This window comes from Sphingobacterium rhinopitheci, assembly GCF_022627575.1.
GTDB classification, from domain to species: domain Bacteria; phylum Bacteroidota; class Bacteroidia; order Sphingobacteriales; family Sphingobacteriaceae; genus Sphingobacterium; species Sphingobacterium rhinopitheci.
In genome coordinates, this window is the sequence record NZ_JADEYQ010000006.1 from 57,672 (window position 1) to 115,342 (window position 57,671).

Genomic DNA, 57,671 nt, shown 5'->3' on the forward strand with positions numbered 1-57,671 from the left:
TAGAAAAAAATGGTGATTTTGCGCAAGGATCATATAGGAGTTTGACACAAACTATGCAAACACCAACCGTTGTATTTAATGCAAAAGGATTAGAGATATTTTCTAATTATACTTTCCATAAATTCTCTATACATGCTGGCTACAATTTGTACGTCCCAGATACAAAAGTGATAGTAGATGAGAATGGCCAGGCACCAATAAGTCACAATTTCAAAATAAATGACATAATATTTGGCGCAAATTATATCCCTTTTAATTTTATTGAAATTTATGCTGAGCAACGATTGTCATATGGTAGAAGTGCAACAGACATTAAAGACCCAAGTGTCTTTGCATTGGGCATGATTATTGACTTTTCGAAGACGTTCAAAAAGACAATAAGTACTAAAAACTAAGTTTAAAATATGTCCTATTTTTACAGGTTGTATAATAATTTATTAAATTACAACTATTTGAAACAATTTTGATCTTTTTATGTTTTACAATAAAACAATATAATAGTGTCTTATGAAAAAAATTAAACTACTTGTATTATCAGTCTTATGCTTTTCATTATCTACTCCAAAAAGCGAAGCGTGTACACGTGTGGTATACAAAGGGCCAGAAAACCTAGTTATCACCGCCAGATCAATGGATTGGAAAGATGAAATTTCAGCTAATTTATGGGCATTCCCACGCAACTTAAAAAGAAGCGGAAATGTAGGACCTACCTCAATTGAATGGACTTCAAAATATGGAAGTGTGATTACAAGCGCTTGGGACATAGCAACAACTGATGGAATAAATGAAAAAGGCTTAGTCGCTAATGTATTATGGTTAGTAGAAAGTCAATATCCAAAATTTAACCCTAGTACAGGCGAAAAAGGGTTAACGATTTCTGCTTGGGCACAGTATGTATTGGACAACTTTGCGACAGTTCAAGAAGCCGTAGATGTCCTTAGCAAAGAGGAATTTGCGATCGTTTCGGATTACATCCCTGGCACAGACAAATTTACGACCTTACATTTATCAATATCTGATGCGACTGGAGACAATGCTATATTTGAATATATCAATGGCAAATTAGTAATCCATCACAACCCTTCCTACACAGTTATGACAAACTCCCCTACTTTTAATCAGCAGTTAGCGATTAATGGTTATTGGGAAGGTATTCCTGGCACTATGTCTTTACCAGGAACTAACCGTGCTGCAGACAGATTTGTTAGAGCTTCCTATTATATTGATGCAATCCCTCAGACAACAAATACACGTGAAGCAATTGCTAGTGTTTTTAGTGTGATTAGAAATTGTTCCGTTCCATTTGGTATCTCTTCACCTACAGAGCCTAATATCTCTTCTACGCGATGGAGATCAGTATCAGACCAAAAGAACTTAACATACTTCTTTGAAACTGTATTAACACCTAATACATTTTGGGTAGATTTAAAAAAATTAGACTTCTCTAGCGGTGCATCTGTTAAGAAGTTAGATTTATCAAACAATAAAACATACGATGGAGAAGTATCAAAAAAATTCATCAATGCTAAAGCATTTACATTTTTAGGTATATAGTTTCTATTTTTCTTTAATATAAAAGAGTTGGATCAGCTGTAACAAGTTATCCAACTCTTTTTGTTTCTAGCATCATAAGGCTAAAAAAAAGTATATTTATAGATTCAAATATACAATACATGGATATCGTTAAATATAATAAATCGGCATGGGATTCATATGTAGACAAAAAAAACAGATGGACCGTAGCAGTCAGTGATGAAGAAATAATGGAGGCCAAGCAAGGTAAATGGTCCGTTATTTTAACACCTACACTGTCTGTTCCATACAGCTGGTTTCCGACGGATTTAAAAAAAATAAAAATATTAGGATTAGCATGTGGTGGTGGGCAACAAGGCCCAATCTTAGCTGCTCTAGGAGCAAATGTAACTATATTTGATAATTCACCAAAGCAACTTGGTCAAGATACCAAAATGGCAGCAAAACATAATTTAGCTATAGATACTATCGAGGGAGATATGCGAGATTTATCTGTATTTGCTGATGAATCTTTTGATCTCATTTTCAACCCTTGCTCTATCGGTTTTGTGGATGATATCTTAGCCATCTGGAAGGAATGCTATCGCGTATTGAAAAAGGATGGTATACTAATGACAGGTCTAACGAATCCATTGATCTTCCAAATCGATGAAGTAACCATGCGTTTGAAACACAAAGCGCCTTATTCTGATAAACAATCACTATCGAAGGAAGAATTAGATAAATACATGAATAACAACGAGCCTTTGATGTTTGGCCACAGTTGGACAGATCAGATAGGAGGTCAATTACAGGCAGGTTTTATGTTGACAGACATGTATGAAGATAACTGGGATAACACCCATTTATTTGATGCTTATTTCCCAGGGTTTATGGCAACCAGATCGATAAAAAAATAGTTTTTCGAAATAGGATGTCTTGAAAATTGTGATGATGAAATATTAACAAGAAGCACATTATTCATAAATCAGTAAAAGGAAAAAGTGCCTAATCTATTGCTAGATTAGGCACTTTTTTCAGGCTAAGCAAATGCTTTATCACCCTTTTTATAAGGGAAATCACCGTCATATCTTCCGGGTATTTTTACATATCTCAACGCTTGTGTACAGCCCAACTCTGAATTAAAAAATCCAGTCATCGTAATCTGTTTGAATAATGTAAACCAATGAGGAGGAGGCAATTCTAATTCATGATATAATTCATTTTGTTTTAATGCATTTTTCTCACGGTATGCTTTAGTCTCTTCATTTTGTTTCTCATTATAGGCTTTAGCTTCTTTTTCTAAAGCTGCCGCTACAAGAGTACGATCTTCTGCAGACAATTCTTCAAAAGGTTTACCTTTGAATTCTACAGATTTTTTATCCAATTGATTGAAACCATCGATAAAAGCTTTTTGCTGCTCTTCCGTATAACAATCTCTAACCCATACAGGTATAAACTCTCCTACACCTGCAAGCTTGGCTCCAGGAGTAGATGTCGCTGGTAATATGGCTTCCGCCAAATCACCTAATCGTGCGGTCGTTAGCGCTTCAAATAAACCAGATACATCAGCAGATGCTGAACGTGTACATCCTTCTAAGAATAAGTTGGCTCCAATTACAGAACCTCCTAATATCATTGCTACGCGCTGTAATGCTTCTCTTCTATTCATCTACAATTGTATTAAAATGTATAGTTAACTTCCCATCCTGGACGATATGTACGTTTTACAAATTGATTAGCTTCATCAAAATTTGTAACACGCATATTATCATTATCCCATAATAACTTCATACTGCGTCCTGGATATTTATTATCAATTTTTAAATCTGCTCCACGAATAGCCAAATTAGCCATCAATAAAGCTTCCGTTAAAGGTCCTGCAATTTCAAATGGCGAAGACATCTCCATATTACCATATCCGGCTTGACAACCTTCTACCCATTGTGCCCAATGACCTCTAGAGCCATTATTAACACGTGCATATTTTTGTTTCACCTGTGGATATTGCTTAGTACTAGGCAATAATCTTGGATTTTCAGCGTATGTATCCGCTAACATCTTACCTTTAGTACCTATGATTAAAATACCATTACCACCATCACCAAATTTTTCATTCGGCCCTAATTCATCTGGTCTAGGCGGTTGAATTCCACCGTCCATCCAGTGTACTTTAACATCACCTTTGGTTTTATTAGTTTTGGGAAATGTCATTGTAATTGAGCTCGAAGGAGGACAAGATTCAGGAAAATATCCACGCTTGAATTCATCAACATAAACCGAACCAACACTAGCTTGTACATCTTTGACATATTGTAAGCCATAGATACTAAATGGTGCTTCTAAATTGTGGCATCCCATATCACCAAGTGCACCAGTTCCATATGGCCACCAACCTCTCCAATTAAACGGCACTAACTTATCAAAATATTCAACTTGTGGAGCAGTACCTAACCATTTGTCCCAGTCTAAAGTAGACGGTACTTGAGCTTTTCGATCTGGCCAAGCTATCCCTTGAGGCCATACAGGTCTATCTGTCCATGCATACACTTCAACTAGATCACCAATTAATCCAGCATCTGCCCATTCGCGCATTTGACGAACACCATCACCTGATGAACCTTGGTTTCCCATTTGTGTAACGACCTTATATTTTTTTGCCGCATGAGTAAGCGCACGGGCTTCCCATACATCATGCGCTAAGGGCTTCTGTACGTATACATGCTTACCAAGTTGCATTGCAGCTAAAGCTTGAATAGCATGGTTATGATCTGGTGTAGAAACCGAAACAGCATCGATGTGCTTATGCTCTTTGTCTAACATCTCTCTGAAGTCCGTATAAAACTTAGCTTTAGGAAACTTCTCTACAGATCCTTTTGCGCGTGCTTTATCTACATCGCACAAATAAGCTATATTTGCTTTTCCACTTTGAGAAATATTATTCACATCAGAACCACCCATTCCTCCAACCCCGATTGAAGCAACTTGTAGCATATCACTAGGCGCTCTAAAACCAGTACCTCCTAAGACATGCCTTGGAACAATAGTTATACCGGCTGCCGCTACGGAAGCCTTTTTTATAAAATCTCTTCTAGATTCAGTATTCATAATTGGTAGATTATAATAGTTTATAGATTCCCTTTCTTAAGTTCAGATACGGCAAAATCAACAGCTCTAGCAGTTAATGCCATATAAGTTAAAGATGGATTTACACATCCTGCAGATGTCATTGCAGCACCATCTGTAACAAATACATTAGTAGCATCCCAAACTTGGTTATTCCCATTCAAAACTGAAGTTTTAGGATCTCTTCCCATACGAGCCGTACCCATTTCATGAATTCCTTGACCTAAGCCGTAAACGTTATCATAGGTATAGGTATCTTTAACACCAATACGTTCCAACATTTCCTTCATTTCATTTTGCATATCGCCACGCATTTTCAACTCATTATCTCTGATCTCTGCGTTAAAAGATAGCACAGGCAATCCCCATTTATCTTTTTTATCCTTATCAAGTTTAATAGCATTCTCATGATATGGTAACATTTCACCAAAAGCGGTAAATCCTACTGACCAAGTACCAGGCTCCGTGATAGCGTCTTTCCAAGCACCACCAACAGACATCTCTGCTACTTCACCAGACCACCTGCCTCTACTTGCAGCTCCTTGATACCCAAATCCACGTACATAATCTCTAGGCTTGGTATCCCCTTCCACATTTACAAATCTTGGAACATACAAACCTGTAGGTCTACGACCATAAGTATACTTATCTTCATAACCTTCTATTGTACCACCAGCACCACAACGGAAATGGTGATCCATCAAGTTATGACCTAATTCACCACTACTACTTCCTAATCCACCTTCCCAGACATCAGTAGCTGAATTCATCAACACCCATGTAGAGTTTAATGCCGAAGCACATACAAATATTACTTTAGCGTAGTATTCATAGGTTTGATTTGTTTCCGCATCAAGAATTTCTACGCCTTTAGCTTTTTTCGTATCCTTATCATAGATCAATCGTGTAACAATAGAAAAAGGTCTTAAAGTTAAATTTCCCGTTTTCACAGCTACCGGTAAAGTTGCAGATTGTGTACTAAAATAAGCCCCAAAGTTACAACCTAACCAACATTGATTTTGATACTGACAATTAACTCTTCCTTCATGGGGAACAGTGATATTCGCCGTTCTGCCCATAATAAAATGACGTTTGCCACCATATTGTCCTTTTAAGCGCTCAGCTAAATCTTTTTCTACAATATTCATTGGCATAGCCGGCATATAATCACCGTCAGGTAAAGATGGTATACCATCTCTATTACCCGAAATACCCGCAAACTTCTCTGCATAGCTATACCAAGGTGCTATATCTTTATAACGAATAGGCCAATCTACACCATGACCATCCTTAAGATTTGCTTCAAAGTCTAAATCTCCTAGGCGGTAAGATTGACGTCCCCACATCAAAGATCTTCCTCCTACATGGTATCCGCGATACCAATCAAAGCGTTTTTCTTCAACATAAGGATGTTCTAAATCATCCACCCAATAATCAAGATTTTTCTCATTTAATGGATAATCTCTTTTTAAGACCGGATGATTTTTAATCATTTCTTGTGTCCTTCCCCCAGCATGCGGAAATTCCCATGGATTCTTGTTAGCGGCGACATAGTCCTTAACATGCTCAATATTACGTCCCCGTTCAAGCATAATTGTCTTCATCCCCTTCTCTGTAAGCTCTTTTGCTGCCCATCCCCCGCTAATTCCAGACCCAATGACAATAGCATCATAAGTATTACTCTCTATCATAATCTTTGTTTATATTAGTTTAAAAATAATGTGAACAATTTATTAATTTGTTTTCTCAACTTTTTCATCTTTGAAAAATACTAGGAAGATAAACATCACTACAAAAGCAATTCCTGCAGGAACAACCCATGTATGCTGCCAAAAAGCAGCCATATCCGTAGTTTTAAGATCTTTATACATATTTCCGATATAACTAGCTACCCAAAATCCAATTAACTGACCTATTCCGTATGTCGCCAAAGTTATAAGTCCTTGAGCAGCACTTTTATATTTCACGCCGGCTTTACTATCTGTATAAATCTGTCCAGACACAAAGAAGAAATCATAACAGATACCATGTAAAGCAATACCTAATATCAACATAAAGGTTAAATCACCCGCATTACCAAATGCAAATAATAAGTAACGTAATCCCCAAGCTAACATACCAACAAGGATAGTTTTCTTGAATCCGAATTTAGAAAAGAAAACTGGAAGAAGTAACAAAAATAAAACCTCTGAAACTTGTCCAATAGTCATTTTTCCGGTAGGATTTTCCAAGCCTATTTCTGTTAAGAATAAATTAGCATTTTGATAATAGAAAGCTAATGGAATACAAATCAATACCGATGAAAGGAAAAATATGAAAAAGTTACGATCTTTTAATAATTTGATAGCATCTAAACCTATGATTGATGCAAATGAAGGTTTTTCACCTTCATTATCTTTAATTGGAGGTGTTTTTGGTAATGTTAAAGAGAATACGGCTAATACTGCTGATGCAACTGCTGCCATCAAAAATGTATTTTTCAATGCACCATCTAATGCATAAGTATCCCATTTAAAAACATAACTAATAGATAATCCAGCTACAATCCATCCAATCGTTCCCCAAATACGAATAGTGGAGAATTCCTTTTCTGGATTTGTCATTTGTCTAAAAGATATTGAACTCGCTAAAGCCAATGTCGGCATATACAAAATCATATAGCTCAATACATAAGGATAAAATGTATCTATATTGACAGATTGATACATTTGATATAATAATATAGCACCTAAAAGATGTAGAATTGCTAAGACACGCTCTGCATTAAAAAATCTATCCGCAATCATACCGACAATAAAAGGCGCGATAATGGCACCTAAAGATTGTGTAGAGAATACATTTGCTATTTCGAAGTCATCAGCTTTTAAATTTTGAGTAAGAAACGTTCCTAAGGTTACAAACCAAGCTCCCCAGATAAAAAACTCGAGAAACATCATAAAGGAAAGTTTCGTTTTTATAATTGTCGTCATAATATAATTTATTGATTAGAATTTTGTGAATTAAAAATTATCTACATGTCTATAAGCATTTACTAAAATAGCTTCGCCTTCTTTGCCAGAGGCAGACATGCCATGCTCCATACCAACGATTCCATTATATCCTTTATTGTGTAACCACTTAAATATATTTTTGTAGTTAATTTCGCCAGTTGTTGGCTCCTTACGCCCTGGATTATCGCCTACTTGAATATAGGCAATTTCACTCCAGCATTGATTCATTAAATTGATTAAATTGCCTTCATTCTTTTGTTGATGATATGCATCATAAAGTATCTTACAAGAAGGACTATCTACAGCTTTGCATATTTCGTATGCTTGATCCGTAAAACGGAGATACAAATCTGGTGTATCACTTAAAGGTTCCAACACCATTGTAATACCATGCGGCTCCAAGAGTTCAGCTCCTCTTTTCAAGCCCTCAATTACATTTGCATTTTGAACACCAATAGGCAGTCGTCTTTCATAATCCCCAGGAACAACAGTAACCCACTTAGCATTGACACGTTTAGCTATTTCAATAGAATCTTTACATCCCTTAAGAAAAATATCAACGTGTTCTTTTTTGCCTGCAGCCAATGTATTAGCACCATTACCACCTTTGGGAACGACAAATACTCCCATTCGCATGCCCAACTTCGCTAATAATTCTCCTATTTTTTTTTGCTCTTCTACGGAACGTCCAGGCATGCCATTATCTTCAATACTGCGAAAACCTAAGTCATGCATATATTTAATTTCATCCAAAAAATTATTACCTGAGCTCGCACTAAACATGCCTTGATGTGGCGCATAGTCTAATTTAAAAGGCTGTTTATTTATAACGATACCTTCAGAATTCTTAGCACTTAATTCTGTTGAAGCTAACAATGTACTTCCCACAATAAGCCCAGAATTTTTTAGAAAATCGGATCTTTTCATTGTTTCTTAAATGGTTAAAATTGATTATTTATAAATATAATTATTAAATCCAGAGCTTTGCAACTCTTTTAGTTTATTATTTTCAACATACACAATATAAACCTCAACATCTGTCTTGTCTTCAACGAATTGCACAGCTTTCTTTGGTGACAAAAACATTAAATAATTATCTAATGCATCCGCAACAAAGGCAGAATTAGCTATTACCGTAACGCTTAAAGTAGTACTTTCAATTGGACTGCCTGTCTTAGGATCTATATGATGTGAAACATAATTACCTTCAACTAATCTTCTTTTTTCATAACTCCCAGAGGTTGTTATGGCTTTGTCTTTCAATTTGATCTTATAGTTTAATGCAGTTGGGCTTTGAATTTCCACTATAAAATCCCCCCCCGGCTTAGTTCCTTTTGTTATTATCTCACCTCCTAATTCTATTATATAATTATTTATATCCTTAGAATTTAGATAATCACCTAATATATCGACGGTATATCCTTGTGCTATTCCGTTCACATCTATAGAAACACCTTTTTTCTTTTTGATTAAATAATCCTTTTTTACAGATAGGTATTTCATTCCCACAACAGATTTAGTCTTCTTTATAGCTTCCTCTGTAGGATTATTTATATACTCTTTTGTACCAAAGCCCCAAAGGTTCACTAAAGGCATCACCGTTATATCAAAATATCCATCAGTCAATCCATAGGTCTTAAAGCTAGCGTCAATGACCGCTTTCATATGCTGATCCATTTTGACTTTACGTGTTTTCGGATGATTAAAAGATGAGATCTTGGAGTTTTGCTTATAAATAGACATTGAATTATCTATTTCCATTAATATGCTATCAATAGATTGCTTTGATATCTGCTCTGCAGCATAATATTTAATAGAATAAGTCGTACCCTGTGCTTGCCCATTAATATAATGTGCTGATAACGTATTGGGGTGTTGAGCCTTAGCGAAACACCCCAATGGAATCAGTAAAAATAATAGTATATATTTCAAATTATATATAATGTTGCGTATTTAATCCTGGTTTAGCATATGCATATTCACCATTAGCATTAGGTAATATCTTAGGCAAAGCATCCCAAGCGTATGTATCAGGCATCAAACTAATTGGTGACTCGATGGCTTGATCCCATTTAATTACCTTACCTGTATAACAAGCAATGCGCCCAATAATACCTGTCAAAGTACTATAAGCGCCATATTCTGCATTATCAAATTTGTAATCACCTTTTGCGATAGCGTCAAACAACTCGACATGCTCTTGACGATAAGGATTAGGATCACCATTGGCCTTATGGTTAAAAATTTCATTTCCTTTAGCATCATATAACACAGCACGGTTACCTGCTGATAAGTAAATTCTACCTTTTGTGCCTTGAAATGTTTCATCTACACGATTATGCGATCCCTCAAAATGGCAGCATTGGCTAAAGATGACAGATCCATCATCATAAGTCATCTCAATTGAGAAATTATCAAAAATTTCCCCATATTCTTTTCCTGTACGATGTGCTCTAGACCCTACTCCCTGAATGGAAACAGGATACTTACCTTTAATCCAATTGGCTACATCCAACTGATGTACGTGCTGTTCTACGATATGATCACCACACAGCCAATTGAAATAATACCAATTGCGCATTTGATAATCCATCTCCGATTGTCCAGGTTTACGAGGTCTAACCCATACCCCACCGCTATTCCAATATACCTGTCCAGCTACAATATCACCAATCATACCATCCTGAATTCGCTTTATACCTTCTCTGTAATTGGTTTGATAACGTCTTTGAAGACCAACGACAACATTCAACTTCTTACGTTTCGCTTCTTCTGCTGCCACTAATACTTTACGAATACCGGGGATATCTACTGCAACAGGTTTTTCCATAAAAACATGCTTACCCGCTTTAACGGCTTCTTCAAAGTGAATAGGTCTAAATCCGGGAGGAGTTGTCAACAAAACAACATCGGCATCTTTGATAGCATCTTTATAAGCATCAAAGCCAACGTATCTTCTACTTGCTGGCACATCGATCTTATCACCATATTTCTTGGTTAAATTTTCATATGCCTTATCAACAGAATCTTGAAAGACATCAGCTAAAGCTACAATTTTAATGTTTTGACCTGATTCCATTGCATCAAATGCTGCACCTGTACCACGACCTCCACATCCAATTAAAGCTACTTTAATGACATCCGATCCTGCCGCAAAAACAGCTGAAACAGGAGTTGTGGCTGCTACGGCAGCTCCTGCTATTATTGTAGATGATTTAATAAAATCCCTTCTTTTCAATTCATTCATAATAGTATAATTTAGGCGGTTATATTTTTAGTTATAATCTTCAATTGGAGCCTTATCATAATAGGCTAATATTTCTTCCGTAGACGGTTGCACTAACGGTCTTACCAAACGAAAACCGATAAAAGGCGCTTCAGGGAACCACCAATTAGATTTTGGCATTTGGGGATCAATCTGTTTCCAAACAGGGTCAGATGCATCACGTGAAGCCGATCTTAGTGCATTAGGCTCACTATTAAAACCTCCTCCACGTACTACATTCGCATATAAATCAGTAGGCTCAGCAATTGGATTTGTAGCAACTTTACCTTCAAATTGTTTATAAAAATCAGGTGAATATTGATCATAAGTCCATTCCGCTACATTACCATAGATATCATATATGCCAAATGCATTTGGTTTCTTAAGGCCCACTTGTTGTGTCTGTCCATCGCTATTAGCGCTATACCAGGCATAATCAGTCAGTTTATCACTATCATCACCAAAGAAATATTCTGTATTTGATCCAGCACGTGCTGCATACTCCCACTCGGCTTCTGTTGGCAAACGGTAGAAAACACCTGTTCTAGTATATAACCACTTACAAAATTGAATAGCATTATATTGGGTCATTGCTAAGGCAGGTTTTTTATCTTTCCCCATTCCAAAAGTCATATCTAAATAGGGTTTTGTAGGCCTTGTGATGGCATCTACTTCAGGCGGAACAGTACCAGATATTTGTTTGGACTGTTCAAAATCTTTATACAAAAATGACTCAAACAAATCCCATGTAACCTCGTAAGCTCCCATCCAAAAAGGGTCAATTTTAACTTTATGAACGGGTTTTTCATCTATTTCCTTTGATTTACTACTCCCCATTAAAAATTCTCCCCCGTGAATGGCTTGCATCGGGAATGATAAAGTTGTTCCTTTTATTTCCTGCACATAATTTTTATGATCCTTCACTTGCGCATCGGCAACACCTATTCTTAAAAAAGCTATGGCAATAATTAGTCTTTTCATCTAGTAATTTAAATCTTCTTTTGGTGGTAAATATAACTACTAAAGATAGTTTTAAATTGTAACTAAACAATAATTGAATGATAAAAATTATGTTACAAAAGTGTAATAATGACACAGTACCATAAAAAAGAGATCGCCAATCCGACTACAATACTTAAACCTATTATTGTATTTGACAATTTTACGTTTAGTCCAAATTTTTCTATTATCATACTCGAAGCTACAAGACAAGGCATCGCCATTTCAAATACTGATACTTGATAAAAAATCCCTTTTAACCCTAACAAAAGTGCTAAAAGAACGGCTATTAAAGGAGCCAATATCAACTTGTAAAAAAGCGATAGACCTATTGTATTTATTTCTTTTTTCAGATTCCTGAACTGCAGTTGCATTCCAATAGAAAAAAGTGCTAGTGGGCTAACCGTAGCCGCTAAAGCTTGAAAAAAAGAAGATATATCATCGTTAACAAAAAAGCGACCAAATAATAAAGCAAATAAACAAGCTAAAAACGGGGGAAATGTAAATAACCTTTTTAGAATAAAAGACATTTTTTCCTTTTGAGAAGGAAATATAGACTTAGAGCCTGCCGCCAATAATACCCCAAGTGTAGATAAGGTAAAAAATGTTACTTGATCAGAAACAATACCTACTTTTAATTGCTCTTCACCAAAATAAGATATGATCAGTGGAAATCCGACAAAAGAAGTATTACTTAAGCCTGATACAATCGCTAAAGTAGTAACTGTCCTCTTCGAATAATCTAACCACCTATTTAGAATATTAAAAAATAAATAGGATAAACCGAATACCAAAAATGGTAAAAAAGCTGTAAAAAGATACGCTAATGACCAGTCAATTCTAGGTATATACAATAATGCGATGGATGGAAGACCTATATAAATCACCCATGTATTAACTATTTTATAATCATTTTTCCCTGCAAGATTAAAGAATCTAAATAAATAACCTATAATAAGGCAGAAAACAATAATTAAAAAGTTGGACATTTTGAGCTAAAGTTGATTTATAAGAAAATTTATACTAAAACAAGAAAAACAATTACAAGTATTTTTTTGTTAATATATAAATAATCGCAAATTTAAACTTACCTTTTTATATTCCAACTGTGGTACAAAAAATATTTTCAATTGTAATCATCTTAACATTATTATACAATTTTTCTTACGCACAAACAGATAGTATACCAAAAAAAAATTCGCTTATTATTGAGGGCAATTTTGAGTATGGTGGAATCCTAGCAGCAGGCGAACTAAGAGACAAAACCTTCAATGGTGCCTATTATAGTGGCTTCAACATTAGAGTAGGTTGGAGAATTACAGCTTCATCAGATGTACATTTCAAACTATACAATAACCCTACCTATGGAATAGGTTTATACTCTAGTACTTTTCATACTGATATTGTAGGACGACCTAATGCGATTTATGGTTTTGTACAAACACCTTTTGGAAATATAAACAATAAAAAATGGGCTTTCGATTACCGAATTGGCCTTGGATTATCGGGAAACTTTAAACCTTTTAATCAAGCAAATAATCCTTTAAATTTAGCATTAGGCACTAAAAATAATGTTTTTATAGATTTTGGCTTACGTAGTCAATATAAAATTAATAATCATTTTAGAGCTGGATTAGGAATTTCATACCATCATTTTTCGAATGGAGCATTACGACTACCTAATAAGGGCATTAATATCGTTCCTGTATCCGTATCGCTAACTTATCAACCCGATGGAAAAAAAATAACTAAAGACACAAGTTATACTGAACCCGTATCAAAGAATATGCTTTACCACATCAATGTGGGCGCTGGGTTAAAACAAATCGCTCGTGAATCTGACAAACGTTACTTTAAATCAACATTAAGTTTTTATGCTAGTAAGCATATCACTTACAAATGGCGTGTTGGTGGTGGGGTTGATTTATTCTATTCAGCTTCAGGTAATAACGAAGAAATCGCAGAAGATGAAACAGGGAAACTTGGCGCTAAAATTTCTGGTGGACCTTCCTTATATATTGTGCATGTCTTAAACAATAGGCTAGTATTGAATGGTAATGTCGGTTATTATATACACAATCAAGAATTCAATGGGGAGAGTCAAAAAATATTCTTAAGAGCTGGTTTTAGATATTACGTGTATAAAAATATCAACGCTGGTGTTTCCATAAAAGCACATCAGGGCAATGCTGATTTTATAGAATGGACATTGGGATACACCTTCAAAAGATAAGGTATATCCCAAACATCATTCTTGTATCATTAGTTGACAGTTTTGTTTGCTATTTTTTTCAACTGTTTACCTAGATCCTTATCAATAGTAATATATCCTGGATAGAAAATATTTTTATTTCCTACCTTAATCGAAGGCTTAATTTTTAAAGCAAACAAAGCATTACTATTACGTGTAAAAATATCATTAAAGAATTTGTCAAACCCTCGTTCTTTAGCAACGTTAAAGATATTCGCATTGAAAGACAAAGGAACAACCATACTCTGCCCTGTACTAAGTCTAATATTTTCATCTACCGACCCTTCAAAAAGAGTTTTACCTGATAATTCAATAATGTACTTAAACTCATTGATATTAGCTAACGTTTTGGTGGGGTTGGTAATCTGTAAATTCACTCTAGCCTGAAGTGGTAAATTTTGACTTAACAGAGCAAATGCTATACCCGGTAGTGAGGATAATGATGAAGCATTGCCGGAACTAATACTATTAATATCACGACCTGCCAATTTCACTTGATCTACTGACTCCACATTATAATTAAATTGTCCAAGTGCATTCAGCTGCGCTTTATAATTAGTCGCACATCCAGACATAAAAATCATTCCAAAGGCAACAATTGCCATACCTAATTTTCTCATATTATTTTATTTCTTTCCAAAATTATAACTTATTCCCAAAGTAAATACTGAATTTCCTGCTTTTAAATATTCATTTTTTATAAAACCAACATTGAAACCTGTAGTATACTGTACTTGTAATCCCTTAATTAACTGCAATCTTGTAAAGAAAATAGGCTCAATAAAATAGTTTTCCTCCTTATCTTTTTTCTCCCCATTAATAGAAAAATCTGTCATCCCAATTCTACTAATGCGAATAGCAGTACCATAATTTAGTGTTCTTTTTTCACCAAATAGATTTATTTTTTTCTTTTTGGTAGAGGAATAATTCACCTGTACGAATACCTTATTAAAATCCATTACTTTGGCTTCTACCGCTTGAAAACCTACTACTGTCGCTCGTTGGTCAATATCCCTTGAATTTCCAATACCATAACCGCCATATATTTCTAAAATCTGAAGTTTACTTTTCCCCATTTTAGTATAATACCCCAAAGCACCTTCGGCTAAATGCTGTTTAAAATGATTATTAGAGTTTAATCCCTTATTTACGGACGATCCATTAGCTATTATAGCCAAATGATCCGTTATAGCTACACCAGCATTAGCAGAAAAATTACCTTTGGTATTTATATGCGCAGCAACATATCCTTCTCCTTTATCACTAAACATCGGAGTAGCAGGCACATTGGGCATAAAAATAGAAGAACAACTACTCAACAAAAAAACAACAGCTATAAAACTTAAAAAGTTATAAAACACTCTCAACTTCATATATCAATTCGGAACGTATATTCATTTCATTAAAAAAGTCCTTGTATAGACACAAGGACTTTCAAATATGCTAAAAAACACTAATTAATAGAATTATCTTCTGGAGCTTTATCTATTAAATCCATAAATTGATCTAACTTAGGAGTTATAATAATCTGTGTTCTTCTATTTCTCGCTTTTCCAGATAATGTGGTATTATCAGCAATAGGATTAAACTCTCCTCTACCGCCTGCAGTAAGTCGATTAGGGTTTACACCGTAATTTTTCACCAAAGCCTGTACAACTGAAGAAGCACGCAAAGCGCTTAAGTCCCAATTGTCACGGATATTAGGTTTCGAAATAGGATCAGTATCTGTATTACCTTCGATTAATACATCATAATCTTTATAATCCTGAATAATCTTAGCTATTTTGCTTAATGTTTCATCTGCCTTAGGAGAAATCTCATAGCTTCCTGACTTGTATAACATATTATCAGAAAGAGAGATATAAACAACACCTTTAAGCACTTGTACATCTACATCTTTTAATTCTTCACGAGATAATGAGCGCGTTAAATTATTTGTTAACACCATATTCAATGAATCCGATTTATTCTTCGTATTCACTAAATGCTGGATGTATTTATTGGAAGCATTGATCTCATCTACCAATTTAGATATATTTACATTCCCTTGTGAATTTTGAGAAATACTCTTATCTAAAGAAGTTTGTAACTTCATGTAAGCTTCCTTCAGAGCTGTATTATTTTTGCGTTCATAAGCCAATTGATCTTCTAGACTTTTTACTTGAGCGCGGCTTTCCGCCAAATTAGTTTGTCCTACTTGGTATAAGGCTGCTAAATCTTTATGCTGTGTCTCCAAAGCAAGATATTTCTTATTGCTTACACAACTACTCATCACTATTCCGCCAAGTAAAATAGTAATTGGCAATATTTTCTTTATTGGCATAATACGTATTTTAGTTTATTACTTAATAAATATAACAAATATGAGGCTAAAATTATAAAAACACACGTTAAATAATGCTAAATAAAAAAGCTTTCAACCGGGGAGATTGAAAGCTTTTAACTAACCAATTATTAACCTAAATTATGAATACTAGGTTATAAACAAGGTTTATGCCAAAATAAAAACGTAGCGCTATAGTTAACAGTTTTTAACTATAATTTACCATAGCATTAACGTTCTACTATCTCTTTAACCTCTTCACCATAACCATCAAGTACTAAAGTCTTCTTTTTCATCAGTTCATTCCATTTTTTAAATGCACCAATAAAAACAATAAGCATAAGTATCATAGCCAAAATAGCTAATGCTGCCAATAAATATTCCTTATTTGGCAAATACATATTGACAACTTGCTCATATCCCGCCCAAAACGTAATAATAGCCATAAATACGCCAGGAATTGCAGCACATAATGCTAGTTTGCCCCTATTCATACGAATGAGCATCGTAGTACATACAATAAGACCACATGCTGCCAACAATTGATTACTAATACCAAATAATGGCCATATACTGCTTACATTTCCTGTATACACTAAATATCCCCAAGAAAAAGTAAACAATAAACTACTGATAATAACCCCAGGTAACCAATTCTTATTTTTAAACGGTGGGATAACTTGTCCTAACATCTCTTGCAAGAAAAAACGACCTACACGCGTGCCTGCATCAATAGCTGTCAAGATAAAAACTGCTTCAAACATTATAGCAAAATTATACCAATATGCCATTACGTCATCCATATATGGAATACTGTCAAAAATATGCGCCATACCTACAGCTAAAGATACTGCTCCACCTGTGCGGCCATAAAGATCAACGCCAATTCTATCAATAAAATGTTGTAAATCTACCGTATGCAAATCCGGATGGGCAGCCATAAAACTATCATATGTTGCCTTAGGCGTATTGATAGCAAAGTAATCCCCAGGCATCAATGTACAGGCCGCAATCAATGCCATAAGAGCGACAAATCCCTCTACTAACATCGCTCCATATCCTACGAATAATATTTCCTTTTCATTGGACAACATCTTAGGTGTAGTTCCTGTTGCGATCACCGCATGAAAACCCGATATCGCTCCACAAGCAATAACAATAAATATAAAAGGAAGAACTGGACCTCCAATAATAGGCCCTCCACCATAAATAAATTCAGTGATAGCCGGCATTTGTATGGTTGGCGCTACAAATACTATCCCAACAGCTAACATTAAAATAGTTCCAATTTTGAGATAAGTAGATAAATAATCACGCGGCACCAACAATAACCATATAGGAAGCACAGATGCAAAAAAACCATAAGCTGCAATAGCTATAGATATCGTATTTACATCCCAATGAAAGAGATTACTAATCACCTCTATTTGCATCAGGTTATGCCCGCCTATGATAGCTGCAATAAGTAATACACCACCCAAAATACTAGCAAAAGCAATACTATTCTTACGATAGCGCATGATCAGCCCCATCAATATTGCGATTGGCATTGTCGCAATTACCGTAAATAATGACCATGAAGCTTCGTGCATAGCGCTGATACAGGCTAAAGACAATCCGGCCAAGGTCAATATCAATATAAATAGAACTGCTATCCCTGCAATTGTACCTGTGGTAGGCCCAATTTCCTTAGCGGCAATACTTGCTAAAGATTCCCCTTTGTGACGCACAGAGGCAAATAGTACTACCATATCATGAACACCACCGCCTAAAACACATCCAATTAATATCCACAATGTCCCTGGAAGGTAACCAAATTGCGCTGCCAATACAGGTCCAACTAAAGGGCCTGCCGCTGCGATTGCTGCAAAGTGATGTCCAAATAAAACGTTCTTATTGGTGGATACATAATCATGTCCATCGGCAAATTCGACAGCAGGAGTTGTTATATTATTATTCAATCTCAATACCTTATTGGCTATAAAAAGACCATAAAAGCGATAAGCTATAGCAAAAAGTAATAAGGAGGTAAAGACAAGAGTCAAAGCATTAATGCCATTGAAAATTTCCATTATAGATAATTTAGGTTTAGAAAAAATAAGAATACGAAAATAAAACTATACTCTAAATAAAACAACTATCATTAATTAGATTTAAACTCCAAATCCAATTAGTTACAAAACGTATAAGCAACTTGCATTTTAACTAAAATGAATGCATTATTTCTTTTAAAGATACAAAATTTAATTATATTTATAATTAAATAGAAAATCATTGCAAAAGAAAACTACAATACTATTAATAAACAAGAAAGGAAAAGAGAATAAAATAATCCAAATCCCGAGTGGAATAATACTGCATTGGAGAAAATACCTCTTACTTATTAATTGTCTAATTATTTTACTATTGGCCATCATAGGAATTTATATTTATCAAAAAACTAGTGAACACTATATAGATAAATTAGCAAGAGCTAATATAATAAAGAACCAAATTGACCTTGTAAAGGTTAAACAATCTTTAAATTCCATCGATGAAAATATACACAAAATAAATAAATCCCTAAATGCTAGAGGATTGGAATCCATAACTATCGAAAATGCAGGTGGAATAGGTGATAATATTGAAATAACAGACATAAATAATATCGCTGAATTTTATGCTAATAAAATAAAGGAAATTAAAAATACTTTGATAGTGACACCACTAGGTAAACCTACTCATGGCAATATTAGTTCTCTATTTGGAAATCGCATGAATCCATTTGGAGGGTTAAGGTCTGAAAAACACGTAGGTATAGACTTTAAAGGCAAAATTGGAGATCCGGTAAAATCTACAGCCAAAGGGATAGTAATATTTACTGGAGTAAAAGGTAGTTATGGAAAATGTATAATAATCAAACATAACAATTATCTTCAGACCTTATATGCTCATTTGTCAAATAGTAAAGTTAAAGTAAACCAAAAAATTAAAGCCGGTGAGATTATAGGGACAGTAGGCAATTCAGGAAGAAGCACAGGTCCACATCTTCATTATGAAGTGATACATAACGACAAAAAAATAGATCCTAAATTATTTCTTAAATTATAATTTATGTTTAATAAGCGTAAAAAACAATCATCAGATATTTCGCAGTTAGATAACGCGCCTATTTCAACAGTCATAGGAGCTGACATCATTTTTAAAGGAGATATCTCAGGTGGACATACAATTAAGATTGATGGCCAAGTAATGGGCAATATACATATTGAAAATGGTATTATCCTAGGCGAAAAGGCCTTAATAACGGGAAATATAAAAAGCAATAATATTATTATATATGGCACTTTAATAGGTAATGTAGAAAGCAAAGAATTAATCCTTAAAAATGGTGCTACTGTTACGGGTGATATAGATACGCAAGGAATCGAAATAGAAATGGGCGGTAAATATAATGGTCAATTGAATATGAAGGCCATCATTACTTCAACAGAAAAGAAGGGAAAAGATACTTTATCGGCATAAAGCATTTCATTAATTACCTATACTAATCCTGTAGCAGCTAATGTACTCACCTATTAGCTACTACAAGAAATAAATAGGTTAACTCAAATGATAACTTTGATTCTTAAATTCTACTGATTTATAATACTGATATTTATCATTCAACAAAGGATAATCCCAACAGCCCATACGGTGAAGCATCTCTCCCCCAAAACCGGACTTGAAGCGGTATAATCCATATAAAGGGTGTGATGGGTCGGGGTTGGGCGATATACCAAAAAAATCATATTCTGTACAACCTTTGAGCTTACACCATTCCATTGCTTTCCACTGTAATGCATAGGTAGCCATATAATTTCTATTTTCTGAAGATGAAGCGCCATACAAATAAGTACCTCTTTTATTGGCGACAATCAAAAACATAGCTGCAAGCGGTTTATCATCAACTTCGGCGATTAAAAGATATACATCAGCTGGTGAATTGGTGTCATTTGCACGGGCAGAAATAACAACACGAAAATAATCTATACTGTGCAAGAAAAAATTATTCCTTTGTGCCGTTTGGCGATATAACTCATACCAAACAGCCAAACTTTCCATCCCTAGCATTTTAATATTAACCCCCTTACGCTGAGCCAAATTGATATTATACCTCGTTTTGGGTTTCATATTAGCCAACAGCTCATCGGAACATTTATTCAAGTCCATAAAAATAGTATTGGAAGGAAGAATATCCGTATTCGCTTTGCGCAGGTTCCAATGATTTGTATTAAAGTTGACACGCATCTCCTGTATTCTTTTTTCGGGCATACCAATCCAATTGCCATGCACATCGTAGCAATGGTCTTCATTTGCCCATTGTGACTCCCATGATAAGTCATAACGAATCATGATACAATTGTGGGGCAAAAATGTCCTTAATCCTTCGGAAAGTTGTTCTAGAAAAAAGCCTTGATTTTCGGCAGAAGGTTCAATTTCGGGGCCATATGGAACATATGCTATACAATGATCCTTGTCTAATTTTTGTATTACAATTAGCAAATCACCTATAATATAAGTATCATCATGATTATCGCTAAATAAATTAGCCTTTTTGGACTTGAAATCGTAAGCTTTGGTTTCTACCCCCTGTAATGTTTTTACATTGGACCAAAATGCAGTTTGTTGAATAATAGAAGTTCGGTAAATCTCTTTGATTTCCTTTTGTTGAATATCACCAATCATGACAGTTTTGATAAAAAATCATTTATATAAATAAAATTAATAATGCATAAAATGTCCCCAACAATTGGGCACAAAATCTGCAAATTTACTTAAATAAAATGAGCTACAAACTAGCATATGTCATATCCTTGTTAAAAGAAATTCAACACAAAATTATAGGCTTTGTTTCTCTATCAAATATTTCCAATAGCGCTTTGGGACATGCTGAATATGCAATTTTGTATTTTTTCGTGCTTCAATATTAGTACTCTTAAAATATTGCTTCCACAAGCGCTGATATTTTAACTCTGAATCATCTAGCTCAATCGTCTCTAGAGCTATTGATAAATTTACCTGTGTATGCTCAAAAAGTTGAATTTCAAAAACCTTCGTTTTATCGTACATAAACCCATAATTACGGCGTACATCATAAATCATCCAGCGTTGATCAGCATACCTATTTTTAAAAAATGCTATTATTAATGGTAAAACATTAAAATCAGGGTCTACCATGGAGAAATATAATCCATCATTACTTTTTTGAAACCGCACAAAAGCTTTCATTCTATGCTGCTCACGGCCTACCTTCTTTAAAGTCTGACTCAGCGTCATTACATCATTGTCGCCATAATCATGCAGTAAATTGAAGGAAGTAGAAAATCCTCGAACCATCAGATTAAATATCGCTTGATACGCCTGTGCATCTTCGGATAAATAAGCGCTATAAAAAGAACGGATTTCACTTTTTTTCAAGTGCTTGGATAATCCCTTCCATATTCGCTCTGCTTTGGTTTGATTCGTGATAATAGTTCTTGTTTGCGAAAACATATCTGCGCTATAGGATTGCTCTTCACAGATACGAACAGATACATCTTTAAACTCAAATGCCTCAAATACACAGGTTAGCAAACCCTGAAAAGAACCATCAAAAAGGTAATTCATTTTAGAATAATTGTAATTGAGCAGAGTTCAATATTTTTTTATATTTACTATTTCCTCCTTGTAGGATTTGACCTTTGACAACATCCATACTAGGCGTACCTATTTGAAAGGGCGAATCTGCGTATCGCATAAAATATTTTGCACGATTGAAGGCAATTCCCATTTTTCGAATTTGGTACTCATGTAATCGTCCATATTTCCTAGCCTTAACTATCTTCATAGCCGACTGCCTCCCTACTCCAGGAATACGTATTATAGCATTGTAATCTGCTGTATTAATATCAATAGGAAAAAAATGAGGATTACGTAAAGCCCAGCTCAATTTGGGATCAATATCCAAATCTAATTTTTGAAAGTTAGGGTTCAAAATTTCCTCCAAATCAAAGTTATAAAACCGTAATAACCAATCCGTTTGATAGAGCCTATTTTCACGAATCAAAGGAGGTTCAGACCCTATTTGTGGCAATAAAGAATTTGAATTGTTAATAGGAATATACCCGCTATAATACACCCGCTTCAAATTATAATTGCTATAGAAATCTTTAGCAATAGCCATCACTTCAAAATCAGTCTCTGCTGTCGCGCCTATGACCATCTGCGTACTTTGACCTGCGGGCACAAATTTTGGGACATGCTTAATTAACTTAGACTCGCCCTTGTAAGCAATCATCTGCTTGTTAATATGCATTAGAGGTTTACGGACAGAATCGTGATCCTTTTCAGGCGCCATTAATTTTAACCCTTCTTCGGTCGGCATTTCGAGATTTATACTCATCCTATCTACATACAAACCTGCTTCATTAATCATCTCTTCGCTTGCACCTGGAATTGTCTTCAAATGTATATACCCATTATATCTCTCTTCTAATCGCAATTTCTTAACGATGCGTAGAAGACGCTCCATGGTATAATCGGCATTTTTAAAAATTCCTGAGCTCAAAAACAAACCTTCAATATAATTTCTTCTATAAAAATTCATAGTCAACTCGACCACCTCATCAACCGTAAAAGCAGCGCGTTGAATATCATTAGACTTGCGGCTAACACAAAATGCACAGTCGTAAATACAATGGTTCGTCAAAAGAATTTTCAGTAGAGATACACATCTACCATCTTCCGTATAGGTATGACAGATACCTGATTGTGAAGCGTTACCAATCCCTCCATCATTCTTCCGCTTACTGCCACTAGAACTACAGCTCACATCATATTTCGCTGCATCAGCAAGTATTTTTAATTTTTCTTCAATTCTTTCCATAGTAAAAAGTAAAACAAAATTACTAAAATAATTAGTAAATTAAACTACAAATTTTAGCATTAGAAAAAAATAACTTTTATAGGTGAATATTTTACATTAAAACCATATTTAGATTCATTTGTTATGTAATTTAGTACTTTATTGAAAATTAATAAATATGTCCGAAGAGATCGTTAGGTTAGAAGGAGTAAATAAGATTTATCAAACAGGGGATACTACAATTACCGCTTTAGCTAAAACAGATATTTCCTTTCATGCTAATAAATTAACATTAATAATGGGACCCTCTGGGTCGGGCAAAACTACCCTACTTTCTATTTTGGGTTGCGTGATATACCCTACTTCAGGCAAAGTATATTATAAAAATCAAGAAGTAACTAAATGGAATGAAGATCAATTAGCCGATTTACGCTTAAAAGAAATAGGATTTGTATTCCAACAGTTCAATTTAATTGAGCCTTTGAATGCACTAGAAAATGTAATGCAGCCATTGACATTGCAAAACATAGAAACACATACGGCACGCGAAAGATCTATTAAAGCTTTGGAAGCTGTTGGATTGGGCGAGCGCATGAAAAATCTACCCAAAAAATTAAGTGGTGGTCAAAAACAACGTGTAGCTATAGCGCGCGCATTAGTATCCGAACCCTCGATGATACTGTGTGATGAGCCTACAGCATCATTAGATTCAAAAAGTGCAAAAGTAATTATGTCCGAGCTTAAGCAATTATCTCAAACTGGTAAAGCGGTAATTATCGTTACGCACGATCTACGCTTGAGAGAATTTGCAGATCACATTATATACGTCGAAGAAGGACATGTGTCAACATCTATAAAAAATGAAGAAAATTATAAATAATATCTTTCTAATTAGTGCCTGTATTATGGCCATTTCCACTTCTTCTTGTGGTAACAAAAAGGAGAATAAAGTATATACTCCAAGTACAAGTGAGATTATACAACAAGTAGATACTGTAATTGCTATAGGTAAAGTTACTGCAGAAAATGGAACAGCTTTGATCGCTTCCAGCACATCAGCTATGGTAAAGGATATCCTTATAAATGAAGGGGATACAGTACAAGTAGGCACTATACTTATGAAGCTTTCAAATAAATCAGGCAATATAGATGTTGCTATTGCTAATAGTAAGTTGCAAACAATCCAAGATCAAAATACCATTACGCAGAAGGATATAGAAAGAGAGCAAATCAATTTAGCATTTCTAGAACAGAAGTATAAAACATCGAAATCACTCTTTGAGCAAGAAGCCGAAACAAAAGAAAATTATCTGAATGATGAATCAAATTACCTACAACAGCAGCAGCGTGTTGCAGGTTTAAAAAAGCAATTGCAGGTAAATCAAGCACAAGCAAAAGAACAAAAACTCAATATTGATAAAACAGCTATTACATTAGAAGACTATACTATTATTGCTCCGCAAGAAGGGATTATAACAAATCTGAACGCTAAGATTGGTCAAAATGTAAATACGAATGAATCATTGGGTGAAATAATAGACACAAAGAAAATTATTATTGAGGCTGAGGTAGATGAACTTTTTGCGGATCAAATAGCCGTTGGACAAGAGGTAACATTTATCAATATCAATACCAAACAGAATTTGGGAAAAGGCAAAATTATATACAGTTCGCCCACATTGATGAATAAATCCATTTTATACGAGACTGCTAATGAAGCTGACGATCGTAGAGTATTGCGTATAAAAATCAAACCTATCACAGGAAAGGAATTATTAATTAATGCGAAGGTAGAATGTCAAATAAAAATCAAGTAATATGTTAGGCTTAGCCTGGAAATTCATACGATTCGATAGAGCGAAAAGTGTTGGGGTCATCACAGCAATAGTAATCAGCATATTCCTAATTGGACAACAATTAAGCTTGCTTTTCTTTTTGATGGGATTGATGGGAAATTTGGTCGGAAATGCTCCTATTCAAGAGGATGAGATATGGGTAATCGAAAGGCAGACGGACAATGTGAATGCTTTGAATGTAATAGATCAGCGTCTAGTACAGGAAATCGGTAGCTTACCTTTTATAGCTCAAGCGGAACCTGTCGTAATAGCATCAGGTCAGGCTACCTTTTTGGATGGGAAGACCGCTGCTGTCACATTAGTAGGCTCTGTAGCACCGTCATTTATGATGGGCCCTATTGAAAGTAAAATTAAGGAAGGCAATATTGAAGATTTAATGCAGCCATATGCCGTGTCAGCGGAATTTTTCAGTGCCAAGACATGGAGTACAACATTAAGCCTAGGTAAGGCTATCGAAATCAATGGAAAAAGCGCACAAATTAAAGTAATCACAAAAAATGCACAGGCATTTGGTGCTTCCTTAATGTATACAAGTATTGAAAATGCACGATTTCTAGGCAATGTATCGCCAACAAAAATAAGTATCGTTATCGCACGTGTAAAAGATAAAGATCAAAAACAGGAAGTCATCCAACAGATCAACACCTTGTATCCAAATCTTAAAGCTTGGGATATAGCCAAGTTACAATCCTCTACCGTAAAAGAAATTCTTATTAGTTCGAATATGGGTATGAGCTTTGGTACATTAGTATTATTTGCGATGATATCGGGATTCTTTATTATCGGATTAACATTATATTCGTCCGCATTGGACCGTATCAAAGACTACGGAACATTGAAAGCAATAGGAGCTAAGAAAGGATATGTAAATAAACTAATCATAGCTCAGGCTTTTTTATATGCTATTATCGGCTACGTAATAGCCATATTCTTATTATATGGCTTCAAATTTGGCGTTGCTAATTCTGGGTTAGCTATTGATATAACTATTCCATTTGCCTTATTTTTATTATTTGTGACATTATTTATTTCTATAGGAGGTTCATTATTTGCAGTCCGAAAGATATCCAAACTTGAACCAGCATCTGTTTTTTAATTATGAAAAAAATCATTATATATTTATTAGCCACCCTTCCACTATCTATTAATGCACAAACATTAAGCATTCAAGAATTGTGGGATAAGCTAAACGAAACAAATATAGCGAGACAAAATCAATTGGAAGTTGAAATTTCAAATCAAGAATTAGCAATAGAACACTTGAACAAATTTCCAATAGTATATGGAGATATTAATTTACAAAGAAATCTGATAACACCTACAACCCCTGTACCAGCGATAGCATTTGATCCCTCGGCACAAGAAGGAGCTATATTACCCCTCAAATTCGCGACAAATTGGAATGCCAAAGCAGGAATACAAGCCGAATGGAAATTTTTTGACCCAAGTAGAAAAACAACATTACAAGAAAAAAATATTCGTCTAGAAAAGGCACAAATAGAACAAAAACGTAGTGCACAAAATATAAAAAGGGATGCCACATTAGCCTATACCAGTATCGTATTGGCAAGCTTACAACATCAAGCTGCCGTAGAAGATTCAATACTATATGAACAAATACTACGTACTACGAAAATACGCTATGAGGCTGGCAGAGAGACAACAGAACAATTACTAAATGCGCAACAAGAATATGAGCGCAAAAAAATCCAGCTTTATGAAACATGGTCTATCCTATGTGAATCTGACTTGGAATTACAAAAATATATTGAGACAAATACTATAGAAAAGTTGACAACAGGGATAGATGATATAAAAGAGGCTATAAAAGAATACGAGAATATAAACTACGATGCGCAAGTAAATACGCTTGACCTTAAACTAAATGAAAATGAGCGTCAATCCTTCAAAAGACAGCTTTTACCTTCTTTAACATTTAATGCATATTATGGTGCACAGTTTTTCAACAATAAGCTACACCTATCAAACTCAAACAATTGGTTTGGAAATAGCTACGCTAATGTTGCACTTCGCATTCCTATTTCAACCTACTTAATACAAAATCCTACCTTAAATAAAATTAACAGTCAACAAATGCTCAACCAGATAAAATTAGATGATGTTAACAAATTAGATGAGATTCAACGCAATCAACGAAAACAAAAAATATTAGCTGCAGAGCAAAAAGTAAAATCTTATCAACGTATCGTGGATTTATCAAAGGAAAATTTAGAACAGAAAAAAATAGAATTTGAATCCGGGAGAATATTATTAAGTGATTACAACCTTATACTAAACAAATATAGCAGTAATCAGAAAGAACTTTGGCAAGCACAATACGATTTAATTACAATTTTCGTAAATTAGATATAAAATAGTACGTTTAAATTACAAAAAAAATAATATATTTGCAGACACAACTAATAACCAACAGTTTATAAAAAAATTACTAATAGTTTCTAAAATAAAAAAATAACGGTATATTAGTTAAGTACATCACACCATAACTACTAAAGAATAAGTTAACATGAAAAACATGGACGATAAAATCAACATTTTATATGTTGATGATGAAGAAAACAATCTAATTTCGTTCAAAGCTAATTTTAGGATTAAATATAATGTTTTCACTGCTATAAGTGGCCAATCAGCATTAGAACTATTAGAGAAAACTAACATTTCCGTAATTATTACAGATCAGCGTATGCCAGAGATGACTGGAGTGGCATTCTTAGAGAAAGTATGCGAGCTTTATCCCGACACAATACGCATCCTGCTGACAGGGTACGCGGATATAAGTGCCGTGATAGATGCTGTAAACAAAGGAAAAATCTACCAATATCTGAGTAAACCATGGAATGAGAATGAGCTAGATCAAACTATTCAGGATGCCTATGAGCTATATTCTAAAAAACAAGAGACCATGGAGCAATTCTCTAAATTGGAAGTAAGTAACGAACAATTAGAGTTTTTATTAAGACAGAGTCTTCTTTCTTAATGGGTTAACCTCCACAAGCTATTTTTACAGACTACAAAAAAAACATATCAAAAGCCCTATTTATATAAAAATAGGGCTTTTGATATGTTGTGCATAATTTTTATATTACTTACTCGGTATTGTAATAGTAAAAGTAGTACCGACATTAAGAATCGATTCCAACTTAATATCTCCATTAAGTTTTACCAAAGCATTTTTCACATTATATAAACCTAACCCAGAACCTTGCATTTGACTTGTTGCTCTAAAGAATAATTTAAATACATTCTGCTTATGTTCATCAGGAATTCCTATTCCATTATCTTTAATTACAATTTTACATAAGCCATTTTCTACATTTATATCTAAAATAACCTTCTTATTAGGTTCATTTTTTTGTTGATATTTTATTGAATTAGAAATTAAATTATGAAGAATCAATTCAATTACTGCCTTATCGCATTTAAACTTACTATTTTGATGCACAGATATTTGAAAATCCAACACATTGGTAGAAGTATAAATCTTATAGTAATTTTCAATATTCGTTGCTAAAAGTTTAAGATCTATCTCTTCTAATTTCAACTCACCTCTTCTTAGCAGGTAATAATCTTTTAAACTATCAATATAGGCATCTAATTTGAGAACAGAGTTATTCATCAAATCCAGTATATCATATATCTCCTCTAAGTTGTCAAACTCTTTGGCTAACGAAATAGCAGATGATATTCCAACCAATGGATCACGTAAATCATGACTTACACTGTAAGCGAACTTATCTAGTTCTCGATAGGCTTGTTCTAATTCTTGATTTTTCTTTTCTAGCAAAGAAGTAGCTAAATAAAACTTATTAGCTTCAATAATAGCAGAAAGAATATCTTCATTTTCCCAAGGCTTGCGAATAAATCTATAAATATTTCCCTTATTAATGGAATCAATTAATATTTCCATGTTTGCATACGCCGTCAATAAGATGCGTATAGGAGCAGGGAAATCAACTTTAATCCTTTCCAAAAAATTAATACCTAATTCATTAGGCATCATATGATCACAAAAGATAATCCTAATATTAGGATTCAAACGTAATACTTCCTCAGCCTCAACCGTAGATTGTGCTATATGTACAATACATGACAAACGAAAATTAGCCTTAAAACTTAATAAGTTATTAATTTCGTCATCAATATATAGAACTTCAATTTCTTTATCCATAAACAATTATGTACCTAATACATTACACGATTTGATTTACTGGTAGCTTAATAATAAAAGTTGTTTTTTCACCTTCTACTGAGCTAACTATCAACTCACCATTATGCTTTAATACCGTGTTATATGCTATTGACATCCCTAAGCCCGTACCTTCACCCACATCTTTAGTAGTAAAGAATGGTTCAAAAATTTTATTAATGACAGCAGAAGGAATACCAATACCATTGTCTTCGATTAATATCTGCACAAACCCTTCATCAGCTAATAGAGTACTTTCTATCTTAATAATTCCTCCGGGTTTATTATTAAATTTTTTCTCTACAGCATAAATTCCATTCGTCAGAATATTTAAAAATACCTGATTCAATTTTCCAGGATAACACTCTATTTGTGGCAAATTACCTAATTTTTTATCTAATTGTATATTCTCAGACAATAAACTTCCAAGAATTACCAATGTAGACTCAATTCCTAAATTAATATCTGCCTTCATTACAGCATCTTCGTCTACTCTAGAGAATATACGTAAACTCTTCACTATTTCTGCAGTTCGACTCGCTCCATCATGCATACCTCTTAACAAGAAATCAATCTCCGACTTCAAGTAATCAATATCGAGCTCTCTCTTATAACTATCAATTCGAGTTTTTCTATCTGAAGCTATCGAATTTTCTTCCAAAGCAACATTTTCAACATAAGAAAAGGCATCCCACACCATTTCTAAGTCACGTTTTAATGGTTTTACATTAGACGTCACAAAATTAATAGGATTATTAATTTCATGGGCTACTCCAGCTGTTAACTGACCTAAAGAAGCCATTTTTTCAGATTCTACGAGTTGAGATTGTGCTTCTTTCAAATCATGAATAGCATCTTGAAGAGAATGATTTGATAATTGCAACTCATGCGTACGCTCTTCAATTTTCTCTTCTAATATAATATTTTGCTCTCTAATCAATCTGTCATTTTCCCGTAAAGCATTGAATTCTCTTTTCTGAGATTCTTCCTTTTCACGTCTATAAATATTCATTTTATTAGCCAACGCAAATGATAGTAATAAGGCTTCAATAGAAACACCCAATTGAACTATATAAGTTGTAAGTTGACTATATCTAATAACTCCAATATCCTTAAGTACAAAAACGATTACAGTAGATAAAAATATACCCCAAGCTATCAAAAATAAATTAGCTACTTTACTGCCTTTTCTTCGCACATAAAATGCAATGTATAACACAAAAAGAGAGCCTATTCCAGCTACAAAATTCACTAATTTGTAGCCCAATGAAACATCTACAAACAATAATAAAATAGCGACTGCATCTGCAATAATAATAATATTAAGATACACTCCAAATCGTCTTGTATAATCTTTAATACTTAAAAATGACCGCACAAAAAGTACAGATGCTATACCTGACATTGCGCCAGAAAATGGAACAATATAATTTACTATAGCGTAATTTTCATACAAAAACCTATGAAATAACCCTAATACAGCAATTTGTGCAATCGTAACCCATAAGATGTAATTGACGTAATAAAAATACTGCAAATCCTTTAACGACAGGAATAGGAATAAATTATACAACAGCATAGCCAACATGAAGCCAATAAAAATTCCTGTTCGCAAATCAAACTTTAAAAGATTATTTGCTAAATCATCTTTTTGATAAATCGACAATGGAATAAGCAATTGCATATTACTATTCGTTTTGAAGTAATAAGTAACATTATCCCCATATTCCATAAAAAATTTAAACGTTAAAAACTGATGATCAAACACACGGTTATTCTGTGTTTTATAAGATTCAATACTTATACTATCAACTACAGAGCTGTCTTTTACAATATATAATGTAGCTGCGTTGAGCAATGGATTTTCAAGATTCAACACAAGATTTCTACAGTCGGAGTGATTAGAAACAGTAAACTTTAACCAGTAAGTAGAATTTGTAATACCAAAGTTCAACACTTCACTATTACTTTCTTCGAACGAAACATTCGACTTCAATAATTGACCTATCGTCAACTTACTTGTTGGATCTTCATGATAAGAGATACTCTTACCTATATAATTAGATTTTGCTTCTGTAAAATGAATTATATTAACAGCTTGGCCTTTAAAACAAGCTATTAATAAAATAAAACACATTATAAATCTATAATAGAACATAATCTTTTAATTAATAAATTCTATTGGATCAGTATTTAATATATCCTCTACATCAAAATACCAACGTCCAGAAATACACTTTTCACCTAATAAAATACGTCTTACTATGTCGGTAGTTATTCCGCCACCCATCGTAACAGATGAAGCTAATTGTGGCCACGAACGTATCGTTTTCCCCATTTGTGAGAATGCTTCAATCATCTTAGGTGACAATCTGTCTTTATCCACAATTTTCAAAATTAATTGTAATTTAGCTTCAGGTGATAAATCATTTAGATTGGCCAATTCAGTTTCGCTAATTAAGCCGTGTAAAATACCACGAGTACCTTCTACATCAAATCTTTCAATATCTACCATACAACGATCATTCGTTTCCATTACTACCGGAATCTGATATTCACGTGCTAATAATCGACTGGATAACTTCATATCCAGACTATCACATAACTCAATTAATACGTCTAACTGACCGTCTTTTAGAAAAAAGTCCTTCATATTTGAAGCATTAAGCCCCTCCATAAATACTTCAACTTCCAAATAAGGATCTATCTCAGCTATTTCTCTAGCAACAACAATAACTTTAGATAGACCAAGATTATGTACTGATGTGCGTATTCTATTCAGATTACTTAGCTCAATAGTGTCAAAATCAGCTAAGCGAAGCTTGCCACAGACACGCTCCATGGCTATGGTCAATGCTACAGATTGACCTACGGAAAGTCCAATTATACCTACACTCCTATCTTTAAGGATTGCTTGCTCTTCCGGAGATATTTTATTATTGTTTCTATTAGTTCTGACTTCAAAAAACTCTTGCTCATCTAATAAATGAACGAGACGATTAGCCCAAGGATAATATACCCATGCACCGTAATAGGCTAATGATCTTCCGAGGAGTTCATTATGGATAAAATCTTCATATTCACTTTTATCTATTGTAGATTTATCAGGATTACGAACCTTATAAAGATCAACTAACTGATCCTCAATGGTGTCATAAATAGCCATATCAGAATTAGATATTTTTAAATCATTTAATGAATTGAAATCAATTAAATTATCTAATCTAAAAATAATAGGTTTAAATGAAGTAATCATTGGTAAATGTACTTGGTTTATAATAAACTAATGATATGAGGTTAAATGAAAATTTGAGGCTCATCAGCATTTAATATAGTTTCTTTATGTATATCTTTCAATTTGCTAATAACCTCCTTCAAATTCCATTTATCCATAAATGGTAATTCAATCTGATATTCGATTTCAATTTCTTTCTTTCTTAAAAGCTCGACACTGTTAATAGTAAGATTATTACGCATCCGATTAATAGCAATGCGCTCTAAATCTTCTGCTAAAGAAAGTTCCTTTACATCAGGCAATAGCATGGTCGTAGCTATTAAATCCAATTTGGGGTAATAAAATGTACCGTCATTACCAACACTAGATTCTAATTTATAACCAACACTTTCTGCCATCTTAACAGTATATGGCGCACAAAGCGCAAATAAGGACTGAAGACCTATCTGAGTAGAAATCGCAACAGCAGCTCTCGTCAAAAAAATACTCCCTACTCCATATCCAGCAATCTCCCTTGAGTTCCATAGCCCGCATACTTCTCCGGTTCCATATTGAGCATATTGCCAGACTAAATCAAATATTTTATTATCCAATTTTCCGGTAGCTTCTTCGATAGGTAAAGGTTGAGATCCTCCCGATACATGAACCCTAGCACCTCCATATACGAACTGGCCATCTAATGACTCGACTATTAGAACAAATGCTCCTGGATTAAACATCCAATCATTTCTTGAAGAAGTCACCTTTTTAACACCAATCGCTGTTAACACATTAGCATGTCCCTCAATAAACAATTCACATGCTTTTGGGTCATCTAGTGCTCTAAAAGCACGAAGGCGTACCACAGGACGTCCACTATTTAAAGTTAAACTCACGTTACAAGTATATTTTAATTATTTAAAATAAGCATCTAGTACAGAAAACAATTTATCCTTATCCAAGGGCTTATTGAAATATCCTTTTACGAAAGGATATTCTTTAGATTTATTAATATCAATATCATTATCCGAGGAACTAACGATAAAAAAAGGCGACTTAGTTAGTATTTCATGATTATGCAAAACTAAAGCATCCAAAAACTGCCATCCATTCAAAATAGGCATATTAATATCTACAAATACTACTTTAGGCATCAAATTAGTTTCGGTTGCATTTTCTATAAAATAGTCCAACGCACTCTTTCCATTATCAAAGACAATTACTTCTATTCTACCATTATCATATTTCTCTACTAATTTTTGAAAAATAAAGCAAAAAATACTATTATCGTCAATTAATACAATGCGCTGTACCTCCATTCTAACCCTAGAATAATTGTTGTTATAAAAAAATAAAAGATTACAAGTATTATAAAAATCAGCTAATAATAATTATTTAGTTTTCTTTGTATATCTCTCAAGGTAGAAAGAAAAAAGCCTTTCCTCGCTACAAAAATATTAAAAAAAAACATTAAAATATTCTTTATGCATAATATTATACAATAAATTTTAAAAACAACTATACGTTAATTACAATTACTTAGACTATAGATAAAATCATTAGTATTAAATAAAATAGTTGTTATTTTCACAATAAAGAATCTTTTGAAAAAGGGCTCTAAAACATTTTGTTATTTTAGCATTATGAATTCACAAACTAAGTTTGGAGTAGATGTAATTATAGATAATGCTAATAATTACAAGGGTTTAAAAATCGCTTTATTATGCAACCAAGTAAGTGTTACCGCTAACGGAATACATTCTAGATTAGCACTTCAACAATCAGGTTTGTCCTTAGTAAAATTATTTGCACCAGAGCATGGTTTTGACACAAAAGGTGTAGATGGCGCTTTCATCAATCATCAAATAGACGAGCTAACAGGATTACCTATTGTAAGTCTATATAGCAATAAGTTGATGCCATCAGAAGAAGACCTTTTTGATGTAGATATTGTACTTGTGGACCTTCCTGATATCGGCAGTAGATTTTACACCTATTTATGGACAATGAGCTACATCTTAGAGTCTTGTGAGAAATATGACAAACGCGTTATTATTCTCGACCGCCCCAATCCAATGGCACACAATATCGATCTCGCCGAAGGGCCAATTTTAAACCAACAATGCGCTTCATTTATAGGCCGCTTTCCAATACCAGTTACCCATCAGTGTACATTTGGCGAACTAGCACGATATTTTAAGGCTACAATATATCCAAATACACATTTAGAGGTTATAAAGATGGAAAATTGGGATCGATTAAGCAATTGCGGCTACAGCTTCTTTCCTACTTCACCAGCTATTCAACATAGGGAAACAACATACACATATGCTGGTGCTTGCCTATTTGAGGGTTTGAACATCAATGAAGGAAGAGGGTCAGAATATCCATTTTCGCAATTTGGAGCCCCTTGGATAGACGCTGAAATATTATATCAAGAGATAAAAAAGCAAAAAATCGGTAATGCTCAAGTACAAATAGTCAAATACACACCATCGATTAGCTTATATGCAGAACAAGTCTGCCATGGCTTGCGTATTATACCTAATCAGCCAAGCACCTTTCAATCATTTTCTTATTTCTTAAAGGTAATAAAGATAATAAACAAATTATTCCCTAATAAACTTCAAGAAAGAAACTATTATACAAATGTAAATCCAGAAGGCAAAAATCATCTGGATCTACTTATTGGTATACCAAATGCATTTGATCTCTTAAAAGAAGGAAATATTAACCCCAAATTGGAAGATAAGGATTGGAAAAATATTATTTCACCCTATCTATTATATTAGTATTGTCCAGCTAAAAAAACTTAAGCTGGACAACACCATATTTTATAAGTAGTTTTTACTTTGTGGCCCTTGATTAAAAATCAAGTCTATAACACTTAAATTAGGAATAAAACCTGTTCTATCTTCAAACAACTGATAATACGGTTTTTGATTCAAATAGACAGTTTCTTTCTTTGGATGAATAGTATTACGATAATCAAAAGCATCGTCATAATCCTTTACATAAAGGTCTGTAAATTCGATAGGCTTTTTAATCTTTAACACCTTAAATATTAATTCTAATTGTTTGATATTATAATCAAATAAGAAATCATATTTTTGATTATAGAACGTATGAAAATCATCTTCATAATACTCAAAATATGCAGAACTACGGTAAGCAGTCTGAATACTTTGCCAATGCAAACGTTGCCAATCGTGATCATCATTGATACGCACTTCTTTCATCGTTACGCGTTGCTTGCGCCCATGTTCTATCGGAACGAATAAATCCAAAACACCATTAGCGGTACCTATACATGTACGACTACGGTATGTTTGCTTTTGAAAATGCTCATAGGGATCAATTTTCACTGGAACATCATGCTTTTGAATAGCATGCAAGTAAGAGATAGGCGGAAGATAAAGACTCGATAATATGATAGAATTAGACATGTTCAAAATTAACTTTAAAATTATCGGCAAAAATAACTTAAATTAAGGATATTTGTGCACTAAAACTCGACAAAGCATATACATGAATAAAAACATACTATCTTCCATGCTATGGTTAATTTCCAAAATGCCCTTTTGGTTATTATATCTTATCTCGGATATGATATTTGTATTGTTGTATTACATCCTTGGATACCGTAAAAAAATAGTTTACAAAAACCTATATAATTCGTTCCCTGAAAAGAGTGAAGTAGAGATTCGAGCTATAGCAAAGAAATTTTACAAATACCTTCCTGATGTAATGGTAGAAACTATAAAAATGATTTCTATATCCAAGGAAGAAGTTTTAAAACGAATAGAGCTCGTGAATGCAGAAGAGCTATACCGCCATTTTGATAAAGAGAAAGGTGTTATCTGTGTTACATCACATTATTGCAATTGGGAATTGGCAATCCATCGATTGTCATTAATGACAGATTTTCCAAAATTAATAATATATAAGCCACTAAATAATAAAGATTTTGATACTATCTTTAATAATATTAGGACAAAATATGGTGCTACTATGGTGCCCATGAAGCAAATATTAAGACATATCGTAAAATTAAAGAATAAGCCACATATCAGTGTATTTGCTGCGGACCAAACTCCAATATATCAGGATTCAGATTATTTCATGCAATTTATGAATCAAGAAAGCCTTGTATACACTGGTACAGAAAGAATATCAAAGATGACGGGCAACCCCGTTATTTTCTGTGAAATAAGAAGAAAAGCCGAAAGAGGATTTTATTATTGCAAATTCACCACTTTGGTTGAAGACCCTACGTCATATTCGCAATATGAGATAACACAAATTCACAACAATTACACGGAAAAAATAATTCGTGAAGAGCCACAATATTGGATGTGGTCACATAATCGTTGGAAAAGACAGAGAAGAGATAAAGTATGAAACAGACACCAAAGGTAGCCGTAGTAATATTGAATTGGAACAATAAATATTTCTTAGAGAAATTTCTACCATCTATATATAATAGTCACTATAGCAATATAGAATTCATAATAGGCGACAATGCTTCTACAGATGACTCTATTGCTTTTGTAGAGGAATATTATCCAAAAATAAGAATCATAAAAAACGACAAAAATTATGGTTTCGCTGGTGGATACAACAAAATATTGACGCAGGTAGATGCCGATTATTATGTGCTTCTAAACTCGGACGTCGAAGTAACGCATAATTGGATTGAGCCCATCATCAGTATGATGGAAAGAGAAAACTATGCTGCAGCACAGCCTAAGATTCGCGCTTACCACAAAAAAGATACTTTTGAGCACGCCGGTGCCGCGGGCGGATATATCGATAAATATGGGTACCCATTCTGCCGAGGCCGGATCATGCAGTATACCGAAATGGACAATGGGCAATATGACCAAGAACAGGAGATTTTTTGGGCTACAGGAGCAGCATTATTTATTCGTGCACAGGTATGGAAAGAATTGAATGGATTTGATGCAGATTTCTTTGCACATATGGAAGAAATAGATTTATGCTGGAGGCTTAAAAAATCAGGCTATAAAGTTGGTTATTGTCCCGACAGTATTGTCTATCACGTCGGTGGTGGCACTTTGAATGCCAGTAATCCAAAGAAGACATATTTAAACTTCCGCAACAACTTAGTGATGCTTCAAAAGAACCTTCCTTTAGGCAAAGCAGTGTGGATTATATTTATACGTTTGTGGTTAGATTTACTAGCATTATGTAGTTTTATGGCACAAAGAAAATTCAAAGATGCATGGGCCATAAGCAAGGCACATCAGTATTTTTTCTTGCATTTCTTTAAGAATGCTGCTAAGCGAAAGAAATATTCCAAAACAGAGAACAAAAAAGGAATTTATAAAAAATCCATCATCTGGGACTTTTACGTGAATAAAATTCAAAAATTCTCAGACTTACCTGTCAATAATTTTTAACAGTCATATATCTTCAGAATATCAACAATTTACCTTATTTTTTATAAAATAAAAAGTAAGGTAAAAATTATTTTTACCTTCTAAATTTTATTAATTTCGCTCATCATGTCGCAAGATATTAAAACAAAAATCGAACAATTAACAGCAGAATTAAACGAATATAATTACCAATATTATGTATTGGCTAGTTCTGTTATTTCGGATTATGACTTCGATCAGAAACTTAAAGAATTAGAATCTCTAGAAAATCAACATCCCGAATATCGCGACCCCAACTCACCTACTCTAAAAGTAGGTGGAGATATCACTTCTAAATTTACTACCGTAAAACATCGCTGGCCGATGCTTTCCCTTAGTAATACATACAATGAGGAAGATCTACGTGATTTTGACGAACGCGTTCAAAAAGGAATCGGTCATCCTGTAGAATATGTATGCGAGTTAAAGTTTGATGGATTATCAATAGCTATCACCTATGAAAATGGCATGTTAAAACAAGCTATCACCAGAGGTGATGGAATGCAAGGTGATGATGTCACAAATAATGTAAAAACTATTCGTAGCATACCACATCAACTGAAACAACAAAATTTTCCCGATTTATTCGAAATTAGAGGGGAGATTTTCATGCATAAGTCTGCTTTTGTACGCTTAAATCAAGAGCGTGAGGAAAACGATGAACAAACCTATGCCAATCCTCGAAATTTTGCATCAGGAACGATCAAATTACAGGATTCACGCGAAGTAGCTAAACGTCCATTAGATTGCTTCTTGTATTTCTTGTACATGGAGAATAGAAATAAAACTTTTCAAACACATTGGGAAAGCTTAGCAGCTGTAAAACAATGGGGTTTCCATGTATCTGAACATAGTAAACTATGTAGTTCTATCGATCAAGTGATTGACTTTATCCATTATTGGGATACTGAGCGTCACAATTTGAGTTTTGATATTGATGGAATAGTTATTAAAGTAAATGAGTATGCCTACCAAGAGGAATTAGGCTTCACTGCAAAATCACCCCGTTGGGCCACATCATTCAAATTCAAAGCTGAGCGTGTAGAGACTATTTTGGAGCAAGTAACGTATCAAGTAGGCCGTACGGGTGCTGTTACGCCTGTAGCAAATCTTAGGCCTGTCCTGTTAGCTGGTACAACGGTAAAACGTGCTTCCCTACATAATGCCAATGAAATTGAACGATTGAATTTGCATGAAGGAGATACAGTATATGTCGAAAAAGGTGGTGAAATCATTCCAAAAATAATAGCGGTAAATCTTGATAAAAGAAAAGAGAATTCATCGGCTATCGTCTACCCTACGCAATGCCCAGAATGTGGTTTTGATCTTGTTCGACAAGAAGGAGAAGTTGTTCACTACTGTCCAAATGAAATAGGTTGTAAACCACAAATTGTAGGTAAATTACAACACTTCATCGGCCGCAAAATGATGGATATTCAAGGCTTAGGTGATGAAACAATAGAGACTTTTTACAAATTAGGATTAATCCAAAAAATAACGGATATCTATACATTAAAAGACAGAAAAGAGCAACTCGTTAATATTGAACGATTTGGACAAAAGTCCATTCAAAATATGCTGGCAGGTATTGAGTTATCTAAGGAAAAACCCTTTGAGAAGGTTTTATTTGCTTTAGGGATCAGACATGTTGGCGAAACTGTAGCTAAGAAATTAGCTTTGCATTTCAAAAATATTGACGCTATTCGTGCTGCAACCATTGAAGAGATTGCTACTGTACAAGATATTGGTATTCGTATAGCGGAAAGCATTCACAATTTTCTAAAAATTGAAGAAAACAACTACGAATTGCGTTTGTTGAAAGATTTGGGATTGCAATTCGAAATTGAAGAAAAAGAAGTCATTTTAGCTGGGGAGAACTTATCAGGCAAGACATTTCTAATATCGGGTGTTTTTGCAGAATACTCCCGCGAAGATTTGGCAGCGCTAATTGAATCTCACGGTGGCAAAATGATAAGTAGCATATCTGCAAAATTAAACTACTTGGTGGCGGGAGATAAAATGGGTCCTTCAAAATTAGCGAAAGCTGAAAAATTAGGTGTACCTATTATTTCTGATCAAGAACTATTAGAAATGATAAATTAATTAATAAATATATTACATTACAATGAACGAGCTTCAGGGCGCAGGAGTAGCATTAGTTACCCCTTTTAACACAGACGGATCAATAGATTTTGAATCATTAGGCAACCTAATCGATTTTCAAATCAATGAAGGAATGAATTATTTAGTGTCTTTGGGCACTACAGGTGAGACGGCAACATTATCCACTGATGAGAAGAAGCAAGTTTGGAAGTTCACTTCTGAAAAAGTAAATGGCAGAATTCCTTTAGTAGCAGGTATTGGTGGCAATAATACCATAGAGGTCGTAGATCAAGTCAAAAATTTTGATATACCAGGATACTGTGCTATTTTATCCGTTTCACCTTATTATAATAAACCTACACAAGAAGGAATCTACCAACATTATAAAGCAATAGCCACCGCTTCCGCACTGCCTATTATTTTATATAATGTACCGGGAAGAACAGGCAGTAATATGAGCCCAGCTACAACTATACGCCTAGCAAAAGAATTTAATAATATTGTTGCTACTAAAGAAGCTTCGGGCAGTTTTGCGCAATTCAATGAAATATTAAGAGATAAGCCAGAAGGGTTTTTATTAATCTCGGGTGATGACCCTGTAACACTACCGATGATAGCAATAGGTGCTGCAGGTATTATTTCTGTTGTAGGCAATGCCTATCCTAAAGAAGTATCTACACTTACAAAATTAGCATTAGAAGGCAACTATCAAGAAGCTCGAAATTACCACAATAGACTATTAGCAATCACCGACATGTGCTTTGCTGAAGGAAACCCTTGTGGTGTTAAATACATCTTGCAACAAAAAGGTATAGGTACAGACTATGTAAGATTACCTCTAGTTCCAATCGGCACTAGCCTTCAAGAAAAGATAAAAGCTGAAATGCAAAATTTTTAAAAATAATACATTACATATAAAAGGTCTTTCCATATTAGAAAGACCTTTTATATGTAATAATATTTGCAAGTAGAACAAAATGAAAAAAAAATAATCACACCAAACTCAACCTTCATTAAGCCTATTAAAACCATAAACAGCTAATAATTACGACCTATCCTTTATTATACCGTAGCATAATAAATAATAGAAGCTACTTAAATAATCTAGGTTCATATTTTTTTATAAACAATCTACTTTAAAAACAAATCGTATTATTTATCTTGTAGACGATTTTATAAAAACACTTTGTATTATACGTAAAAAGCTGATTTACGATCATTAATAATACTAGTATTATAGTATCTATATACTGTAAATAGTCATGGTCAAGAATAGCGTGGTCTTATATCAATAAGCACCGATAATACATATTTTGAATAGTTAATTTAGTATAAAAGAAATAATAAATAGTTTGAGAATATTTTTTAGGTTTAAAAATCTCAATAAGCATTTGATCAAATAATAATAACCTTCAACGTGAGCGAAAATAATAACGAAAAAGGATTGAAACGAGGATTAAGCAATAGACATATCCAGCTTATTGCTTTAGGAGGTGCTATCGGCACAGGCCTCTTTTTGGGTATAGGCAAAGCGGCAATTCTAGCTGGACCATCCGTAATATTAGGTTATGCAATTGCTGGAATAATTGCATTTTTCATTATGCGACAATTGGGCGAGATGGTTGTCGAAGAACCTGTTTCTGGTAGCTTCTCTTTCTTTGCTAACAAATACTGGGGTCCTTTTGCGGGTTTTGCCTCAGGCTGGAACTATTGGGTACTTTATGTACTCGTAAGTATGGCCGAACTAACAGCAATAGGTGTATACGTTCAATTTTGGTGGCCCGAAATCCCATTATGGGCATCTAGTTTATTCTTCTTTATAGTAATTAATGCTATCAATTTAGCGTCTGTAAAAGTATATGGAGAAACGGAATTTTGGTTTTCAATCATAAAGGTCGTAGCTATTATAGCCATGATCATCTTCGGTTCCTATTTATTAATATCTGGTAGCGCAGGTCCACAAGCCACAGTAGCTAATCTGTATAATGATGGGGGCTTTTTTCCCAAAGGCTGGTTTGAATCAAATGGTGAAGGAGGATTTCAAGGGCTTTTAGCGGCCTTGGTTGTTATAATGTTTTCTTTTGGTGGCTTAGAACTTGTTGGGATTACAGCTGCGGAAGCAGAGAATCCAGAGAAAAACATTCCTAAAGCTACTAATCAAGTATTGATACGTATACTTATTTTTTATGTAGGAGCGCTATTCATCTTATTTGCATTAATGCCTTGGCGTACTATCACTGCAGAGACAAGTCCATTTGTGGAGGTTTTTAATAGTTTAAATACCTTTAACTTTACGATAGGTGAAACAACTTACTCATTCACAAAAATACTTGCAAACGTATTAAATGTAATTGTCCTTACTGCGGCACTATCTGTTTACAACAGCTGTGTATACAGCAATTCACGAATGCTATATGGTTTAGCAGATCAAGGTAATGCGCCTAAATTTTTGAAAAAAGTAAACAAAAATCACTCTCCTATAGCCGCAATTTTGGTATCTGCAGCATTAGTAGGAGTTACTATTTTAATTAATAAGATTATCCCAGATAAAGCATTAGATATCTTAATGTCTTTAGTTGTCTCCTCTTTAATCATCAATTGGATTATGATTTCGTGGACACACATTCACTTTAAAAAGCAGAAGATTAAAGAAGGTATAAAAACTAAATTCCCCACTCTATTCTACCCTATTAGCAATATCATATCCCTACTATTCTTAGTTGGAGTATTGGTGATGATGTGGTTTACAGGATTAAAAATATCTGTTGAATTAATTCCAATTTGGCTAATTTTACTTTTTATATCATATAAAATTGTAAAATCAAGAAAGAAATAAACACTACAGGCCCATGACATCCAAAAGATTAATGGGCTTTGTTAATTATAGTACTACCTATTCATGATTAGAAATAGCTGAAATATTTACCTGATAAAAGTGAATTTCTTATCATCTATTGTCTTCAAATCCGAGCAATTACTGTGATATTTCAAAATCAGCAGTGTATTAAAATAAAATATGCTATAAAATTTATTGCTATTGAATATCTGTATTTAATACATCATTAAAATTTGTTTACAGATATTATCTCCATAAAAGAATTAGTTACGAGCATTTTACGAATTTGTGGCTGATTAGATTTCTAAATACCTTAATATGTATACAGCTATTGGTGTACTGTGCTAATCGTTGTCATATATTTTCTTATTTTTGTTAAAAATTTAATATGTCTTTTGAATCCTTAGGTTTATCTCCCGCTTTATTAAAAAATTTGGCAGATGAACATTTTACTATACCTACCCCTATTCAATTAGCTGCTATACCAGCTATCATGAATAAAAAGGATGTTCTCGCCATCGCTAAAACTGGCTCCGGAAAAACCGCATCCTATGTATTGCCTTTAATCATGAACCTTGGGCATGTAGAACCTGCAAAGAATCGCCATATTAATACATTAATCCTAGTTCCGACACGTGAATTGGCGGAACAGATTAAAGGGGTTTTTACATCATTAGCTAAAAATCTAACTCCGCCTATCAAAACATTGGCCGTATACGGTGGTAGTTCTATAAATCCACAGATGATTGCTATGCAGGGCGTCAATGTTCTCATTGCTACACCGGGTCGATTGATAGAATTAGTAGAATCTAACGCTGTCCATCTGTCAAGTATTCAAATGCTAGTATTGGATGAAGCAGATAAAATGTTAAGCTTAGGATTTAAGGAAGAAGTGGATAAAATCATTTCGTTATTACCGAGAAAAAGACAAAATATCCTATTATCTGCTACCTTAAATAGTGATCTAGAAAATATAAATCAACTAGTATTAAAAGATCCTACCATCATAAAAATAGAAGACGATGAACTAGAAGAAGCTCCTATCGATTCAATTAATCAATTAGCCTATTTAGTTTCACCAGAAAAAAAAGGTCCATATCTACGTCAATTAATTGAGAAGCAGGATATGCAACAAGTTTTGATATTTGCGTCCTCAATATTTCAAGTAGATGCAATTGTGAATAAGCTTTGTAAAAATAATATCAAAGCAAGGGCAATTCATGGAAAAAAAAGCCAAGGATCAAGAACCGAATCTTTATCACTTTTCAAAGCTGGAAAATTACGTGTATTGGTTGCTACGGACTTAATGGCTCGCGGGATCGACATTAATAACCTTCCCTTTGTAATCAATTACGAATTGCCACGCTCACCAAAAGATTATATACACCGCATCGGAAGAACTGGGCGTGCTGATAATATAGGAACAGCCATTTCATTGATTACGCCAAGTGAATTACATCATTTTACGGTTATCGAGAAAAAAATAAAAAAATCAATACCACTGATTGATATTGAGCGAGAGGGAAAATAAGCATTTATAAATTTTGATTCTTTAGTATATCAATCTTTACATAGATATAAAAGCTTAATCAGGTGATTAAGCTTTTATAATTATGAAGTAATCAAAGGCGATCAAAACTTCATTCGTTGAATACGAATAGCATTTAAAATTGCCAATAAAGCTACTCCGACATCTGCAAATACAGCCTCCCACATCGTAGCTATCCCTCCAGCACCTAATATTAATACAATTCCTTTAACGACAAAAGCTAGGGTAATATTTTGCCATACAATTTTTTTAGTATACTTTCCAATATCAATTGCGGTAGCAATTTTTGAAGGCATATCATCTTGAATCACGACATCAGCCGTTTCTATTGTTACATCAGACCCTAACCCACCCATAGCAATCCCGATATCACTTAAGGCGACCACAGGAGCATCATTTACACCATCGCCGACAAATGCCACAGTGCTATTGTTGGCTTTTATAGCTTTAACTTTAACCACTTTTTCCTCTGGCAATAAGTCACCATAAGCTTCATCTATACCTAATACTTTAGCTACATATTCGACGACATTACGCTTATCTCCACTAAGCATAACCGTCTTTACCCCATATGACTTGAGTCTGGAAATAGCCACTTGAGCATCATCCTTAATTCGATCGGCAATAGTAATGTATCCAACAAATTCACCACCGTAAGCAACAGCGATCAATGTATAGACAATCGAAGAAGGATCAACAGTATAAGGAACATTAAACTTATCCATAAGTTTAAAATTCCCCACCAATAATTCTTTTTGATTTACAAAAGCACGCAATCCATATCCAGCGATCTCCTCTGTATTATCTAACGCAATCTGGGGATCAACAGGCCCCACAAACTCGTGAATTGCTGTAGCAACAGGATGAGAGCTTAATCCCTCCAGTGCATTGACATAAGTAAGAATCTCTTCTTTATCAAAATTAGCATCAAATAAGATTTCTTGCACATTAAATACCCCCTCTGTCATCGTTCCAGTTTTATCCATGACTACATTTTGGATTGTAGCTATTTTATCCAAATAGTTGGACCCTTTGAATAAGATACCATGCCTACTGGCAGCTCCAATACCTCCAAAATATCCCAAAGGAATAGATATTACTAAGGCACATGGACAAGAAATAACCAGAAATACCAAAGCACGATACAGCCAATCACTAAATTGATAATAGGTAACAAAAAAGAAAGGAACAATAACAATTGCAAAAGCTAAAAATACAACTATAGGTGTATAAATACGTGCAAATTTGCGGATAAACAGTTCAGCGGGCGCTTTTTGTGCGGTAGCCTTTTCGACCATCTCCAATATTTTACTCAGCTTACTATCTTCATATGCCGTAGTTACCTTGACTTGACAAAGTCTATCCAAATTGATCATGCCTGCAAGAATAGGTTCACCATATTTTTTGGTATCTGGCTTACTTTCGCCTGTCAGTGCTGCCGTATTAAAGGAAGCACGCTCTGATAGCAATACCCCATCTAAAGCTAATTTTTCGCCAGCTTTAAGTTGAATGATATCACCAATTTTCACATCCGCTGCTCTTATGGTGGTTGCTATACTTCCATCTATAATTGTTGTTTCGTCGGGACGTTGATCCAAAAGTAATTTAATATTTAGTTTAGCCCGTTTGACCGCCATTCCTTGAAAAGCCTCTCCAACAGCATAAAAAAGCATTACAGCTACCCCCTCAGGATACTCTCCAATAGAAAAAGCACCAATCGTAGCAATGGACATCAGTAAGAATTCCGAAAAAACATCTTTTTTGCGAATACTCACAAGTGCTTCTTTGATCACTGGAAAGCCTACCGGCAAATAGGCGATAATATACCAGATCACACGAACAGAACCTTCAAACCATGCTGGTTGAAAATAATGATCAAATGATAAACCTATTAATAATACAAATAAGGAAAAAATAGAAGGTAAGAACATCTTTAGCTTTTCATTCTTATCCTCTTTTAAATCTTTTTTTGTATTAGTATTATGCAGAGAAGTATGCTCATCTCCATCTACTGTACAACATGTATTGCTCATAATTATTAGCTATTTAGTGTTCATGTTCCCCTGTATTATTCATTTTTGCATTTACAAAAAACGAACCCTTAGTTACTATTACTGTATTTTTAGGCAGATCAACGACAGGTGTGATAGCAGTATAACCTAAATCTGAAATACCCTTAACAATTTCTATTTTCTCAAATCTAATATTTCCATTTTTTGTCTCTTCCTCATCATGCGCATGCTCCTCTCCTTCTACATGTACGTGTGGTTTCTCCTCAATTTCTTTATCCGTTTTCACAAAAATATAAGACTTACCATCCGCATCTACTATAGCGGTATTAGGAACTGCCATTAGCATATTATCGCCTAGGTTTAATCTCCCTACAATAGTCATTCCATCTATCAATCCCTTCTTATCGCCCTGAATACTACAATGAACAGAAATTGTCTTACTATCATTTTCAAAAGAAGAACCTATCTTATATACTTTGGCATTATATATTTTATTCGGATTATTCGTCAATGTAAAATTGACCAACTGTCCAATCATAATATTAGCAATATCCTTTTCAAAAACCTGTAGATCTAGGTGAATTGCCGCATTATCTATAATCTCTGCTACATGAGAAGACACATCTACATAAGCCCCAATCTGTGCTGTAATATTACTAACGACCCCACTAATAGGAGATACAATAGTCATACCATTGCGAATATTACTATTACTTATAGTGTTAACATTAATACCCATAAGCTGTAAACGTTTTGTTAATGCTGCTTGTTGTGTACGCAGATCTTTCAACTGAGTACCTGCACTTTGTAAATTCTTCTTTGCTCCAGCTCCATTATCAAACAATTCTTGTTGGCGCACAAACTCCTGTTCTGCATAAGATATCTGATTCTTTACCATCAAATACTGCTCTTGCGTATTGATATATTCAGGATTTGTGATTGAAGCTATCACTTGACCTTTTTTCACATAATCGCCTTCTTGCACATTCACTGAATTTATAGTCCCGCCAAAGAAAGCAGCTACGATCGCTTTATTGTTATTCGGAACACGCAAAACACCATTTATCTTGGCAGTATTAGAAATATTCATCATTTCAATAATTCCTACCTCAATACCAACAGATGTTAGTTGTTCCGGTGTCAACTCTGTTATAGTAATTACTTCTTCGTGCTCCTCCTCTTCATTGTGAGCGTCAGCACTGTTAGATTCTTGTTTGGCATTACAGCTAATTAGCACCAGCGGTAACATCAAATAATATAGTATATATTTAGATAATTTCATTGTTCTATTGATTTAATATAGAATTAATACTAACTACGGATTCATTTACTTTCTGAATAGATTCCAAATACTTCAATCGAATATTCGTAGTCGTTTGTAACGCTAACAAGTACTCAACATAAGATATTTCTCCCGTTTTATACCCTAATTGGGATGCCTTAACTATTTTCAAAGCATTAGGTATAGCTTGATTTCTATAGTATTTATATTGTTCTACATCCTGATAATACTGACTCATCACAATTTTAAAATCCGTTTGCAATTGATTTTTTATTACTATTAAATTCTGCTCAGCAGCTTGTTTTTCAAACTCTAGTGATTTAACTCGAGATTTTGTAGCTCCATATGTCAATGGAACAGCCACACCTACATTTACAGAAGAAAAACGATTCCAGGGACCATAGTAACTTTCTACGTTATTTTTGACATGGTTACCTATTAAAGATTGATTCGTGACGCCAAGCGTAAAATCTGGTAAACCTTGTGCTTTTTCCAAATCCTTATTTGCTACTTGGCGCAAGATTTCATTTTCATAGAATCGCACTAAAGGATGGTTTACTAAAAGAGAGCTATCCATCACTACGTTTAAATCTAAGGGGTTATATTCCCTGTCCTTTACAATGAGAATATCTTCCTTTGTGAATAGTAAATTGCGCAATCCATCATAAGCATTTTTTAGCAAGACATCATTTTGCTTCCATAAAAGATTTATTTCTCCCTGCTGTGTTTCTGCCGTATTAATTTCTATTTTTTTGATATCGCCAGCATTATAACGCACTGTCGCAATGCGAATAAAATCTTGGTATAAACTATCCAAGCTTTTTAACTGAACAGCATTATGCTCTAAGTATTGAATCTGATAATAATAAGAGCGTACTTGCTTTACAACCTCATTAATACTTAATTCCTTTGCTATCGTCCTTTGCTGTAAGGTATTGCTATGAATTTTGCGCCGAGCAGCAAAAATAGTCGGAAATGGGATACTCTGCGAAATAGCATAGGATTGATCAAATTTTGGACTATTATACTGTCCTAATTGTCCTTCTAGATTAAGTTTTGGTAGCTCACTAATAGTTCCACGCAATACCTCAACTGATTGAATACCCAATGTATTTGATAGTATGGTTCTATTATTCTGTAAGGCTATCTCCACCAATTCATCTATAGCATATTGCTTTGTTTGCGCTGTCGCAATTTGTGAACTCAATAGCCCAGTAACTAAAATAAATAGGGACATCACTTTTGTATTAACCTTCTTCAGTCCTTTACCGTTAAAGATGATATACAGCATCGGTAATACAAATAAAGTCAAAAATGTAGCTACTATTAGTCCACCTATCACTACTGTAGCCAAAGGCCGTTGAACCTCCGCTCCTGCTCCTGAAGAAATAGCCATTGGCAAAAATCCCAATGAAGCAACGGTTGCTGTCATCAATACAGCCCGCAACCGAATATTTGTTCCTTCCATGACACGTTTATAAATATTAGTTACACCTTCTTTTTCTAAATCATTGAATGTACCAATAAGTACAATTCCATTAAGAACGGCAACACCAAATAAAGCTATAAAACCTATCCCAGCACTTATACTAAAAGGCATATCCCTTATCAATAGGGCAAAAATACCGCCAATAGCGGACATTGGAATTGCGGTAAATATAAGTAATGCCTGCTTGACCGAATGAAACGTAAAATATAATAATGTAAAGATCAACAATAAGGATAATGGTACCGCTATCAACAAGCGTTCCGTTGCTTTCTGAAGATTCTCAAACTGCCCTCCAAAAGAGAAATAATAACCTGAAGGCAACTCTACCTTAGTATTTAATTCGTGCTCGATATCTTCGACTACAGATTGTACATCACGACCTGCCACATTAAAACCTATCACTATTCTACGTTTCCCTTCTTCTCTTGATATCTGTGAAGGGCCTAATTCATACGAAATTGAAGCCAATTGGGATAATGGTATTTGATGTCCATCTTTGGTTGCTACCTGTAGGTTGCGTACATCATCAATATCCGAGCGATGCGCACTATCTAGCCTTACCACTAGGTCAAATCTTCTTTCATTTTCAAATACTTGACCAGCAACTTTTCCTGCAAATGCGGTACTAAGGACATCGTTTACTTCCTGTACACTAATACCGTAAAACCCAAGATTGCGTCTGTCGTATTGTACGTTGATCTGTGGAAGACCAGCTACTCTTTCTATTTGAGGAGTTGTAGTACCTTTTACGCCTTGAACAATACGTCCTACTTTTTCAGCATAATTTGCTAGGGTATCCATATTTTCACCAAATATCTTGACCGCAATATCTTGACGGATCCCAGTCATCAGCTCATTAAAGCGCATTTGTATAGGTTGATTAGCTTCAAAAAACACCCCTGGTATGACCTCCAATCGCTCCATCATCTCGTGTGACAATTCAGCATAAGTACGTCCTGATTCCCATTCTTTGATAGGTTTAAGAACAATCATCATGTCCGTTGCCTCAGGCGGCATAGGGTCAGTTGGTACCTCTGCAGCGCCAGTTTTACCGACTACCATCTTCACCTCATCAAATTCTTTCAAAATACGTGATGCTTGCATTGACGTTTCCATACTCTGACTCAAGGATGTTCCTTGGGGCAAAATACAGTGAAAAGCAAAATCCCCTTCTTGCAATTGGGGTATAAACTCACCGCCCATCCGACTAAACAAAAAGATACTAAATGCGAATACTGCAAAGGTGATAGATACAATAATTCCTTTTATTTTAAGTGCCTTTTCTAACACGGGCTCATATACCTTATGAATAGCTTTGATCATTCGGTCTGAGAAAGACTCTTTAAGATGGGGTTTCTTAGACAAAAACAAAGCACTCATCATAGGGATATAAGTTACCGAAAGTATTAATGCTCCAAGAATAGCAAAACCAACTGTTTTTGCCATTGGCGTAAACATTTTCCCTTCAACCCCCGTCAGGGTCAAGATCGGAATATATACAATTAGTATAATGATCTCTCCAAAAGCAGCCCTTGATCTTATCTTAGAAGCCGACACAAATACCTCTTGATCCATTTGATCTTGAGTCAATTTCTCCGTTGATTTACGAAGCCCCAAATGATGCAATGTAGCTTCCACAATAATAATAGCTCCATCGACAATCAATCCAAAATCAATAGCTCCTAAACTCATTAGATTGGCGGATACCCCAAATACGCGCATCATCCCCAAAGCAAATAACAAAGCCAGTGGAATAGCTGATGCTACAATCAAACCTGCGCGAAGATTACCCAAAAATAGAACTAGTACAAAAATAACAATCAAAGCACCTTCGATAAGATTAGTTTGTACGGTACTCATCGCTCTATCTACCAATTCGGTTCGGTCCAGATAAGGTTCTAATACAATATCATCAGGCAATGATTTTTGAATAATAGGAATACGCTCTTTGACGCGTTTTACTACATCGTTACTATTTTCACCTTTGAGCATCATTACGATACCACCCACAGCATCGACTTCACCGTTGAAAGTCAGTGCACCATAGCGAATGGCAGAACCAAATTGTACTGTAGCTACATCTTTGATAAAAATAGGTACAGAATTGTCAATCGTCTTAACTGCTATATTGCCTATATCTTCTAAAGAATTAACTAAGCCCAAACCACGAATAAAATAAGCATTGGGTTTCTTATCGATATATGCTCCACCTGTATTTTCGTTGTTTGATTCTAAGGCATTGAAAATATCTGTAATACTTATATTATAAGATTTTAAACGTACCGGATCAACCGCGACTTCATACTGTTTTAACTCGCCTCCAAAGCTATTGATCTCGGCTACACCAGGCGTACCATACAACTGTCTAGCAACAATCCAATCCTGCATGGTACGCAAATCTTTGGAGTTATATTTATCTTCACTACCCGCTTTGGGGTGCAGTAAATATTGGTACACTTCACCCAATCCAGTACTTACAGGAGCGAGTTCGGGTGATTGAATACTTTTAGGCATTGCTTCCTTGGCTTCTGCAATACGTTCAATGATCAGCTGACGTGCAAAATATATATCTACATCATCATCAAATACTACCGTTACTACAGATAAACCAAACCTTGAGATACTACGTATCTCTTCTAGATCCGGAAGATTGGCTATACTTTGCTCAATTGGAAAGGTTACAAATTGTTCCACCTCTTGTCCTGCCAATGTTGGCGCGGCAGTGATGATCTGTACCTGATTATTGGTAATATCAGGCACCGCATCAATTGGTAATTTAGTTGCGCTCCAAACACCCCAAATAATCCATATCAGTGTTGCGACACCAATAACCAATTTATTCTTAATACTAAATTTTATGATACTATCTAGCATATACTTTTTTAAAAAGATTAAATACATATATTAAGACTTATAGAATAAGACTCAATACTATTATAGACAGATACATATAAAAATGTTCTGTATTCACTTCCAAAAAATACTAGCTTAATTTTGGCGGTTGCCAAATATCTAAAACAGCATATTGAGTATTACCCTCTACCAATGTAAAGTATAATTTTTCAATATGTGCAACAGGAGGTTCTTCAGGTAATTTTGTCTTTTCTAATACGGATACCGTATACGTTTTACAACAATTGCATACACAAAAAGGGCTACAATTATCATGCGCATTAGAAGAAGAATCATGATTATGTGCTATATTCTCTATTGTTACAGCTGTATATGCAATATCATCACTACATGGAACAGTAAGTAATGACACTAAAAATAAACACAATATGACAGCTATAAATCTAAGCACAAGTCAAATATATAATTAAAAAATTAATAATACTATACATTTCACACATCTCTTGTTATTTTAACTTATTCACTATCAAACATGTAGCAAGACAGCCAAAAAATCTATCCGACATCAATTAATTCTTCGTTAACGCTACTCTAAGGCCCATCAGAATAAATACAAAACCCGATACGCGATGCATAGACTTTTGAAAAGCACTATTATTTTTCAATTTGTCCGCAAATAAGCCGACAAATAATACTAAAGACACATACCATAGTACCCCAAGAGCAACATAAGTAGATCCAAGAATAAAAAATGGGATACTAGAGCCAATTGCCTCATGGCTTAAAAATTGTGGGAAGAAAGAAATAAAAAATAAAGCAACTTTTGGATTTAATACATTAGTAATCAACCCACGTCTAAAAACACTCCAACTGCTGTTGTTCGAAATATCAACCTGCTTAATTTCTATATTTTGATTTTTCGCGCGAAAAGATTTTATTCCTATAAATATCAAATAAGCAGCACCAAGATATTTTATTATGCTAAAAGCCACAGCAGACTCTGCTAGAATAATAGACAAGCCAAAGGCTGCAAAGAAAGTATGTACTAATACTCCCGCATTAACCCCCAACGCAGAGAATATACCTATTTTGCGATTTTCCCCAAAGGAAGAATTAAGTACAAAAACGGTATCCATACCTGGAGTAATAATAAAAACAATAGTAGCAATCAAGTAGAATTGAAAGTTTATAATTCCGTACATATAGGTTTTTGATTTACAGTATACAACATTATAAAATATCTATCAAATCACAAAAACTTTTTTACCGAAAAAGAGCTTTTATTAACCAAATGTTATGATTGAATGTACTAAATACTATGAATGAGGCCTATAAACATGAAATACTTTTAAATCATACTAACAAACAATATAAAAAAGACATTTGCTAATGCCAATAGAATCCCCCTTCAAAACCAAAATTTGCTAAAGAAACACTATTATCTTATTGATAAGCAACAACAATTGGTATGACAGATTTAAAACATTTACAATTTACAGCAGATGTTCAAATTGAAAAAGGTGTAAATAATAGCAAATTCGGTAAGAGGGACTATTTTAAATTTATAACACAAACTAAAGGCCTTAGCTATGAAAGTGTCTCCAAATATAAGCTACTGGATGCTACTGGATCGATTGATGTCGCAAAATTGGCAACAAAATATGCCCCTTTTAGGCATGTAGATTATATTACGATGAGTAATAAAGATAAAGGATGAAAATTATTAAAGTAGTAACAACCTATAAGTGAATAAAATACTAAACAGTTACAGATATGTATACCAAAAGGGTGCCATTTATTAGGTACCCTTTTCTATTTTTGCGGCATGAAAAAATTCTCTTTATTGCTATTGCTATTATTTGTTAGCTCGTACATTTATGCCAATAAGATCATACAAGGTCGTATTATAAAAGTCACAGACGGCGATACCGTAACGCTTTTAGCCAAAAACAACAAGAAAATCAAGGTTCGTTTGTATGGTATTGATTGTCCTGAAAAAAAACAAGAATTCGGTCAAACTGCAACAAACTACCTTTCCTCCACTATTTACAATAAAAATGTAAAAATAGAGGTTAAAAACAAAGATAGATACCAGCGATCTGTTGGCGTGATATGGTTAGATAACACCAATATTAACCTCAGTTTACTAAAGCAAGGATTAGCATGGCACTACACGCAATACGACAAAAGCCAGTCATACGCAGATGCGGAGAAAGCAGCGCGAAAAGCTAAAAAAAATATATGGTCTACGAAAAACCCTATCGCACCATGGGATTTTAGAAAGAATAAAACAAAAAAATAGATTAGAACATACACGTAGATTTGATTTATACCACATGTTTAGTATGTTTGAATAAATAAAAAATAGACTACCTAATACTACTATAATATGCAATCGCCATACGTATTCTTTAATGGTAAATTAATTCCCGAAAGCGAAGCGCAATTAGGCATTAATGACCTTTCAATCGTCCGTGGATATGGAATTTTCGACTATTTCAAAACGGTAAATAATATTCCATTCTTCGTTGAGGACAACATTGATAGGTTATTTAATTCTGCTCGATTAATGGATTTAATAATCCCCTATTCTAAAGAAGAGATTAATACTCAAATCCAACAATTAATAGCAACAAACAATATTCCAGATTCAGGGATTAAAATCCTTGTTACTGGAGGATATAGTCCTGATGGATATAGCATTGCAGCGCCCAACTTCATTATTACTCAACAGCCATTCTCTCGAAATTCGACACTAGAAACTGCCGGTATAAAATTACATTTATTTGATTATCATAGAGCTTTTAGCTTAGTAAAATCAATAGACTATGTGATGGGGATCCAAGCATTAAAAGTTGCTAAATCAAAAGGTGCTGATGATGTTGTTTATTTCCAAAACGGATTATTGTCTGAATGTCCTAGAGCTAATATTTTCTTGGTCACTGCGGACAATAAATTGTTAACACCAGGCAAAGATGTACTCGAAGGTATCACCCGCAAAAAAATCATTGAAATGGTAGCAGGTAAATATGAAGTAGAATTGCGTGATGTTACATTAGAAGATATATTAAACGCGAAAGAAGCGTTTATTACAAGTACAACAAAAAATATTACACCTGTGACAGCCATTATAGAGCACAAAGAGTTTGGTCATGGTGCTGGTCCTATAACAAAAGAGCTACAAATTCAGCTTGAAGGGCTAATCTACAACTCTTAATAGCATGGTTACTACTAATTTTAGCCCTTCCTTTACCGCATAATTTTATTCAAAAAGATTATTGTCACCTTCTTATAAGTATACATAATAATACTTCGGGTATTATTATGTATACTTATAAATTACTAACCAAAAGTTATGCATCTCAATATTTTATTATCTTTGGAAACTTTATTGTTGAAGTAAATGTTATATAGGTATATCTACACCCACTAAGTAATTGTACGACAGGTACAATTTTTTATGAATATGGAACAAGAACAAACATTGAGATTATTTGATCTCGCGAGACGTCAAATAGATTTATTTCCTAATTTATCTATTTTCTCACATAAAATAGATGGTGAATGGAAAAATATCAGCACAGTTGATTTTTTGAAAAAAGTAGATTCCATCTCCAAAGGATTACTAGAGATTGGTGTTAAACCAAACGAGAAAGTAGGATTGATTGCGGATAGCAGCATTGCTTGGCATATCATGGACTTCGCTATACAACAAATTGGTGCTGTCGTTGTCGCTATTTATCCCAATATCACAGATACTGATTATCAGTATATTTTCAATGAAGCCGAGATAAAATTGTGTGTAGTAAGCAATAAAAGTCTTTATAAGCGTATAAGTACTCTTAAAGATTCTGCATATACGCTTAAATATGTCTTTTGTATGGATCCAGCGCCGGAAACAAGGCATTGGAGCGAATTAAAAGATTTAGGTAAGAATACACCTGACGATGTACTAAATATACGTCGCGACGCTGTTAAATCTACAGATCTAGCTACATTAATATACACATCAGGTACTACAGGTAAACCGAAAGGTGTAATGCTATCGCACAACAACATTATATACAATGTAATGGCAGCACGCGAAATAACACCTTGTAATGCCTACGATCGTAGTTTAACATTTCTCCCTCCCTGTCATGCTTATGAGCGAATGGTACTTTATACCTACTTGTATATAGGTATCACTATCCATATTGCAGAGTCACTAGACAAAATTGGCACTAATATAGGAGAAGTAAAGCCACATATTATGACGGCGGTACCTCGCTTATTGGAAAAAATATATGAAAAAATAGTTCGTACAGGTCAAGATTTGACAGGTATGAAGCGTAAAATATTTGATTGGGCTGTTAGTGTTGGGGAAGAATTTGATCCTAATCCTGCAAATCGATCTGCAGCATACAATTTAAAATTAGGTGTTGCCCGCAAGCTTGTTTTAGATAAGTTCTATGAAGCACTAGGCGGTTCCCTGCGAACAGTAGCTTCAGGATCAGCATCCTTGCAAGATAAATTGGCTCGTGTACTAATGGCGGCTCGTATCCCACTTTATGAAGGATATGGCATGACAGAGGCCTCGCCATTAATTTCTGTAAATCACTATATCAACGGTGTGCGTATTGGTACTGTAGGACTTCCCGTTAAATACGTAGAGGTAAAAATCGCTGAAGATGGTGAAATATTAGCGAAAGGTCCCAACGTAATGCTAGGGTATTACAAAAATCCAGAAGAAACCAACAAAACCATTATAAATGGTTGGTTGCACACGGGAGATATCGGTATATTAGAAGAAGGAAAGTTTATAAAAATTATCGACCGCAAAAAAGAAATGTTCAAAATTTCGGGTGGTAAATATGTAATCCCACAACCAATAGAGAAAAAGATTGTTGAATCTAATTTTATCGATCAAGCGATGGTTATTGGTGATGGTCAAAAATTTGCTTCTGCATATATTGTTCCTAGCTACTCAAATCTACTAGATTGGAGTAAAATAAATGCCCCTGAGATTATAGAATTACCAAAAGAGCAATTCTTAAAGCAAGATACTATTGTAAAGAAAATAAATAGTGAAATCCGCTATGCAAATCAGCACTTTGGCAACTGGGAACAAGTAAAGAAACCCATTATCTTGACACGTGAATTTACGATAGATGGTGGAGAGTTGACACCAACCCTTAAGATGAAACGTAAAGTAATCTTAGAGAAATACCAAAAAGAGTTCAATGCTCTATATGGAAACAATTAAGATTATCAATTATATAATGCAAAAGGTGAAGTTCAAAAAGCTTCACCTTTTGTATTTATGATTAATACAGGCGCCACTTCACACCGATTGAAACCCATCTCTTAGGTAATAAAATAGTGCCTGCCTCTGCATAACTAGCATTAAATATATTATTTACGGAGCCGTACACCTTCCATTGTGGGAATGAATAGCCTAGCTTCATATCCGAAATAAAATATGGATTATTCAGCTCCCGCTTTATGAAACGGTTTGC

At 34.3% G+C, this 57,671-nt stretch carries 50 protein-coding genes (2 of these 50 cut by a window edge); 22 read left to right on the forward strand and 28 right to left on the reverse strand.

All coding sequences use genetic code 11. The features are described from left to right. From IP023_RS07995 to IP023_RS08005, 3 genes are all read left to right on the forward strand, one after another. Positions 1-395 carry the 3' portion of a porin gene (locus IP023_RS07995; RefSeq protein ID WP_241789743.1) on the forward strand. The gene continues 799 nt to the left of window position 1, outside the view, so only the last 395 of its 1,194 coding nucleotides appear in the window; its start codon lies off the left edge, out of view; it ends in the stop codon at positions 393-395. 112 nt (positions 396-507) lie between these two features. Then, entirely contained in the window at positions 508-1,554 is a 1,047-nt protein-coding gene (locus tag IP023_RS08000) for a linear amide C-N hydrolase (protein ID WP_241789744.1), read from the forward strand. A gap of 119 nt (positions 1,555-1,673) precedes the next feature. Then, the gene (locus IP023_RS08005; protein ID WP_241789745.1) at positions 1,674-2,432 is read left to right on the forward strand and encodes a class I SAM-dependent methyltransferase; all 759 of its coding nucleotides are present in this window, start codon (positions 1,674-1,676) and stop codon (positions 2,430-2,432) included. Positions 2,433-2,554: 122 nt separating this feature from the next. Here the strand turns inward: IP023_RS08005 and IP023_RS08010 are convergent, their stop codons facing one another. From IP023_RS08010 to IP023_RS08050, 9 genes are all read right to left on the reverse strand, one after another. Further along, complete coding sequence (locus IP023_RS08010; RefSeq protein WP_241789746.1) at positions 2,555-3,184, reverse strand: gluconate 2-dehydrogenase subunit 3 family protein; 630 nt, start codon at positions 3,182-3,184, stop codon at positions 2,555-2,557. A gap of 11 nt (positions 3,185-3,195) precedes the next feature. Then, positions 3,196-4,620, reverse strand: coding sequence for a Gfo/Idh/MocA family protein (locus tag IP023_RS08015; protein WP_241789747.1), 1,425 nt, complete (start codon positions 4,618-4,620; stop codon positions 3,196-3,198). A 20-nt stretch (positions 4,621-4,640) separates the two neighbouring features. Then, positions 4,641-6,326 carry a GMC oxidoreductase gene (locus tag IP023_RS08020; RefSeq protein ID WP_241789862.1) on the reverse strand — a complete coding sequence of 562 codons (1,686 nt, stop codon included), beginning with the start codon at positions 6,324-6,326 and terminating at the stop codon, positions 4,641-4,643. Between the two features lie 45 nt (positions 6,327-6,371). Further along, positions 6,372-7,607 (reverse strand): MFS transporter, encoded by a 1,236-nt coding sequence (locus IP023_RS08025; protein WP_241789748.1) that lies wholly within the window; start codon positions 7,605-7,607, stop codon positions 6,372-6,374. Positions 7,608-7,637: 30 nt separating this feature from the next. After that, complete coding sequence (locus IP023_RS08030; protein WP_241789749.1) at positions 7,638-8,555, reverse strand: hydroxypyruvate isomerase family protein; 918 nt, start codon at positions 8,553-8,555, stop codon at positions 7,638-7,640. 24 nt (positions 8,556-8,579) lie between these two features. After that, positions 8,580-9,560 (reverse strand): FAD:protein FMN transferase, encoded by a 981-nt coding sequence (locus IP023_RS08035; RefSeq protein ID WP_241789750.1) that lies wholly within the window; start codon positions 9,558-9,560, stop codon positions 8,580-8,582. Between the two features lies 1 nt (position 9,561). Beyond that, positions 9,562-10,875, reverse strand: coding sequence for a Gfo/Idh/MocA family protein (locus IP023_RS08040; RefSeq protein WP_241789751.1), 1,314 nt, complete (start codon positions 10,873-10,875; stop codon positions 9,562-9,564). 27 nt (positions 10,876-10,902) lie between these two features. Next, entirely contained in the window at positions 10,903-11,874 is a 972-nt protein-coding gene (locus IP023_RS08045) for a formylglycine-generating enzyme family protein (RefSeq protein ID WP_241789752.1), read from the reverse strand. A 92-nt stretch (positions 11,875-11,966) separates the two neighbouring features. Continuing rightward, on the reverse strand, positions 11,967-12,881 hold the full coding sequence (locus IP023_RS08050; RefSeq protein ID WP_241789753.1) for an AEC family transporter: 915 nt from the start codon (positions 12,879-12,881) through the stop codon (positions 11,967-11,969). Positions 12,882-13,000: 119 nt separating this feature from the next. On the opposite strand from IP023_RS08050, the gene IP023_RS08055 reads away from it, so the two are divergent. Continuing rightward, positions 13,001-14,125, forward strand: coding sequence for an acyloxyacyl hydrolase (locus IP023_RS08055; RefSeq protein WP_241789754.1), 1,125 nt, complete (start codon positions 13,001-13,003; stop codon positions 14,123-14,125). A 29-nt stretch (positions 14,126-14,154) separates the two neighbouring features. Here IP023_RS08055 and IP023_RS08060 read toward each other — a convergent pair whose 3' ends face one another. The 4 genes from IP023_RS08060 to IP023_RS08075 all read right to left on the reverse strand — a co-directional run bounded on the left by IP023_RS08060 (position 14,155) and on the right by IP023_RS08075 (position 18,538). Next, positions 14,155-14,763 carry a hypothetical protein gene (locus IP023_RS08060; RefSeq protein WP_241789755.1) on the reverse strand — a complete coding sequence of 203 codons (609 nt, stop codon included), beginning with the start codon at positions 14,761-14,763 and terminating at the stop codon, positions 14,155-14,157. A 6-nt stretch (positions 14,764-14,769) separates the two neighbouring features. Further along, positions 14,770-15,516, reverse strand: coding sequence for a hypothetical protein (locus IP023_RS08065; protein WP_241789756.1), 747 nt, complete (start codon positions 15,514-15,516; stop codon positions 14,770-14,772). A gap of 80 nt (positions 15,517-15,596) precedes the next feature. After that, on the reverse strand, positions 15,597-16,466 hold the full coding sequence (locus IP023_RS08070; RefSeq protein ID WP_241789757.1) for an OmpA/MotB family protein: 870 nt from the start codon (positions 16,464-16,466) through the stop codon (positions 15,597-15,599). A gap of 230 nt (positions 16,467-16,696) precedes the next feature. Further along, positions 16,697-18,538 carry a carbon starvation CstA family protein gene (locus tag IP023_RS08075; protein ID WP_241789758.1) on the reverse strand — a complete coding sequence of 614 codons (1,842 nt, stop codon included), beginning with the start codon at positions 18,536-18,538 and terminating at the stop codon, positions 16,697-16,699. A 202-nt stretch (positions 18,539-18,740) separates the two neighbouring features. Between IP023_RS08075 and IP023_RS08080 the strand changes: the two genes are divergently transcribed. Together IP023_RS08080 and IP023_RS08085 are read left to right on the forward strand one after the other, a co-directional pair. Next, positions 18,741-19,556: a M23 family metallopeptidase gene (locus IP023_RS08080; protein WP_241789759.1), complete on the forward strand. Its 816-nt coding sequence runs from the start codon at positions 18,741-18,743 to the stop codon at positions 19,554-19,556. 3 nt (positions 19,557-19,559) lie between these two features. Further along, positions 19,560-19,970, forward strand: coding sequence for a bactofilin family protein (locus tag IP023_RS08085; RefSeq protein WP_241789760.1), 411 nt, complete (start codon positions 19,560-19,562; stop codon positions 19,968-19,970). Positions 19,971-20,048: 78 nt separating this feature from the next. Here the strand turns inward: IP023_RS08085 and IP023_RS08090 are convergent, their stop codons facing one another. The 3 genes from IP023_RS08090 to IP023_RS08100 form a co-directional block, all read right to left on the reverse strand. Continuing rightward, the gene (locus IP023_RS08090) at positions 20,049-21,173 is read right to left on the reverse strand and encodes a lipid II:glycine glycyltransferase FemX (protein WP_241789761.1); all 1,125 of its coding nucleotides are present in this window, start codon (positions 21,171-21,173) and stop codon (positions 20,049-20,051) included. 153 nt (positions 21,174-21,326) lie between these two features. After that, positions 21,327-22,094 carry a TIGR03915 family putative DNA repair protein gene (locus IP023_RS08095; RefSeq protein ID WP_241789762.1) on the reverse strand — a complete coding sequence of 256 codons (768 nt, stop codon included), beginning with the start codon at positions 22,092-22,094 and terminating at the stop codon, positions 21,327-21,329. 1 nt (position 22,095) lies between these two features. Then, the gene (locus tag IP023_RS08100) at positions 22,096-23,352 is read right to left on the reverse strand and encodes a putative DNA modification/repair radical SAM protein (RefSeq protein ID WP_241789763.1); all 1,257 of its coding nucleotides are present in this window, start codon (positions 23,350-23,352) and stop codon (positions 22,096-22,098) included. Between the two features lie 157 nt (positions 23,353-23,509). On the opposite strand from IP023_RS08100, the gene IP023_RS08105 reads away from it, so the two are divergent. The 5 genes from IP023_RS08105 to IP023_RS08125 all read left to right on the forward strand — a co-directional run bounded on the left by IP023_RS08105 (position 23,510) and on the right by IP023_RS08125 (position 28,185). Continuing rightward, positions 23,510-24,211: an ABC transporter ATP-binding protein gene (locus IP023_RS08105; RefSeq protein ID WP_241789764.1), complete on the forward strand. Its 702-nt coding sequence runs from the start codon at positions 23,510-23,512 to the stop codon at positions 24,209-24,211. Further along, complete coding sequence (locus IP023_RS08110) at positions 24,192-25,148, forward strand: HlyD family secretion protein (RefSeq protein ID WP_241789765.1); 957 nt, start codon at positions 24,192-24,194, stop codon at positions 25,146-25,148. The genes IP023_RS08105 and IP023_RS08110 overlap by 20 nt, the downstream gene beginning before the upstream one ends. 1 nt (position 25,149) lies before the next feature. Further along, entirely contained in the window at positions 25,150-26,283 is a 1,134-nt protein-coding gene (locus IP023_RS08115) for an ABC transporter permease (RefSeq protein ID WP_241789766.1), read from the forward strand. A gap of 2 nt (positions 26,284-26,285) precedes the next feature. Further along, positions 26,286-27,554: a TolC family protein gene (locus IP023_RS08120; protein ID WP_241789767.1), complete on the forward strand. Its 1,269-nt coding sequence runs from the start codon at positions 26,286-26,288 to the stop codon at positions 27,552-27,554. A gap of 169 nt (positions 27,555-27,723) precedes the next feature. Continuing rightward, entirely contained in the window at positions 27,724-28,185 is a 462-nt protein-coding gene (locus tag IP023_RS08125) for a response regulator (RefSeq protein WP_241789768.1), read from the forward strand. A 105-nt stretch (positions 28,186-28,290) separates the two neighbouring features. On the opposite strand, the gene IP023_RS08130 is transcribed toward IP023_RS08125, so the two are convergent. From IP023_RS08130 to IP023_RS08150, 5 genes are read right to left on the reverse strand one after another with little or no spacing between them, the layout of a single operon-like run. Further along, positions 28,291-29,376, reverse strand: a complete 1,086-nt coding sequence (locus IP023_RS08130; RefSeq protein WP_241789769.1) for a sensor histidine kinase — start codon at positions 29,374-29,376, stop codon at positions 28,291-28,293. Between the two features lie 22 nt (positions 29,377-29,398). Continuing rightward, positions 29,399-31,531 (reverse strand): sensor histidine kinase, encoded by a 2,133-nt coding sequence (locus IP023_RS08135; RefSeq protein WP_241789770.1) that lies wholly within the window; start codon positions 31,529-31,531, stop codon positions 29,399-29,401. 27 nt (positions 31,532-31,558) lie between these two features. Then, positions 31,559-32,650, reverse strand: a complete 1,092-nt coding sequence (locus IP023_RS08140; RefSeq protein ID WP_241789771.1) for a ThiF family adenylyltransferase — start codon at positions 32,648-32,650, stop codon at positions 31,559-31,561. A gap of 41 nt (positions 32,651-32,691) precedes the next feature. After that, positions 32,692-33,504, reverse strand: coding sequence for a hypothetical protein (locus IP023_RS08145; RefSeq protein WP_241789772.1), 813 nt, complete (start codon positions 33,502-33,504; stop codon positions 32,692-32,694). An 18-nt stretch (positions 33,505-33,522) separates the two neighbouring features. Beyond that, positions 33,523-33,927, reverse strand: coding sequence for a response regulator (locus IP023_RS08150; protein WP_241789773.1), 405 nt, complete (start codon positions 33,925-33,927; stop codon positions 33,523-33,525). Between the two features lie 324 nt (positions 33,928-34,251). Here IP023_RS08150 and IP023_RS08155 point away from each other — a divergent pair, with 324 nt between their 5' ends. Further along, positions 34,252-35,400, forward strand: coding sequence for an exo-beta-N-acetylmuramidase NamZ family protein (locus IP023_RS08155; protein WP_241789774.1), 1,149 nt, complete (start codon positions 34,252-34,254; stop codon positions 35,398-35,400). 42 nt (positions 35,401-35,442) lie between these two features. Here the strand turns inward: IP023_RS08155 and IP023_RS08160 are convergent, their stop codons facing one another. Then, the gene (locus IP023_RS08160) at positions 35,443-36,054 is read right to left on the reverse strand and encodes a WbqC family protein (protein ID WP_241789775.1); all 612 of its coding nucleotides are present in this window, start codon (positions 36,052-36,054) and stop codon (positions 35,443-35,445) included. 82 nt (positions 36,055-36,136) lie between these two features. Here IP023_RS08160 and IP023_RS08165 point away from each other — a divergent pair, with 82 nt between their 5' ends. The 6 genes from IP023_RS08165 (at position 36,137) to IP023_RS08190 (ending at position 44,519) form a co-directional block, all read left to right on the forward strand. Continuing rightward, a complete protein-coding gene (locus IP023_RS08165; RefSeq protein WP_241789776.1) occupies positions 36,137-37,009 on the forward strand; it encodes a lysophospholipid acyltransferase family protein in 873 nt (290 codons plus the stop codon). Then, positions 37,006-38,031 carry a glycosyltransferase family 2 protein gene (locus tag IP023_RS08170; RefSeq protein ID WP_241789777.1) on the forward strand — a complete coding sequence of 342 codons (1,026 nt, stop codon included), beginning with the start codon at positions 37,006-37,008 and terminating at the stop codon, positions 38,029-38,031. Before IP023_RS08165 ends, IP023_RS08170 begins: the two co-directional genes overlap by 4 nt. Before the next feature lie 105 nt (positions 38,032-38,136). Continuing rightward, on the forward strand, positions 38,137-40,152 hold the full coding sequence (gene ligA / locus IP023_RS08175; RefSeq protein WP_262914386.1) for an NAD-dependent DNA ligase LigA: 2,016 nt from the start codon (positions 38,137-38,139) through the stop codon (positions 40,150-40,152). 22 nt (positions 40,153-40,174) lie between these two features. Next, positions 40,175-41,050, forward strand: a complete 876-nt coding sequence (gene dapA, locus IP023_RS08180; protein ID WP_241789778.1) for a 4-hydroxy-tetrahydrodipicolinate synthase — start codon at positions 40,175-40,177, stop codon at positions 41,048-41,050. A 519-nt stretch (positions 41,051-41,569) separates the two neighbouring features. Next, on the forward strand, positions 41,570-42,988 hold the full coding sequence (locus IP023_RS08185) for an amino acid permease (RefSeq protein WP_241789779.1): 1,419 nt from the start codon (positions 41,570-41,572) through the stop codon (positions 42,986-42,988). 388 nt (positions 42,989-43,376) lie between these two features. After that, positions 43,377-44,519 carry a DEAD/DEAH box helicase gene (locus tag IP023_RS08190; protein ID WP_241789780.1) on the forward strand — a complete coding sequence of 381 codons (1,143 nt, stop codon included), beginning with the start codon at positions 43,377-43,379 and terminating at the stop codon, positions 44,517-44,519. Positions 44,520-44,620: 101 nt separating this feature from the next. Here the strand turns inward: IP023_RS08190 and IP023_RS08195 are convergent, their stop codons facing one another. The 5 genes from IP023_RS08195 to IP023_RS08215 form a co-directional block, all read right to left on the reverse strand. Beyond that, a complete protein-coding gene (locus tag IP023_RS08195; RefSeq protein WP_241789781.1) occupies positions 44,621-46,570 on the reverse strand; it encodes a heavy metal translocating P-type ATPase in 1,950 nt (649 codons plus the stop codon). Positions 46,571-46,583: 13 nt separating this feature from the next. Next, entirely contained in the window at positions 46,584-47,831 is a 1,248-nt protein-coding gene (locus IP023_RS08200) for an efflux RND transporter periplasmic adaptor subunit (RefSeq protein WP_241789782.1), read from the reverse strand. A gap of 4 nt (positions 47,832-47,835) precedes the next feature. Next, positions 47,836-52,194 carry a CusA/CzcA family heavy metal efflux RND transporter gene (locus tag IP023_RS08205; protein WP_241789783.1) on the reverse strand — a complete coding sequence of 1,453 codons (4,359 nt, stop codon included), beginning with the start codon at positions 52,192-52,194 and terminating at the stop codon, positions 47,836-47,838. A gap of 109 nt (positions 52,195-52,303) precedes the next feature. Further along, positions 52,304-52,624: a DUF6660 family protein gene (locus IP023_RS08210; protein WP_241789784.1), complete on the reverse strand. Its 321-nt coding sequence runs from the start codon at positions 52,622-52,624 to the stop codon at positions 52,304-52,306. Positions 52,625-52,742: 118 nt separating this feature from the next. Further along, positions 52,743-53,375 carry a LysE family translocator gene (locus IP023_RS08215; protein WP_241789785.1) on the reverse strand — a complete coding sequence of 211 codons (633 nt, stop codon included), beginning with the start codon at positions 53,373-53,375 and terminating at the stop codon, positions 52,743-52,745. A gap of 266 nt (positions 53,376-53,641) precedes the next feature. Between IP023_RS08215 and IP023_RS08220 the strand changes: the two genes are divergently transcribed. The 4 genes from IP023_RS08220 to IP023_RS08235 all read left to right on the forward strand — a co-directional run bounded on the left by IP023_RS08220 (position 53,642) and on the right by IP023_RS08235 (position 57,418). Beyond that, positions 53,642-53,890, forward strand: coding sequence for a hypothetical protein (locus IP023_RS08220; RefSeq protein ID WP_241789786.1), 249 nt, complete (start codon positions 53,642-53,644; stop codon positions 53,888-53,890). Between the two features lie 108 nt (positions 53,891-53,998). Next, a complete protein-coding gene (locus IP023_RS08225; RefSeq protein ID WP_241789787.1) occupies positions 53,999-54,475 on the forward strand; it encodes a thermonuclease family protein in 477 nt (158 codons plus the stop codon). An 87-nt stretch (positions 54,476-54,562) separates the two neighbouring features. Continuing rightward, the gene (locus IP023_RS08230) at positions 54,563-55,390 is read left to right on the forward strand and encodes an aminotransferase class IV (protein WP_241789788.1); all 828 of its coding nucleotides are present in this window, start codon (positions 54,563-54,565) and stop codon (positions 55,388-55,390) included. Positions 55,391-55,639: 249 nt separating this feature from the next. Beyond that, the gene (locus IP023_RS08235; RefSeq protein WP_241789789.1) at positions 55,640-57,418 is read left to right on the forward strand and encodes an AMP-dependent synthetase/ligase; all 1,779 of its coding nucleotides are present in this window, start codon (positions 55,640-55,642) and stop codon (positions 57,416-57,418) included. 61 nt (positions 57,419-57,479) lie between these two features. On the opposite strand, the gene IP023_RS08240 is transcribed toward IP023_RS08235, so the two are convergent. After that, positions 57,480-57,671, reverse strand: the end of a protein-coding gene (locus tag IP023_RS08240) for a TonB-dependent receptor plug domain-containing protein (protein WP_241789790.1). It continues 1,674 nt past the right edge of the window; the window shows 192 of its 1,866 coding nt (coding positions 1,675-1,866); its start codon lies beyond the right edge, outside the window — the gene reads right to left on this strand; it ends in the stop codon at positions 57,480-57,482.

Coding starts and splice junctions, on each gene's coding strand:
- IP023_RS08000 (WP_241789744.1), top strand. CDS start 508: ATGAAAAAAATTAAACTACTTGTATTATCAGTCTTATGCTTTTCATTA.
- IP023_RS08005 (WP_241789745.1), top strand. CDS start 1,674: ATGGATATCGTTAAATATAATAAATCGGCATGGGATTCATATGTAGAC.
- IP023_RS08010 (WP_241789746.1), bottom strand. CDS start 3,184: ATGAATAGAAGAGAAGCATTACAGCGCGTAGCAATGATATTAGGAGGT.
- IP023_RS08015 (WP_241789747.1), bottom strand. CDS start 4,620: ATGAATACTGAATCTAGAAGAGATTTTATAAAAAAGGCTTCCGTAGCG.
- IP023_RS08025 (WP_241789748.1), bottom strand. CDS start 7,607: ATGACGACAATTATAAAAACGAAACTTTCCTTTATGATGTTTCTCGAG.
- IP023_RS08030 (WP_241789749.1), bottom strand. CDS start 8,555: ATGAAAAGATCCGATTTTCTAAAAAATTCTGGGCTTATTGTGGGAAGT.
- IP023_RS08040 (WP_241789751.1), bottom strand. CDS start 10,875: ATGAATGAATTGAAAAGAAGGGATTTTATTAAATCATCTACAATAATA.
- IP023_RS08045 (WP_241789752.1), bottom strand. CDS start 11,874: ATGAAAAGACTAATTATTGCCATAGCTTTTTTAAGAATAGGTGTTGCC.
- IP023_RS08050 (WP_241789753.1), bottom strand. CDS start 12,881: ATGTCCAACTTTTTAATTATTGTTTTCTGCCTTATTATAGGTTATTTA.
- IP023_RS08060 (WP_241789755.1), bottom strand. CDS start 14,763: ATGAGAAAATTAGGTATGGCAATTGTTGCCTTTGGAATGATTTTTATG.
- IP023_RS08065 (WP_241789756.1), bottom strand. CDS start 15,516: ATGAAGTTGAGAGTGTTTTATAACTTTTTAAGTTTTATAGCTGTTGTT.
- IP023_RS08070 (WP_241789757.1), bottom strand. CDS start 16,466: ATGCCAATAAAGAAAATATTGCCAATTACTATTTTACTTGGCGGAATA.
- IP023_RS08075 (WP_241789758.1), bottom strand. CDS start 18,538: ATGGAAATTTTCAATGGCATTAATGCTTTGACTCTTGTCTTTACCTCC.
- IP023_RS08085 (WP_241789760.1), top strand. CDS start 19,560: ATGTTTAATAAGCGTAAAAAACAATCATCAGATATTTCGCAGTTAGAT.
- IP023_RS08090 (WP_241789761.1), bottom strand. CDS start 21,173: ATGATTGGTGATATTCAACAAAAGGAAATCAAAGAGATTTACCGAACT.
- IP023_RS08095 (WP_241789762.1), bottom strand. CDS start 22,094: ATGAATTACCTTTTTGATGGTTCTTTTCAGGGTTTGCTAACCTGTGTA.
- IP023_RS08100 (WP_241789763.1), bottom strand. CDS start 23,352: ATGGAAAGAATTGAAGAAAAATTAAAAATACTTGCTGATGCAGCGAAA.
- IP023_RS08105 (WP_241789764.1), top strand. CDS start 23,510: ATGTCCGAAGAGATCGTTAGGTTAGAAGGAGTAAATAAGATTTATCAA.
- IP023_RS08110 (WP_241789765.1), top strand. CDS start 24,192: ATGAAGAAAATTATAAATAATATCTTTCTAATTAGTGCCTGTATTATG.
- IP023_RS08115 (WP_241789766.1), top strand. CDS start 25,150: ATGTTAGGCTTAGCCTGGAAATTCATACGATTCGATAGAGCGAAAAGT.
- IP023_RS08120 (WP_241789767.1), top strand. CDS start 26,286: ATGAAAAAAATCATTATATATTTATTAGCCACCCTTCCACTATCTATT.
- IP023_RS08125 (WP_241789768.1), top strand. CDS start 27,724: ATGGACGATAAAATCAACATTTTATATGTTGATGATGAAGAAAACAAT.
- IP023_RS08130 (WP_241789769.1), bottom strand. CDS start 29,376: ATGGATAAAGAAATTGAAGTTCTATATATTGATGACGAAATTAATAAC.
- IP023_RS08135 (WP_241789770.1), bottom strand. CDS start 31,531: ATGTGTTTTATTTTATTAATAGCTTGTTTTAAAGGCCAAGCTGTTAAT.
- IP023_RS08140 (WP_241789771.1), bottom strand. CDS start 32,650: ATGATTACTTCATTTAAACCTATTATTTTTAGATTAGATAATTTAATT.
- IP023_RS08150 (WP_241789773.1), bottom strand. CDS start 33,927: ATGGAGGTACAGCGCATTGTATTAATTGACGATAATAGTATTTTTTGC.
- IP023_RS08155 (WP_241789774.1), top strand. CDS start 34,252: ATGAATTCACAAACTAAGTTTGGAGTAGATGTAATTATAGATAATGCT.
- IP023_RS08160 (WP_241789775.1), bottom strand. CDS start 36,054: ATGTCTAATTCTATCATATTATCGAGTCTTTATCTTCCGCCTATCTCT.
- IP023_RS08165 (WP_241789776.1), top strand. CDS start 36,137: ATGAATAAAAACATACTATCTTCCATGCTATGGTTAATTTCCAAAATG.
- IP023_RS08170 (WP_241789777.1), top strand. CDS start 37,006: ATGAAACAGACACCAAAGGTAGCCGTAGTAATATTGAATTGGAACAAT.
- ligA (WP_262914386.1), top strand. CDS start 38,137: ATGTCGCAAGATATTAAAACAAAAATCGAACAATTAACAGCAGAATTA.
- dapA (WP_241789778.1), top strand. CDS start 40,175: ATGAACGAGCTTCAGGGCGCAGGAGTAGCATTAGTTACCCCTTTTAAC.
- IP023_RS08190 (WP_241789780.1), top strand. CDS start 43,377: ATGTCTTTTGAATCCTTAGGTTTATCTCCCGCTTTATTAAAAAATTTG.
- IP023_RS08195 (WP_241789781.1), bottom strand. CDS start 46,570: ATGAGCAATACATGTTGTACAGTAGATGGAGATGAGCATACTTCTCTG.
- IP023_RS08200 (WP_241789782.1), bottom strand. CDS start 47,831: ATGAAATTATCTAAATATATACTATATTATTTGATGTTACCGCTGGTG.
- IP023_RS08205 (WP_241789783.1), bottom strand. CDS start 52,194: ATGCTAGATAGTATCATAAAATTTAGTATTAAGAATAAATTGGTTATT.
- IP023_RS08215 (WP_241789785.1), bottom strand. CDS start 53,375: ATGTACGGAATTATAAACTTTCAATTCTACTTGATTGCTACTATTGTT.
- IP023_RS08220 (WP_241789786.1), top strand. CDS start 53,642: ATGACAGATTTAAAACATTTACAATTTACAGCAGATGTTCAAATTGAA.
- IP023_RS08225 (WP_241789787.1), top strand. CDS start 53,999: ATGAAAAAATTCTCTTTATTGCTATTGCTATTATTTGTTAGCTCGTAC.
- IP023_RS08230 (WP_241789788.1), top strand. CDS start 54,563: ATGCAATCGCCATACGTATTCTTTAATGGTAAATTAATTCCCGAAAGC.
- IP023_RS08235 (WP_241789789.1), top strand. CDS start 55,640: ATGGAACAAGAACAAACATTGAGATTATTTGATCTCGCGAGACGTCAA.